The 55,619-nt window shown below is 65.1% G+C and carries 57 protein-coding genes (1 of these 57 running past the window's edge); 33 read left to right on the forward strand and 24 right to left on the reverse strand.

What is annotated here, in order from left to right:
* From AC5RWD_RS18505 to AC5RWD_RS18520, 4 genes are all read right to left on the reverse strand, one after another.
* The coding region (locus AC5RWD_RS18505; protein WP_494021405.1) for an ABC transporter ATP-binding protein at positions 1-1,124 on the reverse strand (1,124 nt) is incomplete at its 3' end.
* A gap of 1 nt (position 1,125) precedes the next feature.
* Positions 1,126-2,286 carry a glycosyltransferase family 4 protein gene (locus AC5RWD_RS18510; RefSeq protein ID WP_494021406.1) on the reverse strand — a complete coding sequence of 387 codons (1,161 nt, stop codon included), beginning with the start codon at positions 2,284-2,286 and terminating at the stop codon, positions 1,126-1,128.
* Positions 2,286-3,542 (reverse strand): glycosyltransferase family 4 protein, encoded by a 1,257-nt coding sequence (locus AC5RWD_RS18515; protein WP_494021407.1) that lies wholly within the window; start codon positions 3,540-3,542, stop codon positions 2,286-2,288. Before AC5RWD_RS18515 ends, AC5RWD_RS18510 begins: the two co-directional genes overlap by 1 nt.
* Positions 3,529-4,515, reverse strand: a complete 987-nt coding sequence (locus AC5RWD_RS18520; RefSeq protein WP_494021408.1) for a glycosyltransferase family protein — start codon at positions 4,513-4,515, stop codon at positions 3,529-3,531. Before AC5RWD_RS18520 ends, AC5RWD_RS18515 begins: the two co-directional genes overlap by 14 nt.
* A 1,128-nt stretch (positions 4,516-5,643) precedes the next feature.
* On the opposite strand from AC5RWD_RS18520, the gene AC5RWD_RS18525 reads away from it, so the two are divergent.
* Positions 5,644-6,294, forward strand: coding sequence for a hypothetical protein (locus AC5RWD_RS18525; RefSeq protein WP_494021409.1), 651 nt, complete (start codon positions 5,644-5,646; stop codon positions 6,292-6,294).
* Positions 6,295-7,384: 1,090 nt separating this feature from the next.
* Positions 7,385-8,197 carry an SGNH/GDSL hydrolase family protein gene (locus AC5RWD_RS18530; RefSeq protein WP_494021465.1) on the forward strand — a complete coding sequence of 271 codons (813 nt, stop codon included), beginning with the start codon at positions 7,385-7,387 and terminating at the stop codon, positions 8,195-8,197.
* A 107-nt stretch (positions 8,198-8,304) separates the two neighbouring features.
* On the opposite strand, the gene AC5RWD_RS18535 is transcribed toward AC5RWD_RS18530, so the two are convergent.
* Complete coding sequence (locus AC5RWD_RS18535; RefSeq protein ID WP_494021410.1) at positions 8,305-9,201, reverse strand: trypsin-like serine protease; 897 nt, start codon at positions 9,199-9,201, stop codon at positions 8,305-8,307.
* Positions 9,202-9,486: 285 nt separating this feature from the next.
* Here AC5RWD_RS18535 and AC5RWD_RS18540 point away from each other — a divergent pair, with 285 nt between their 5' ends.
* The 3 genes from AC5RWD_RS18540 to AC5RWD_RS18550 are packed head-to-tail and all read left to right on the forward strand — an operon-like array spanning position 9,487 to position 11,498.
* On the forward strand, positions 9,487-9,828 hold the full coding sequence (locus AC5RWD_RS18540; RefSeq protein WP_494021411.1) for an ArsR/SmtB family transcription factor: 342 nt from the start codon (positions 9,487-9,489) through the stop codon (positions 9,826-9,828).
* Positions 9,825-10,571: a cation efflux transmembrane domain-containing protein gene (locus AC5RWD_RS18545; protein WP_494021412.1), complete on the forward strand. Its 747-nt coding sequence runs from the start codon at positions 9,825-9,827 to the stop codon at positions 10,569-10,571. The genes AC5RWD_RS18540 and AC5RWD_RS18545 overlap by 4 nt, the downstream gene beginning before the upstream one ends.
* A gap of 3 nt (positions 10,572-10,574) precedes the next feature.
* A complete protein-coding gene (locus AC5RWD_RS18550; RefSeq protein WP_494021413.1) occupies positions 10,575-11,498 on the forward strand; it encodes a cation diffusion facilitator family transporter in 924 nt (307 codons plus the stop codon).
* Positions 11,499-11,541: 43 nt separating this feature from the next.
* Here the strand turns inward: AC5RWD_RS18550 and AC5RWD_RS18555 are convergent, their stop codons facing one another.
* From AC5RWD_RS18555 to AC5RWD_RS18570, 4 genes are all read right to left on the reverse strand, one after another.
* A complete protein-coding gene (locus AC5RWD_RS18555; protein WP_494021414.1) occupies positions 11,542-12,237 on the reverse strand; it encodes a CPBP family intramembrane glutamic endopeptidase in 696 nt (231 codons plus the stop codon).
* 189 nt (positions 12,238-12,426) lie between these two features.
* Complete coding sequence (locus AC5RWD_RS18560) at positions 12,427-13,071, reverse strand: DUF305 domain-containing protein (protein ID WP_494021415.1); 645 nt, start codon at positions 13,069-13,071, stop codon at positions 12,427-12,429.
* 139 nt (positions 13,072-13,210) lie between these two features.
* Positions 13,211-13,681 carry a hypothetical protein gene (locus tag AC5RWD_RS18565; protein WP_494021416.1) on the reverse strand — a complete coding sequence of 157 codons (471 nt, stop codon included), beginning with the start codon at positions 13,679-13,681 and terminating at the stop codon, positions 13,211-13,213.
* A gap of 90 nt (positions 13,682-13,771) precedes the next feature.
* Positions 13,772-15,925: a copper-translocating P-type ATPase gene (locus AC5RWD_RS18570; protein ID WP_494021417.1), complete on the reverse strand. Its 2,154-nt coding sequence runs from the start codon at positions 15,923-15,925 to the stop codon at positions 13,772-13,774.
* A gap of 197 nt (positions 15,926-16,122) precedes the next feature.
* Here AC5RWD_RS18570 and AC5RWD_RS18575 point away from each other — a divergent pair, with 197 nt between their 5' ends.
* From AC5RWD_RS18575 to AC5RWD_RS18605, 7 genes are all read left to right on the forward strand, one after another.
* Complete coding sequence (locus AC5RWD_RS18575) at positions 16,123-16,449, forward strand: ArsR/SmtB family transcription factor (RefSeq protein WP_494021466.1); 327 nt, start codon at positions 16,123-16,125, stop codon at positions 16,447-16,449.
* Positions 16,446-17,159, forward strand: a complete 714-nt coding sequence (locus AC5RWD_RS18580) for an aquaporin (RefSeq protein ID WP_494021418.1) — start codon at positions 16,446-16,448, stop codon at positions 17,157-17,159. The genes AC5RWD_RS18575 and AC5RWD_RS18580 overlap by 4 nt, the downstream gene beginning before the upstream one ends.
* Entirely contained in the window at positions 17,156-17,566 is a 411-nt protein-coding gene (locus AC5RWD_RS18585) for an arsenate reductase ArsC (RefSeq protein WP_494021419.1), read from the forward strand. The genes AC5RWD_RS18580 and AC5RWD_RS18585 overlap by 4 nt, the downstream gene beginning before the upstream one ends.
* Positions 17,567-17,740: 174 nt before the next feature.
* Entirely contained in the window at positions 17,741-19,126 is a 1,386-nt protein-coding gene (locus tag AC5RWD_RS18590) for an FAD-dependent oxidoreductase (protein ID WP_494021420.1), read from the forward strand.
* A gap of 63 nt (positions 19,127-19,189) precedes the next feature.
* On the forward strand, positions 19,190-20,464 hold the full coding sequence (locus AC5RWD_RS18595) for a glycosyltransferase (RefSeq protein ID WP_494021421.1): 1,275 nt from the start codon (positions 19,190-19,192) through the stop codon (positions 20,462-20,464).
* Positions 20,465-20,469: 5 nt separating this feature from the next.
* Positions 20,470-21,150, forward strand: a complete 681-nt coding sequence (locus AC5RWD_RS18600) for a class I SAM-dependent methyltransferase (RefSeq protein ID WP_494021422.1) — start codon at positions 20,470-20,472, stop codon at positions 21,148-21,150.
* A 178-nt stretch (positions 21,151-21,328) separates the two neighbouring features.
* The gene (locus tag AC5RWD_RS18605; RefSeq protein ID WP_494021423.1) at positions 21,329-22,000 is read left to right on the forward strand and encodes a response regulator transcription factor; all 672 of its coding nucleotides are present in this window, start codon (positions 21,329-21,331) and stop codon (positions 21,998-22,000) included.
* Here AC5RWD_RS18605 and AC5RWD_RS18610 read toward each other — a convergent pair.
* Positions 21,987-23,474 (reverse strand): sensor histidine kinase, encoded by a 1,488-nt coding sequence (locus tag AC5RWD_RS18610; protein WP_494021424.1) that lies wholly within the window; start codon positions 23,472-23,474, stop codon positions 21,987-21,989. The genes AC5RWD_RS18605 and AC5RWD_RS18610 overlap by 14 nt on opposite strands.
* Before the next feature lie 499 nt (positions 23,475-23,973).
* Between AC5RWD_RS18610 and AC5RWD_RS18615 the strand changes: the two genes are divergently transcribed.
* Positions 23,974-24,246: a hypothetical protein gene (locus tag AC5RWD_RS18615; RefSeq protein WP_494021425.1), complete on the forward strand. Its 273-nt coding sequence runs from the start codon at positions 23,974-23,976 to the stop codon at positions 24,244-24,246.
* Between the two features lie 64 nt (positions 24,247-24,310).
* Here AC5RWD_RS18615 and AC5RWD_RS18620 read toward each other — a convergent pair whose 3' ends face one another.
* Positions 24,311-24,688 (reverse strand): MarR family winged helix-turn-helix transcriptional regulator, encoded by a 378-nt coding sequence (locus AC5RWD_RS18620; RefSeq protein WP_494021426.1) that lies wholly within the window; start codon positions 24,686-24,688, stop codon positions 24,311-24,313.
* A gap of 97 nt (positions 24,689-24,785) precedes the next feature.
* Between AC5RWD_RS18620 and AC5RWD_RS18625 the strand changes: the two genes are divergently transcribed.
* A complete protein-coding gene (locus AC5RWD_RS18625; protein WP_494021427.1) occupies positions 24,786-26,237 on the forward strand; it encodes an MFS transporter in 1,452 nt (483 codons plus the stop codon).
* A gap of 8 nt (positions 26,238-26,245) precedes the next feature.
* On the opposite strand, the gene AC5RWD_RS18630 is transcribed toward AC5RWD_RS18625, so the two are convergent.
* Both AC5RWD_RS18630 and AC5RWD_RS18635 read right to left on the reverse strand, forming a co-directional pair.
* A complete protein-coding gene (locus AC5RWD_RS18630) occupies positions 26,246-26,599 on the reverse strand; it encodes a DUF202 domain-containing protein (RefSeq protein WP_494021428.1) in 354 nt (117 codons plus the stop codon).
* Positions 26,600-26,601: 2 nt separating this feature from the next.
* Positions 26,602-27,003, reverse strand: coding sequence for a YidH family protein (locus tag AC5RWD_RS18635; RefSeq protein WP_494021429.1), 402 nt, complete (start codon positions 27,001-27,003; stop codon positions 26,602-26,604).
* Positions 27,004-27,148: 145 nt separating this feature from the next.
* On the opposite strand from AC5RWD_RS18635, the gene AC5RWD_RS18640 reads away from it, so the two are divergent.
* From AC5RWD_RS18640 to ykgO, 3 genes are all read left to right on the forward strand, one after another.
* A complete protein-coding gene (locus tag AC5RWD_RS18640; protein WP_494021430.1) occupies positions 27,149-28,267 on the forward strand; it encodes an EAL domain-containing protein in 1,119 nt (372 codons plus the stop codon).
* Positions 28,268-28,331: 64 nt separating this feature from the next.
* On the forward strand, positions 28,332-29,462 hold the full coding sequence (locus tag AC5RWD_RS18645; protein ID WP_494021431.1) for a GTP-binding protein: 1,131 nt from the start codon (positions 28,332-28,334) through the stop codon (positions 29,460-29,462).
* Positions 29,459-29,581 carry a type B 50S ribosomal protein L36 gene (gene ykgO, locus AC5RWD_RS18650; protein WP_011693081.1) on the forward strand — a complete coding sequence of 41 codons (123 nt, stop codon included), beginning with the start codon at positions 29,459-29,461 and terminating at the stop codon, positions 29,579-29,581. Before AC5RWD_RS18645 ends, ykgO begins: the two co-directional genes overlap by 4 nt.
* A gap of 112 nt (positions 29,582-29,693) precedes the next feature.
* On the opposite strand, the gene AC5RWD_RS18655 is transcribed toward ykgO, so the two are convergent.
* Positions 29,694-30,206, reverse strand: coding sequence for a VOC family protein (locus AC5RWD_RS18655; RefSeq protein ID WP_494021432.1), 513 nt, complete (start codon positions 30,204-30,206; stop codon positions 29,694-29,696).
* 65 nt (positions 30,207-30,271) lie between these two features.
* Here AC5RWD_RS18655 and AC5RWD_RS18660 point away from each other — a divergent pair, with 65 nt between their 5' ends.
* A complete protein-coding gene (locus AC5RWD_RS18660; protein WP_494021433.1) occupies positions 30,272-31,066 on the forward strand; it encodes a helix-turn-helix domain-containing protein in 795 nt (264 codons plus the stop codon).
* 20 nt (positions 31,067-31,086) lie between these two features.
* On the opposite strand, the gene AC5RWD_RS18665 is transcribed toward AC5RWD_RS18660, so the two are convergent.
* The gene (locus tag AC5RWD_RS18665; RefSeq protein WP_494021434.1) at positions 31,087-32,508 is read right to left on the reverse strand and encodes an FAD-binding oxidoreductase; all 1,422 of its coding nucleotides are present in this window, start codon (positions 32,506-32,508) and stop codon (positions 31,087-31,089) included.
* Positions 32,509-32,608: 100 nt separating this feature from the next.
* The gene (locus AC5RWD_RS18670; protein WP_494021435.1) at positions 32,609-33,628 is read right to left on the reverse strand and encodes an NAD(P)-dependent alcohol dehydrogenase; all 1,020 of its coding nucleotides are present in this window, start codon (positions 33,626-33,628) and stop codon (positions 32,609-32,611) included.
* 107 nt (positions 33,629-33,735) lie between these two features.
* Here AC5RWD_RS18670 and AC5RWD_RS18675 point away from each other — a divergent pair, with 107 nt between their 5' ends.
* Genes AC5RWD_RS18675 through AC5RWD_RS18685 form a run of 3 tightly spaced genes read left to right on the forward strand, consistent with a single transcriptional unit; the run spans position 33,736 to position 35,159 of the window.
* Positions 33,736-34,413 carry a TetR/AcrR family transcriptional regulator C-terminal domain-containing protein gene (locus AC5RWD_RS18675; protein ID WP_494021436.1) on the forward strand — a complete coding sequence of 226 codons (678 nt, stop codon included), beginning with the start codon at positions 33,736-33,738 and terminating at the stop codon, positions 34,411-34,413.
* A gap of 51 nt (positions 34,414-34,464) precedes the next feature.
* The gene (locus AC5RWD_RS18680) at positions 34,465-34,752 is read left to right on the forward strand and encodes an ArsR/SmtB family transcription factor (RefSeq protein ID WP_494021437.1); all 288 of its coding nucleotides are present in this window, start codon (positions 34,465-34,467) and stop codon (positions 34,750-34,752) included.
* Positions 34,749-35,159, forward strand: coding sequence for a VOC family protein (locus AC5RWD_RS18685; RefSeq protein ID WP_494021438.1), 411 nt, complete (start codon positions 34,749-34,751; stop codon positions 35,157-35,159). The genes AC5RWD_RS18680 and AC5RWD_RS18685 overlap by 4 nt, the downstream gene beginning before the upstream one ends.
* 118 nt (positions 35,160-35,277) lie before the next feature.
* Here the strand turns inward: AC5RWD_RS18685 and AC5RWD_RS18690 are convergent, their stop codons facing one another.
* From AC5RWD_RS18690 to AC5RWD_RS18705, 4 genes are all read right to left on the reverse strand, one after another.
* Complete coding sequence (locus tag AC5RWD_RS18690) at positions 35,278-36,156, reverse strand: universal stress protein (protein WP_494021439.1); 879 nt, start codon at positions 36,154-36,156, stop codon at positions 35,278-35,280.
* 1 nt (position 36,157) lies between these two features.
* Positions 36,158-36,775, reverse strand: coding sequence for a dihydrofolate reductase family protein (locus AC5RWD_RS18695; protein ID WP_494021440.1), 618 nt, complete (start codon positions 36,773-36,775; stop codon positions 36,158-36,160).
* 121 nt (positions 36,776-36,896) lie between these two features.
* On the reverse strand, positions 36,897-37,187 hold the full coding sequence (locus AC5RWD_RS18700) for an antibiotic biosynthesis monooxygenase family protein (RefSeq protein WP_494021441.1): 291 nt from the start codon (positions 37,185-37,187) through the stop codon (positions 36,897-36,899).
* Between the two features lie 153 nt (positions 37,188-37,340).
* Entirely contained in the window at positions 37,341-37,997 is a 657-nt protein-coding gene (locus AC5RWD_RS18705; RefSeq protein ID WP_494021442.1) for a dienelactone hydrolase family protein, read from the reverse strand.
* 236 nt (positions 37,998-38,233) lie between these two features.
* On the opposite strand from AC5RWD_RS18705, the gene paaA reads away from it, so the two are divergent.
* The 6 genes from paaA to AC5RWD_RS18735 are packed head-to-tail and all read left to right on the forward strand — an operon-like array spanning position 38,234 to position 43,203.
* Positions 38,234-39,244 (forward strand): 1,2-phenylacetyl-CoA epoxidase subunit PaaA, encoded by a 1,011-nt coding sequence (gene paaA, locus AC5RWD_RS18710; RefSeq protein WP_494021443.1) that lies wholly within the window; start codon positions 38,234-38,236, stop codon positions 39,242-39,244.
* Positions 39,241-39,675, forward strand: a complete 435-nt coding sequence (gene paaB / locus AC5RWD_RS18715; protein WP_494021444.1) for a 1,2-phenylacetyl-CoA epoxidase subunit PaaB — start codon at positions 39,241-39,243, stop codon at positions 39,673-39,675. The genes paaA and paaB overlap by 4 nt, the downstream gene beginning before the upstream one ends.
* Positions 39,672-40,586, forward strand: a complete 915-nt coding sequence (gene paaC / locus AC5RWD_RS18720; RefSeq protein WP_494021445.1) for a 1,2-phenylacetyl-CoA epoxidase subunit PaaC — start codon at positions 39,672-39,674, stop codon at positions 40,584-40,586. The genes paaB and paaC overlap by 4 nt, the downstream gene beginning before the upstream one ends.
* Before the next feature lie 5 nt (positions 40,587-40,591).
* Positions 40,592-41,128 carry a 1,2-phenylacetyl-CoA epoxidase subunit PaaD gene (paaD, locus tag AC5RWD_RS18725; RefSeq protein WP_494021467.1) on the forward strand — a complete coding sequence of 179 codons (537 nt, stop codon included), beginning with the start codon at positions 40,592-40,594 and terminating at the stop codon, positions 41,126-41,128.
* 10 nt (positions 41,129-41,138) lie between these two features.
* Positions 41,139-42,365 carry a 1,2-phenylacetyl-CoA epoxidase subunit PaaE gene (gene paaE / locus AC5RWD_RS18730; protein WP_494021446.1) on the forward strand — a complete coding sequence of 409 codons (1,227 nt, stop codon included), beginning with the start codon at positions 41,139-41,141 and terminating at the stop codon, positions 42,363-42,365.
* Between the two features lie 55 nt (positions 42,366-42,420).
* Positions 42,421-43,203 (forward strand): enoyl-CoA hydratase/isomerase family protein, encoded by a 783-nt coding sequence (locus AC5RWD_RS18735; RefSeq protein WP_494021447.1) that lies wholly within the window; start codon positions 42,421-42,423, stop codon positions 43,201-43,203.
* 79 nt (positions 43,204-43,282) lie between these two features.
* Here the strand turns inward: AC5RWD_RS18735 and AC5RWD_RS18740 are convergent, their stop codons facing one another.
* Positions 43,283-43,741: a VanZ family protein gene (locus AC5RWD_RS18740; protein ID WP_494021448.1), complete on the reverse strand. Its 459-nt coding sequence runs from the start codon at positions 43,739-43,741 to the stop codon at positions 43,283-43,285.
* An 85-nt stretch (positions 43,742-43,826) separates the two neighbouring features.
* Here AC5RWD_RS18740 and galU point away from each other — a divergent pair, with 85 nt between their 5' ends.
* Positions 43,827-44,717: a UTP--glucose-1-phosphate uridylyltransferase GalU gene (gene galU, locus AC5RWD_RS18745; RefSeq protein WP_494021449.1), complete on the forward strand. Its 891-nt coding sequence runs from the start codon at positions 43,827-43,829 to the stop codon at positions 44,715-44,717.
* A 145-nt stretch (positions 44,718-44,862) separates the two neighbouring features.
* On the opposite strand, the gene AC5RWD_RS18750 is transcribed toward galU, so the two are convergent.
* The 3 genes from AC5RWD_RS18750 to AC5RWD_RS18760 form a co-directional block, all read right to left on the reverse strand.
* Positions 44,863-45,483, reverse strand: a complete 621-nt coding sequence (locus AC5RWD_RS18750; RefSeq protein WP_494021450.1) for an LPXTG cell wall anchor domain-containing protein — start codon at positions 45,481-45,483, stop codon at positions 44,863-44,865.
* A 168-nt stretch (positions 45,484-45,651) separates the two neighbouring features.
* A complete protein-coding gene (locus tag AC5RWD_RS18755; protein WP_494021451.1) occupies positions 45,652-47,532 on the reverse strand; it encodes a DUF4012 domain-containing protein in 1,881 nt (626 codons plus the stop codon).
* Between the two features lie 37 nt (positions 47,533-47,569).
* Positions 47,570-49,150, reverse strand: coding sequence for a sugar transferase (locus AC5RWD_RS18760; protein ID WP_494021452.1), 1,581 nt, complete (start codon positions 49,148-49,150; stop codon positions 47,570-47,572).
* Between the two features lie 454 nt (positions 49,151-49,604).
* Here AC5RWD_RS18760 and galE point away from each other — a divergent pair, with 454 nt between their 5' ends.
* The 5 genes from galE to AC5RWD_RS18785 form a co-directional block, all read left to right on the forward strand.
* Complete coding sequence (gene galE, locus AC5RWD_RS18765; RefSeq protein ID WP_494021453.1) at positions 49,605-50,618, forward strand: UDP-glucose 4-epimerase GalE; 1,014 nt, start codon at positions 49,605-49,607, stop codon at positions 50,616-50,618.
* Positions 50,619-50,837: 219 nt separating this feature from the next.
* Positions 50,838-52,385, forward strand: a complete 1,548-nt coding sequence (locus AC5RWD_RS18770) for a tyrosine-protein kinase domain-containing protein (protein WP_494021454.1) — start codon at positions 50,838-50,840, stop codon at positions 52,383-52,385.
* A 448-nt stretch (positions 52,386-52,833) separates the two neighbouring features.
* Positions 52,834-53,520, forward strand: coding sequence for a glycosyltransferase (locus tag AC5RWD_RS18775; protein WP_494021468.1), 687 nt, complete (start codon positions 52,834-52,836; stop codon positions 53,518-53,520).
* Between the two features lie 485 nt (positions 53,521-54,005).
* Positions 54,006-54,572, forward strand: a complete 567-nt coding sequence (locus AC5RWD_RS18780) for a glycosyltransferase (RefSeq protein ID WP_494021455.1) — start codon at positions 54,006-54,008, stop codon at positions 54,570-54,572.
* Positions 54,573-55,054: 482 nt separating this feature from the next.
* Positions 55,055-55,619: the 5' portion of a glycosyltransferase gene (locus AC5RWD_RS18785; RefSeq protein WP_494021456.1), read on the forward strand. 164 nt of this gene lie beyond the right edge of the window; the window shows 565 of its 729 coding nt (coding positions 1-565); the start codon lies at positions 55,055-55,057; its stop codon lies beyond the right edge, outside the window.

Here is a 55,619-nt window from a genome sequence, read left to right on the forward strand (position 1 = left end):
CCGGCGGAGACGTTGTCCAGGGCAATGTCCGGGCGGGCGCTGTCCAGGGTCCGGGCATGAGGGTTTTCGGGGAGGTCGGTCTGGGCTTCGAGGAGGTCGGCGACGCGTTCGCCGGAGGCGGTGGCGCGGGCGATCCTGCCGGTCTGTTTGGCGAGGTCCTTCAGGGGTTTCATCCCGGTCTTGAGGTACATCAGGAACACCACGAGGTCGCCGGGGGTGATGGCGTGTTCCAGGACGCGCCAGCCGCCGCCGGCCAGGACCACGGCCGTGGCGACGCCGATGAGGACGTCGGTGCGGCGTTCGAGTCCGGCTGCCAGCCGCAGTGCCACCACGCCGGTGCCGAGGGTGGCCTGGTTGCTTTTGCGGAAGCCGGTGCTGATGGTGTCCTCGAGCCCGTAGGCCTGGACTTCGCGGATGGCGCCGAGCGTCTGGGCCGCGGTGGTGGCCAGGCTTCCTTCACCCTTCCGGGAGTTTCCCGCGGCGGCGGTGATCCGGCCTGTGCTCGAGCGCGAGAGGAGCACGAACACCCCGCCGGCCAGGAACACCACCAGGGCCAGCAGCGGGTCGAGCCAGAGGAGGATGCCGGTCATCAGGACCAGCGTGATCATGTTGCCCAGCAGCGGCAGGCCCGCCGTCACCGCGACTTCCTGCAGCCGGGACACGTCGCCCACCAAGCGCTGGACGGTGTCCCCGGTGGAGGCGCGGGTGTGGTGGCGCATGGACAGGCTTTGGACGTGGCGGAAGGCGCGGGCGCGCAGGTCTGTTGCCACCCGGGATCCGATGAGCGCGAAGCAGATCGCGGACCAGTAGTTGGCTACCGCCCGGCCCAGCGCGATCGCCACCACGGCGGCCCCGCACAACAGCAGTGTCTGCAGACCGGCGTCCATGGAGGGCCCGGGTTTGTGCAGGGTCGCGCCCAGGGCGCGGGAGACGGCGTCGACCACCAGTTTCACGGGCCATGGCTCGATGAGGCGGAACACGACGTCGAACGCCAGGGCGGAGAATCCGCCTGCCATCAGCCACCGGTGGCCCTGCAGGTGGGGGCGAACGCACCGCAGCGTGCGGCGCAGCCCGGACTCCGGCCTGGCCTGCGGGGCGCTTTTGGGTACGGCTCTTATGCCCATGTCAGGCCACGCTCCTTTCAAACGTCAGTGCTTGGCGGATAGTGGCCAGGACGCCGTCCCAGCTGTAAAGCCCGACGGCGGCCGCCCGCGCCTGGGTGCCCAGGCGGTCCCGCAGCGCGCGGTCCGCGCCGAGGCGCCCCAGGGCGGCGGCAATCGCACGGGGGTCGGCCGGCTCCACCAGCAAACCGGTGCGTCCGTGCTGCAGAATGGACGGAATCTGCCCGACGCCGGACGCGACCACCGGCAGTCCTGCGGCCAGATATTCGTAGACCTTCAGCGGGGAGAAGTAGTCGTCCCGGCCCGGTTCCGCTGCCGGGTAGGGTGCTGCCGCGGCGTCGCATTCGTGCAGCAGCCCGGGCACGGAATCCGGGGCCACGGCGCCGGTGAAGGCCGCGTCCACGCCCAGCTGCGCGGCGGTGCGCTCGAGCTCCTGCCGGCACGGCCCGTCGCCAATGATCTTCGCCTGCCATGCAGGCCCGGCGCTGCGGATGTTGGCCTGGGCCACGGCTTCGAGCAGGTAGCCCACGCCGTGCCAGGGCTTGAGCGTGCCCACAAAAGCCACGGTCAGGCGGCCTGAATGATCCCGCCCGTTGGGGCGCGGCGTGATGCGTCCGGTGTTGACGCCGTTGGGGGCCAGCAGGGTGCTGGCTCCGGGAACGCGGCTCTCCACCCACCGCACCACGGGTTCGGAGACGCAGGCCACCGCGCTGGCCGCGGCGGCGTTGATGCGCAGCATCCGTTCCGCCAGGCCGGCGTCGTGGAGTTCGCGGTACTGCTGCTGTTCCTCGATCAGCGGTGCGTTGACCTCCAGCACGGCCGGGACGCGCAGGGCTTCGGCGGCCATGGCCAGGGCCGGGCTGAACAGCGAATAGCGCTCATAGACCACGTCGCAGCCGTCCCGGATGACGGCCTGGGCCAAGGCAACCGCAGCTACCCTGACAGCGAGCTCCCGGCCCGCCCCGGAGGCGGAGCGGGGCCGGATTTCGACGACGGGCAGCCCGGCCAAGTCGGCCGGCCGGTCGCTCCCGGCCCGGGTGCAGTAGACCGTGACGTCGGCACCGGCCCGGCGCCAGGCCCGGACGATCTCCTGCACATGGACCGAGGAACCCTTGGTGCCGAAGACGGGGACGCCGGGGTCCGCACAGATGTAGGCGACGCGCATCAGGCCACCGCCTCGGCGAGGGAACTCTGCTCAGCAGGCTGTTGCACAACTGCCTGGAGCGAGAGGCGACGCAGGGCAGCGGCCTGCCGCCCGGCGTCGTACTCCTGTTCGATGAGGGCCCGGGCGTTGCGGGCCAGCAGCGTCCTGTCCGTCGCGGGCGAGGTGATCCGCAGGATCGCCTGGGCCAGCAGCGCGGGGTTGCCGGGTTCGATGAGGACGCCGGTGCTGCCGTCGCGGACCACTTCGGGAATGCCGGTGACAGCGGTGGAAATGCACGGCGTGCCGGTGGCCATGGCCTCCAGCAGGACGGTGGGGATGCCGTCGGCGTTGCCGTCCGAACCCACCACGCACGGTGCGACGAAGACGTCGGCCCAGTCCAGCAGTTCATGGATCTGGTCCTGGGTCTGCGGGCCGAGCATCCGGACATGGCGGCTGAGGCCGAGCCCGTCGAGGGTGGACTGCAGTTCCCCGGCCATCATGCCGGTCCCGGCGATGCGGACGTCCGCCCGGACACCCGAGCCGATGAAGGACGCCAGCGCCGGGAGCAGGTGCTGGAACCCCTTCTTTTCCACGAGCCGTCCGACGGCGGCCACCCGCACCGTGGTGCCGACCGGCCGGGGATCGCGGTAGGGGAAGCGGGCGAGTTCCAGGCCGTTCCGGACCAGGCGGAGCCGCTCGGCCTGCTGCGGAAAGTGGCGGCGCAGGTAATGCAGGTTGTAGTCGCTGATGGTGACCACATGGTGGGCGTCGGCCAGCTTGGCCCGCAGGCCGTCCCGGCTGACGGTGTCGCGGAAGATGTCCGCTGCGTGCGCCGTGAACGAATACGGGATCCCGGTGATCAGGGAGGCGAGCCGGGTGACGGCGGTTGCCGCGGAGGCAAAGTGTGCATGGAGGTGGCGGACGTCGCGGCGCTGCAATTCGGCGGCCAGGTTGATGGCCTGGATGGCATCGTCCGGGTCGGCCGCGGCGAGTTCCCCGAAGGCCCGGGCCACGTCGTCGATGAGGCCGGCCGATGCCGCTGCCCGGAAGGTTTCCCAAACGCCGCCGGTGGACTGCGGCCGGCCAACATAGGTGACGGGGGCTTTGACGCGCGCCAGTTCGGGGTGGAACCTGGCGTCGGTGGTGGGGCGGAGCGCGAAGATTTCGATCCGTTCGCCGGCGGCCTCCCGGGCGAGGATTTCCGAGACAATGAACGTTTCGGAGAAGCGGGGATACATCTTCAGGACGTAGGCGGTCACCTGCTCAGACGGCTGCATGCGCCGCACCTCCCCGCAGACTCTGCGCCAGGGTGTTGAGCTGGGCGCTGATGACCGGCTCGGGGTGGGGCCGGAGTAGATCCGTCTCACGCGCCTTCAGCAGCTTTGCGGCCAGCACCGGAACCCGGGTCAGCCCATCGAGTTGTGCTCCCCGGCGGTCCACACGGGTGCCTGCCCGGTCTGCGATCCAGCCGGCCAGAACGTCGGGGGTCAGGGTGGCCAGTTCCTGCTGTTCGAGGTACCCGGCGGCGGCGAGGGATGCGGCCCGGATTCGCTGCTCGCAGCGGGAATGGTCCCGCGGAACAATCAGCGCCGGAACCGCCGTGCTGAGAATTTCGCAGACGGAGTTGTAGCCGCCCATGGAAACCAGCGCATCAGCGCCGCTGATGTGCGCCAGCATGTCCTCCAGCGCCTTCACAATGACGACGCCGGGACCCGCCTGCCGCCGCAGGCCGCGCCTTTGCGCTTTGGGCATCTGGGGTCCGGCCACAATGAGGTGCCCGAGGCCGGCGGGGAGCGGGGTGGCAGCGGCCAGTTTGGCCAACGCGTAGCCGTCGGCCCCGCCGCCAACCGTAGTCATGACGTACCTGCCGGGCATCTTCAGCTTTCCGGAACCTGTCGGCCGGCCGGCTGCCAGATACCCCGTGTAGCTGACCATCCGCCGCAGAGAGAAGGGGATTTCGCCGGTGGCCACGGGATCGTGAACCGAGCGGTCGCCGTAAACCCAGACTGCGTCAAAGAGTTCCTGGACCCGGCGGGGACCGCCGTTGCCGTCCCATTCGGCGCTGGCTGCCGCGGGGGAGTCAAGCACTTCACGAAGCCCCAACACCACCCGGGCGTTCCCTCGTGCACGGAGCCGGCGCAGGGCTCCCTCGAGTTCCAGTTGGATGCCGGTTGCGTGCCGGTCCACGATCACCAGATCGGGGTTGAAGCCCTGCAACAGCGAGTCCAGCAGTTTTCCCCGGAGGGACACGAGGTCCTGCAGGGGAACGGAGAGGTCCCCGGGGCTCGTAGCCCGCCGCGCCTTTCATGACGCCGGGCAGTATCACCCAGTCCCACCCTTTAGGGATCCGGAACCCTGGCGCGAGCGAAGTGCCTGCCACGAGGACGCCGGTGACTTGCCTGCCGGTCAGGCCGGGCAGTTGGTCGCTCAGCGCGCTGGCCAGTGCGAGGTTTCGCCGCACGTGCCCCAAGCCGAGTGAGTCATGCGAATACAGGATTATTCTCAAGTGCTTCATTTATGGGCCCCACAGCCTGCCGAAAGATTCTGATGGAAGATTGACTAACCGGGCGGCCAGAGAAATACCCTCACGCCGTGAAACATGTGCCGCGTGCAACAGGGGCCTTCCGCCTGGGGGCGCCCGGTCTGACGCTTCGAATGAAGTATTGAGGCGCGCCATTTGGAAAAACCTGTGCCCTGGTTGACCCTGAAGGGTGGGACCGCGGCCCCCAATACCGCTCACTGGTCCCCCAGCAAAACACGAGGTCAGCGCAGGGTTTAGGGATCCGGGTGCGTCGGTTAGGGCGGCGCCTCCGTAGAGAAGATGCCCCTGATGGATACTGCGGGGATTGCTCGTGGCTGCATGGCTCAACGCTAGGGAAGTCCCGTCGAGGATAGGTGCAGGGGCAATCCAAGAATTGTCAAAGATTTGGGCGGATCCCCGGAAGTGACTTCTTCCGGGGACCGTGAGGGCGGCTGCTGCTGTTCATTCCCGTGCTCGCCCTGGCCGTGGCCAGGTCTGGAACGAAGCCTGTGCCAAACCCCCGGCAACTGTCCTGCCCGGCATCGTCGTCGATCTGGAGCCGGGCACAGGTACGACGACGGTCGCCCGGCGCCCGCTCCCGCCGTCGGGGTACATGGCCGTCAACCGTAGGAACCCGCTCCGTCGCGGAGGCAGGCGCCAGGGGACACGGCACCACTTAGAACAAGCGGTGGAGAAATTAGCGAACATTTTGTTTGCCTAATTCCGATGCGGGGCTGTAATCTCCCGATTTAGGTTGACCTAACTAAGCACCATCACTCTCCCCTCGCATGGCGGCCGTACATCGCAGCACGGTCGCACCCGCCGGCACTATGCCGGCATCCCCGAAAGGCAGCAGCATGTCCCCAGCAGCACCTGCCCCGGCCCCGCCCGGCGCACCTCAGACCAGTCACGGATCGCAGACCATTCACGAACCGCAGACCGGCCGTGCCCCGGCCGGCCGGAAAAACCAGCGGAACCGGCTGGTTCTGCTCGGAGCCTTGTGCACGGCAGGGTGGACCGCTTCGCTGCTCGTGGGCCACTTCGTGGATTGCGGTCCGGAACTGCACAGGATCGGGCTTGCCGTGCACATCCTTGCTCTGGTGCTTTCCTTCGGCACCATCCTGGTTGTCGACTGGCTGGGCCTGCTGTGGCTGCTGGGCAAGGTGCAGATGCATGAGTCCGGGAAGCTGGAGGCCGCCGCGAAACCGCTGATCTGGGGCGGACTGGCCCTGCTGCTGGTTTCGGGCGCTCTGATTGACCCTGACCTGAGCAACCCGGTCACCGTCATCAAGCTCGCCTGCGTCCTGGTGCTCATGCTCAACGGGCTGAGCATCGCGCCGGCCATGCACCAGCTGCTCGCCCTGCCCGCACACACCCGCTTCGGCGAACTCGGCCGCCGGCTGCGGCTCAGGCTGATGGTGGCGCTCAGCATTTCCCAGGCCTGCTGGTGGACGGCCGTTCTCATCGGCCTGATCAACAGCACGCTCCGCCGCTGGGCCGGGGTCTGACACCCTGGTCCGCCGAGGCAGTAACGCGGCAGCTTTTAAGGCACCGGGCCCGGGGAGGGCTCCGTCGGTCCCGGTACCATGCCGGTTATCGCGCGGCAGACGAGTGTCCGGCAAGCAAGATTCTCCCGGGCCGACCTTGGAAAAACCTTTAGCATGCCAAATTCCCGGAGGCACCGTCGCGTACGTTGCGCTCCCTTTCCGCCGGACCCGGAAAGCATGGGGTACATCCCGGGTCCGGCGATCGGACCAGCCGTCTTGCCCTGACGGCTGACCTGTTCTCAGTAAGACAAGTCTGTCTTTGAGGCCTTGGGGAAAGCTGGGAGCGCCTTGGGGCCTCAACGGTCCGTTCGCCTTCGTGTCGGCGCGGAACCGTCAACGAAAAAAGCAATCATGGGTCCGGCGCCTCATGCTTCCTTGATCTGCCTCCAACCAGTGGGCGTAGTCTGAAGGAGGCCGGCGGCGGACGAGCCCGATGGTCCCCATGACTCAAGGCTCACCCAGCCCGCCGTCGGTCCCGACCCATGGCAATGACCAGGCCCCGAACGCCACCGGGCCACCGTGGTTGTGCCGATACGTGCGGGACGGAATCGTTGTGGCCAGCGCTGGAATGCGGTCGGCCAACAGTTGACGCCACTCGACGTACCGCCAGGAGCAGGAATGCCGCAGCGGATGCATGCGATGACGCCGACCAGTGGGCGGGCTAAGTAGATCCTCGCCAGCGCCCTGTCCGTCAGGCCTGGTGCGGCCTCCCGGGCGGTATCCGCTTTTGCTAGCGGAAGGGGGCATTTGTTCCAGAAGGCTCAAGGTGGCGCCTTTTGTGGATTCGGGGGTTGCCGGCCGCGCAAAACAGCGGACGCCACGAAATGATGCACTGAATGGATTAATCCCTCCGTGGCGGAAAATTTTCACAAAAGCAGGGATTTTTTAGGAATTTCCGGGAGGGTTCGGACGTTCCTTGGATAACGCCGCAGGCGTACCGCGCCAGGGGCGTAAGGGAGAGGACGAGGCGATGAAACACATCGGCCGATTTGGACCCCGGAACTCCGCTGCGGACGCAACGGCCCCACACCCCTGGAGCCGGTATGTGGCAATGGGGGACTCGTTTACCGAGGGTGTTGGTGACCCGGAAGAACGCTGCGCCGGAGGGCTGCGGGGCTGGGCCGACCGGGTGGCCGAGGAGCTCAGCCCGGGGCGGACAGACTTTGCGTACGCCAATCTGGCTATCCGTGGCCTGCTCTTGGGCCAGATTCTTGAACAGCAGACGGAACCGGCATTGGAGCTGAAGCCGGACCTGATCACGCTGTCGGCCGGTGGGAATGACATGGTGTTCCACCGGACCGACCCGGACAAGCTGGCTGCCAAGCTGGAGGCCGGCGTCGAAAGGCTGAGTGCCACTGGTGCCACCATCATGCTGTTCGCCGGACCGGACTGGCGGCGTACGCCGATCCTGGGGCGGAGCCGCTCCCGGATAGCAATCTTCAACGAGAACATTCGGATTGTCGCGGCCGCGCACGACTGCTTGCTCGTGGACCTGTGGACTCTGCCGGGGCTCCGGGAGCCTCGGATGTGGGACCCGGACCGGCTGCACTTCTCGCCGCTGGGCCACCACACCATCGCCATGAAGGTGCTGGATACCCTGCAGGTGCCGCATTCGCTGCAGCCCTTGGAGCCGAAGGCGCTGCCGCAGAGTAGCTGGCGCGACGCCAGGGCCGGGGACCTCGCCTGGGCGCGGAATTACTTCCTGCCCTGGGCCTGGCAGCGCATTGCCATGCAGCGCGCCGCCCTGCCGCTCGTGCACGACCGTCCGGCGCCTGAGCCGCCGCTGCCTAAGCGGCCGGTGTTCGCCCCGGTGTATGCCGTGCGGACCGTGGCGGTGAAGGCAGCGGCTGAGTTCCTGGCATAGCCTGCGTAACTTGAGCAGGGCCCTGCCGTTCGACGGCGGGTGGCCACCCGCCGTCGGAATAATGACCGACGCCGGGTGGCTGGCGCAGTGCCCCGGGTGCCGGAAGGTCAGCCGACGGCGGGCGCGAAGGCGATGTTTGAGAACTCGTCTCCGGTGGTGGCTCTGATCCAGTCGACCACGTCCTGCCTGTCCGTGCGGTACGAGAAGTTCGTTCCCTTGCAGTAGCGGTTGTGGTTGAACGACGTGATGCCGGCGACGATGTTGGATTCGGCCCTGCCGTAGAACAGCGGCCCGCCGGAGTCGGCGGTGCAGGTCCCGCCTAGGCCGTTGCCGTTGCCGTTGGTCTGGACGTTGTAGCCGTCCGCGCTTGCGCTGGTGAGGTTGGTCAGCTTGGACTGGGCCATGAGCCGTTCCCGGAATGAGGTCTCGCCTGCTGCCGGGTTGGCCGCGGAGATGCCGTAACCGCTGGAGGTGAATGTGGTTTCCTGCTGCCCGCGCCTGGTGGCCAGTGCGTCTAGGGTCCCCGGCGCGGCAAGCTGCGCGTACTCATCAAGCGCGATCGGCTGGTCCAGGATCACTAGGCCGGCGTCTTTGGTTTCGGGCACGGCGTCCATACTGGTGTAGCCGTAGTTGTACATCTTGCTTGAGGTGGCGCACTGGGTGCCCAGCGTCCCGTCCGCGCAGGCGCCCGGGTAGCCCGTGTCCGGATCGGTGCCGGTAGAGGGGCTCCAGTCCACCCCGGCGTCCTGCTGGAAATACACGCGGGCGGAGGAACCAGTGGCCGTGCAGTGTCCGGCGGTGAGGAACACCGTCGGCGTCAGCAGGGCACCTGAGCACCTGTGGTGGAAACCGCCGTCGGGACCGTAGAAAACGATGAGCCCAACGAACGGGTGCTCGTTGTCCTTGATGTAGTCACCGGTGATCGCACCGGCGGGAACGGCCGTCGTTACGGCCAGCATTGCAGCAACGGCCAGCGCACCGCTTCCGGCGCGCAATTTCTTCAAAAAGCGCATACAAGCCCCAGCTTCCAGTTGCACGGGCGGCCGACAACGCACGTCGGAGTACGCGGCAGGCGCCAGAAATAAAGTCACCGCCCGAATGGGACGGTGACTCAAGATACCACCCGAAAGTCAAGCTTTTTTCTTGAGGCATTCTTGACCGTTTGTCGCATGGAGTCCTGAGATTGCCCGTGCATTGTTCCTTTCAGCGGGAAAAGGACCGTGACCGGTCAGCGGCGGCCGGCCGATCGTACCCAACGAAACTACAGCATTGCCTGAATACATCTACGCATGTACTTTGATGGCGTGGAGACGATCACCCAGGCGCCGGTGTTGGCCAGGTTCGGCTACGCCGTCTCGGACCCTACCCGGGCCCGGATCCTTCTCGCCCTTTCGGACGCGCCGTCCTATCCCTCCGATCTGGCTGACTCCATCGGGGTGTCCCGGCAAAGCATGTCCAACCACCTGACCTGCCTGCGCGGCTGCGGCCTGGTCGTCGCCGTCCCCGACGGGCGGCGGACCCGGTATGAACTCGCCGACGCCCGGCTGGGCCACGCGATCAAGGACCTGATCGGCGTCGTCCTTGCGGTGGACCCCGCCTGCTGTGCACCCGACGGGGAGTGCTTCGCATGACCGCACTGCTCCACGCCCAAAGCCCGGAACGCCGCGCGGTACTGAGCCTTAGGATCCGGCTGTTCGCGGCCGCGACCATCACCTACAACCTCATCGAGGCAGGGGTGGCTCTCTGGGCAGGGGGCGTCGCGGACTCCTCGGCGCTGATCGGCTTCGGCCTGGACTCGGTGATCGAAGTCGCCTGCGCGCTGGCGCTGTCCTGGCAGTTTTCCGCCAGGGACCCGGAACGGCGCGAGCACCTGACACTGCGTCTCATCGGCATTTCCTTCTTCGCCCTCGCCGCCTTTGTCAGCGTAGACGCCCTCCGGTCCCTTACCGGAGGGGGAGAAGCCCGGCACTCCACCCCCGGGATCGTGATCGCAGCCCTGAGCCTGGCGGTCATGCCGGTCCTGTCCTGGGCCCAGCGCCGAGCCGGCAGGGAGCTCGGCTCCAAGACGGCTGTGGCGGATTCCAGGCAGACCCTGCTGTGCACCTACCTCTCCGCGGTACTGCTGGCCGGGCTGGTCCTGAACAGCACGCTGGGCTGGTGGTGGGCGGACGCCGGCGCCGCCCTGGTGATCGCGGCCATCGCCGTCCGGGAAGGCATCAACGCCTGGCAGGGAGACGTCTGCTGCACTGTGCCGAACACTGAGGCGTCCCCCGGCACCGCCAGCCATGGAAGCATGGCGGATGACTGCTGCGCCGGGTGCGAGTCCGAGGCCCGGCAACAGCCCCTGACGCTGAATCTCCGCCCGAAGGACTGACCCATGGGCAGCGGACACAACCATTCCCCCGGCGCCGACGATGCAGCCGGCAACCGCGGCAAACTCGTCATCGTTTTCGCCGTCACGTTTACGGTGATGGTCGCCGAAATCATCGGCTCCGTACTCACGGGCAGCCTTGCGCTGCTGGCAGATGCCGGGCACATGTTCACCGACTCGGCCGGCCTGCTGATCGCGCTGATCGCCGCGTCGCTGGCGCTGAAACCGGCCACACTGAAGCGCACCTGGGGATACAAGCGCGCCGAAATCGTTGCCGCGGCGGGCCAGGCTGCCCTGCTGCTGGGTGTGGGCGGGTTCGTCATCGTCGAAGGCATCCGCCGGCTCTTCGAACCCCCGGAGGTCGTAGGATCCACCATGCTGTGGTTCGGCATCATCGGCCTGGCCGGCAACGCCATCGGCTTGCTCGTGCTCGCCTCGGGCCGGCATCACAACTTCAACATGAAGGCCGCGTTCCTCGAGGTCCTCAACGACGCCCTCGGATCCGTGGCGGTTATCGCGGCCGCCGTCATCATCGCCGTCACCGGCTGGACGCGGGCTGACGCCGTCGTATCCCTGCTGATCGGCGCGCTGATCATTCCCCGCACCCTGAAACTCCTGCGGGACACCACCGACGTGCTCATGGAAAACGTGCCCCGCGGCCTGGACCTGGCCAAGGTCCGCGAGCACATCCTGGCCCTGCCGCACGTCATCGACGTCCACGACCTGCACGCCTCACTCGTCGCCTCCGGCACCCCGATCCTCTCCGCCCACGTCACCGTCAAGGACAAGTGCATGCGCGACGGCCACTCCGCCACCATCCTGGCGGACCTGCAACGCTGCGTCGCCGAACACTTCGACGTCAGCATCGAGCACTCCACCTTCCAGATCGAACCCGCCGCCCACCGCGACCAGGAAAGCCTGCCCCACTGACAGCACTGGCAGTCGGCTGGCGCCCGTCACGGGCCGCGCTACCTCATGCCGCTGCCAGCACGATGAGCAGCACCAGCGCATTGTTAACGGAGTGGAGTAGCACCGGAGCCCATAGGTTCTGATGGAATCGTCGGACGAGTGCCAAGGCGATGCCCAGGGCAAAGAGGTATGCAAAGGTGGGCAAAACCAGGTGGCAGGCAGCAAACAGAGCTGCCGACAGCGCCACCGCCACGAAGGGCCTGAAGCGCCGGGAAAGTCCACTGAGTAAGGCACCCCTGAACAGCACCTCTTCCCACAGCGGTGTAAGCACAGCGACGATAAGGAAGCCCAATACGACGAACGGTGTCGGCAGATCGGCAAGTTTAGCCAAAGTGTCACTCGAGGAGCCGGCGGACGTGTTGTCCATCCCCAGATGGGTGAGGGCGGCGAGAAAGAGGCCTTGCGCCCAGGCGGAAATGACAATGGCAGTCGGGATTTGCCAAAACAAATGAAGCATCCTGGGCCTGAATCGCAGGAACCCGAGACCGCCTAAACTGAGGTCGTTTCTTCGGATCAGGTGGATGTGCACGGCCAGCATAGCCGCTGCAGTTGCACCGCAGAGGATGAGGAGAATGACGGATTCGGGAGTGAAATCAACGAGGCCCGAAAGCCCCGCAGCCAGAATTCCCACTGCCAGAACTGCAATATATAGGGCTACAAACATAAGCGCCCACGCGGCTTGCTTGAATGTCACGCCCACTGGGGGCCCGGACTCCTCCACAGGTTGGTTAAGTGAACCGGCTGGCAAGAGTGTCCCCCGAGACTTCATATTGTGAGCCTAACTCAGCCTCGTCGGCCCTCAGTCGCGTGTCCTTTTGCGACTGCTCAGTGACCGCGGACGGTACCGGCCCCGCCACACGGGCGGGTCCGGTACCGTCAAAGGATCTGGCTAGAGCGCTGCCAGCAGGTCCTTCATCTCCTGGATTTCCTCCTGCTGTGTCGTGACGATGGTCTTGGCCAGGGCAACGGCGTCGGGATTCTGTCCGCCGTTTTCCTCGGTCTTGGCCATCATGATCGCACCCTGGTGGTGGGCCGTCATCTGGGTCAGGAACAGCTTTGCGGCTTCGGTGCCCTGGGCGGCGTCGAGTTTCTTCATGTCGTCGTCGCTCATCATGCCCCCCATGCCGCCCATCCCGGCCCCGTGAGAGGACATGTCGTGGCCGCGGGCCGCTTCAGTGGGTTCGTTCCAGCTCCTGAGCCAGCCGGTCATCATCTCGATTTCCGGCGCCTGGGCGGCCTTGATCTTCCGGGCCAGCGCCGTGACGTCCGCCGGGATGTCCTTCTTGGCGAGCATCAGATCGCTCATCTCCACAGCCTGGGCGTGGTGCGGGATCATCATCTGCGCGAACATCGTGTCCGCCGCGTTGTGTTCCCCGGTGACCGCCGTTGCACTCCCGGAGGCCGCAGAAGCGGATGCGGTGGCCGACGCGGAGCCCTGGTCGGCGCCAGATGCGGGGGTGCCGCTGCCGCAGCCGGCCAGGGTGATTGCCGCGGCGACGGCGGCCGCGGAAAGGGTCAGAAACGTCTTGCTCATGGAAAATCAGGTCCTTCAAACATCAGCTGGCGCCGGGGGCGCCACGGGGATTATTTGCATCGGTGTGTCTGGCAGCCATCTGGGAGAGGGCGCGCCCAGAGTGACGGAATAACGCCGGAGAAGATGGCGGGGCCCTTTTTTACGTCCTGCTGATGGAAAGCTCACCGGGTGACGGGCTGCCGGGAAGGAAGGTCCATCGGACGGCATCGCGTGCGGTGACGGTGCTGTTGCTGATGCCCCGCACGAAGGTTCCCGGCGGCGGTGCGGCCAGGGATGCCGTTTTCGCTAGGGGAATGCAGGACCCGGTCATGGCCTGCATGCCACTGCACGCCCCCGAATCTGGGCAATGCCCGGCCATGGCCTGGAGCCCGTCATGCTCGGCGGCAGCGGCGTCCGACACCTCAAGGGAATCCGCGTGATGCATTGCATGCTCGCCGAACACCTCGGAGTGGTGGCTGCTGGCGGCTCCGGTGGCCGAGGAGGGGGAGTGCATGGCGTGGTTGCCGGTGAGGACGTGCATGCCGAAGATTCCGGCGATGATGGCCAACACGGCGGCAAACAGGCCCGAACGGCGAAGGAACGCGGCCGCGGCGCGCGGGCCTGCAGTCATGGCATTTCCTCCTTCGTTGCGGGTTGGGTGTTGGTTCTAGGCTAGCGGCCGCTGGACTGGGTCATACAGTGGCCGGCGGTGCCTTTGAGGTCAGCGGACTTCGGACGGGTTGAGTTTCACCCGCCGCAGCAGCTGGGTGTTCAGGGCGACGACGATCGTGGACACCGACATCAGTACAGCGCCGGCAGCGGGGGAGAGCACGACGCCGGCGAAGGCGAGCACGCCGGCGGCAAGCGGGACGGAAATGATGTTGTAGCCGGTGGCCCACACCAGGTTCTGCCACATCTTCCGGTAGCTGGCCCGGGACAGGTCCACCATGGACAGGACGGCCCGGGGATCGTTGCCGGCCAGGACCACGCCGGCTGATTCCATGGCGACGTCGGTGCCGGCGCCGATGGCGATGCCCACCTCGGCCCGGGCCAGTGCCGGGGAGTCGTTGACCCCGTCTCCGACCATGGCCACCTTCAATCCGCGTCCCTGGAGTTCGGCGACTTTCTTGTCCTTGTCGGCGGGCAGGACTTCCGCGAAGACCTCGTCGATGTTCAGTTCAGCCGCGACGGCGGCGGCGACCTGGCGGGCGTCGCCGGTGATCATGGCGACCTTGACGCCCCGATTCTGCAGGGCCGTCACAGCCTGGCGGGACTCCTCGCGGATTGCGTCCTCGAGACTGACCGCACCGAGGACCCGCCGGCCGTCCACCAGGTGGAGCACGGCCGCCCCGCGGTCCATCCACTCCCGAGTGGAAGCAGACAGGGTTTCGGGCTCGGTGATGCCGAGTTCCTTCAGGAGGGCCGGGCCGCCGACCTGCAGGGTGCGGCCATCCACTGTGGCCCGGACACCGCGGCCGGTCATGGACGTGAAGCCCGTGGCCCTCGGGACCGTTACGCCCTGATCCTTGGCGGCCCGGACGATGGCACGGGCCACGGGGTGTTCGCTGTCCGCTTCTACCGCAGCGGCCAGGGCCAGCAGTTCCTCCCGGCCGATGCCGTCAGCCGTGGCGACGTCTTTGAGCTCGGGCTCGCCCTTGGTGAGGGTACCGGTCTTGTCGAACAGGACAACGTCGATGGTGCGCATGCGCTCGAGTGCCATCCGGTTCTTGATCAGCACACCGGCGCGGGCTGCCTGCTCCGTGGAAATGGCGATCACCAGCGGGATGGCCAGGCCCAGGGCGTGCGGGCAGGCGATGACCAGGACGGTAACGGTGCGGGTGACGGCGTCGGGGACGCTGCCCAACAGGGTCCAGGTGATAAAGGTGATGACCCCGGCCGCGGTGGCGAAGTAGAACAGGAACGCCGCAGCCCGGTCAGCCAAGGCCTGGGCCCGTGACGAGGACGCCTGCGCCTCGGCGACCAGGCGCTGGATCCCGGCCAGAGCCGTGTCGTCCCCGACCGCGGTGAGCCGGACCCGGACCGTGTTGTCCGTGGCGACGGTGCCGGCCACCACGGTGTCGCCCGGGGAGCGGAGCACGGTCTTGGATTCACCGGTGATCATTGATTCGTCGAACTCGGCCTGCCCGTCGATGACAGTGCCGTCCGCGGGCATCCGCGCTCCGGACCGGACCAGGACGGTGTCCCCGGCGCGCAACTCCGCCACGCTGACGGTTTCGGTTCCGGCATCGGTGATGCGTTCGGCCTCATCCGGCAGCAGCGCGGCCAGCGCGTCGAGGGCACCTTGGGCGGAGCCGAGGGCGCGCATTTCAATCCAGTGGCCCAGCAGCATGATCGCCACCAGCAGGGCCAGCTCCCACCAGAAGTCCAGATCGAAGCCGCCGATGCCCAGGGTGGTGATCCAGGAGGCGGTGAAGGCGACGCTGATGGCCATGCCGATCAGCAGCATCATGCCCGGCTGCCGGGACGTAAGTTCCTTCAGGCCGCCCTTGAGGAACGGCATGCCCCCATAGAGGAAGATCACCGTTCCTAGGACCGGCGGTATCCAGACGGACCCGGGGAAGTCAGGCGGCATGTAGCCAAGCAAATGGGCGAACATCGGGCTGAAGTACACCACTGGCACCGACAGGGCCAGGGTCAGCCAGAACCTGTCCTTGAACATGGCCGTGCTGTGCCCGGCGTGCTGGCCGTGGCTGTGCACCACATGGTCATCGTCCTTAACGGCGTGGGGTTGGTGGCCGTGGTGTCCGGTTGCGGTGGCCAAGGCCCCGTCCGGCGTGGAGGCCCGGCCGCGGGAAGTCCCTTCCGCCGGCTTGGCATGGTGGCCGTGATTGCGGTGCTGAGTATGGTCTTCCATGGTTTCTCCGCACATGTCAGTTCCATTTCTGGAAAGAAGATATGGGTGCTGGGGTTGAACGGCTGTGACGGCGATGCGGGGCACCTGCCTGGACATACCACTTCACTGACAACACCATCAATATACCCCCGGGGGGTATATCGGGCAAGAGGGTTCTTGACTCAGATATAGATGAGTGTAAATATTCATATGTGTCTATGTCTCTGGAGCTGACCCCCGTTCAAACAGTGGCCTGCTGCTCGCCGCTGACCCGCGAACCTCTCTCCGCCACCGAAGCGGACGGCATCGCCCCGCTCCTGAAGGCCCTGGCTGATCCGGTGCGGCTGCGGCTGATGTCCCTGGTCGCCTCCCATGAGGGGGGCGAGGCCTGCGTCTGCGATCTCAACGACATCAGCCACCACCTGAAACTGCTGCACGACGTGGGGCTGCTGGACCGCGAGAAGCGGGGTGTGTGGGTGTACTACCGCGCGCGAACCGAGGCGCTGGAGAACCTGGCTGCCCTGATCGGGGGACAGGCGAAGTGAGCGTGCTGATGAGACGGGCCGGCGCGGAGTTCGCCGGAACGGCGTTCCTGGTCATTGCCGTCGTCGGCTCCGGCATCATGGCGTCCCGGCTTTCCCCGAACGACGTCGGGCTGCAGCTGCTGCAGAACAGCCTCGCCACGGGTGCCGCCCTGGTGGCGCTGATCGTGGCACTGCAGCCGGTCTCGGCATCATTCAATCCGGTGGTGACCCTGGTGGAGCGTGCCCTGGGCATGATCGAGACGAAGGCTGCCCTTGCCCTCGTTGCCGCGCAGTTCCTCGGCGGCCTGGCCGGGACGGTCCTGGCGAACCTGATGTTCGACGTCGGCCCTGTCACGTTCTCGAGCCACGAGCGTTCCGGCGCCGGTCTCTGGCTGGGCGAGGTCATCGCCACCGTCGGGCTGCTGCTTGTAGTGTTCGGCACTGTCCGTTCCGGCAGGGCGGACCGGGTGGCGTTCGCCGTCGGCGGCTACATCGCCGCGGCGTACTGGTTCACCAGTTCCACCAGCTTCGCCAACCCCGCCGTGACCGTCGCCCGGACCATCACCGATACGTTCGCCGGGATCGCGCCGGCCTCCGCTCCCGGCTTCATCCTGGCCCAGCTCCTCGGCGGAGCCGCAGGCTTCGTCCTGGTCCGCTTCCTCTACCCGACGCTTGTCCCAGCCACTGCCATCTCGGCCGCCGAAGCGGCCAACCGAAAGGTGCTCTCATGACCAACAAGCCCTCCGTCCTGTTCGTCTGCGTCCACAACGCCGGCCGCTCCCAGATGGCCGCCGCGTTCCTCACCACACTGTCCAAGGGGGAGATCGAGGTCCGCTCCGCAGGGTCCCAGCCCGCGGACAAGGTCAACCCGTCCGCCGTAGAAGCCATGGCCGAGGTGGGCATCGACATGTCCGCCGAGATCCCGAAGGTCCTCACCACCGAGGCAGTGAAGGATTCCGACGTCGTGATCACCATGGGCTGCGGCGATGAATGCCCATACTTCCCCGGCAAGCGCTACGAGGACTGGGTTCTCGAGGACCCCGCAGGAAAGGGCGTGGACTCCGTCCGCCCCATCTGCGACGAGATCAGGACACGGGTGGAGGCCCTGATCGCCTCCCTGACCCCGGCCTCTGCATAAACATACCTGCAAGGGGAGGGGGTGAGCTGAATGAAGAACGGATGCTGCGGCGACAATGGCTGCTGCGACGACGATCAGGACTGCTGCTAACTAGCCCGAGGCGCCTGCCGGCCCCACACCGGCCGGCAGGGCCCGCCGCACCACAACTGCAAACAACGGAGTAAAGAGGACGCCATGGATTCAGCGAAGGACCTTCCCGTCGCCGTGATCGGCGCCGGCCCCGTGGGCCTGGCCGCAGCAGCCCACCTGCTCGAGCGCGGCCTGGAGCCGCTGATCCTCGAAGCCGGTATCTCGGCGGGTGCCGCCATTGAGCAGTGGCGCCACATCCGGCTGTTCTCACCCTGGCGGTTCAACATCGACGCCGCCGCCGTCCGCCTCCTCGAAACCTCGGGCTGGGAATCACCCCGCCCCACCGCGCTGCCGTACGGCGGCGAACTCATCGACAACTACCTCGCACCCTTGGCCGCGCTGCCGGCCATCAGTTGGCGGCTGCAGACCGGTGCCCGCGTCACCGCCGTCACCCGGGCAGGCCTGGACAAGACCCATGTCCGGAATCGCGACTCCACTGCCTTCGTGGTCCGCGTCGAACACGCGGACGGCGAAACCCGCGACCACACCGTCGCCGCAGTCATCGACGCCTCCGGCACCTGGCCCACCCGCAACCCGCTGGGCACCTCCGGCCTGCCCGCGATCGGTGAGGATGCAGCGCACGCCCGGATCTCGGCTCCGCTGCCTGACGTCACCGGCCGGGACCGCGCCACCTTCGCCGGACGCCGGGTCCTGGTGGTCGGGGCCGGGCACTCCGCGGCCAACACTCTCATCAACCTCGCAGGCCTCGCCAAGGAAGAACCGGAGACGAGGATCCTGTGGGCTGTCCGCGGCGCTTCCGCAGCAAAGGTTTACGGCGGCGGGGACGCGGACGGGTTGCCTGCCCGCGGCCAGCTGGGCGCCCGCCTGCGCCGGCTCGTCGAGGCCGGCACCATCGAACTGCACACCGGCTTCGGCATAGCATCCCTCAAAGACCTGGACTCCGGCGTAACGGTCGAAGCCGTTGACGGCCGAACACTCGACGCCGACGTCATCGTGCCCTGCACCGGCTTCCGCCCGGACCTGGACATCCTGCGCGAACTCCGGCTCAACCTTGACCCCGCCGTCGAGGCGCCGGTGGAACTCGGACCGCTGATCGACCCGGAATTCCACTCCTGCGGCACCGTCGCCCCGCACGGCGCAAAACTCCTGGCGCACCCGGAGAAGGACTTCTACATCGTGGGCATGAAATCTTACGGCCGGGCACCCACCTTCCTGCTGGCCACCGGTTACGAGCAGGTCCGGTCCGTCGCCGCCGCCCTCGCCGGCGACCGGGAAGCCGCCGACACCGTTCACCTGGAACTCCCCGAAACGGGCGTCTGCTCCACCGACGCCGGCACCAGCTGCGACGTCCCCGCCGCCGAGACAGCTGCAGCCCAGGCCTCCGCGGAAAACGGCTGCTGCGCTGCACCTGAGCCGGTACTGGTCGGATTCCCCACCGGCCTGGCCCATGGCCGGTCCGCCACCAACTGACCCGGGTCTGCCAATAAAGCCCCCGCTCTATCCCCGGACCGCCGCAGGCCATAAGCTCCGAGCATGTCATCAGTCATCGTTTGCAGCGGCCCCCACGACGGCCACGTTTCGCCCATGCTCGGAGTCGCTCGCCACCTGATTGACCGCGGACACCGGGTGCGGTTTCTGACCGGCCCCAAGTATGAGGAGGCGGTCAATGCCATCGGGGCCGAGTTCCTGCCGCTGGGGCCGGGTGCGGAGGCGCCGCCGCCAGAGAACAGTGACGCCTCCGGGCTCCAGGCGATCCGCGACGGCGTGAAGGCACTGGTCATTGACCCCGCCCGGGGGCAATACCTGCCGTTGACCGCGGCCATTGCCGCCGAACCGACGGACGCCGTCCTGGCGGAGATCAGCTTCATGGCAGCGTCCATCCTCACCCGGCAACCCCGGGCAAGCCGCCCGCCGGTCATCGCGTGCGGCATCCTGCCCCTGACCCTGTCCAGCCGGGACTGCGCCCCGTTCGGGCTCGGGCTGCCGCCGGGCAAGGGAAAGGCAGCCCGCCTGCGGAACCGGGCGCTGAACTGGGCCGTGGCCAATGTGGCGCTGAAGGACACGCAGCGGCAGGTGGAGCAGCGGATGCGCGAGTTGGGCGGAGTGAGCCTGAACGGTGAATTCTTCCTCGACTGGGCCCGCAACGCCGACTTCTATGCCCAGTTCACCGTGGAGGAGTTCGAGTACCCGCGCTCGGACGCGCCGGACAACCTGTGCTTCTTCGGGCCCATGTCCCGGCACGCCGCCTCCGCCTCCGTGACCCCCAAGCCGGAGTGGTGGGGCGAGCTGGACGGCCGCCGCCCGGTGGTCTACGTGACGCAGGGGACCGTCTCCAACGAGGACTTCACCGCGCTGGTGGGCCCCACGCTCGAGGGCCTTGCGGAGGAGGACGTCACGGTTGTGGTCAGCACCGGCCGCCGCCCGCTGTCGGCGCTGCCGCCGCTCCCGGCCAATGCCCGGGCCGCCGAATTCCTGCCGGACGCCGAGCTCCTGCCCAAGGTCTCCGTCTACATCACCAACGGCGGCTACGGCGGCCTTCACTACGCGATGGAGAACGGCGTGCCCATCGTGGTGGCGGGGGACACCGAGGACAAACCGGAGGGTGCCGCCCGGGTGGCCTGGGCCGGCGTCGGGATCAACCTCAAAACGGGACGGCCCAAGCCGGAGGCCATCCGCAGCGCAGTGCGGAAGGTGCTGGGCGACGGCCGGTACCGGGCCGGGAGCCAGCGGATCGGGGCGGCGATCGCCGCTTCCCCGGGTGTGGACGGGCTTGTCGACGAGATGGAAGCGATGCTGCGGAAGGTGTGAACGGCATGGACAGTACAGGCGATCCGGCCGGCAGCCACGGACCGGAGAACCTCCAGCATCCGCGCTTCGCCCGCGCCTACGCGCGCGCGGTCGGGCTGATGAACCGCCGCGGCGCCACCGAATACCGCCGCCGGGCGCTGGCCAGCCTGCACGGGACGGTCATCGAGGTCGGCGCAGGGGACGGATCAGCCTTTGCGCTCTACCCGCCGGCAGTCACCCACGTTCTGGCCCTGGAGCCCGACGACTACCTCAGAAGCCTCGCCCTGGACCGGGCCGCCACCGCCGCCGTACCGGTGACGGTGAGGCCCGGCGTGGCCGAGCGCATCCCGGCCGAAGACGGCAGTGTGGATGCCGTCGTCACCAGCCTCGTGCTGTGCAGCGTCGCCGACCAGGCCGCCGCGCTCGCGGAAATCCGGCGCGTCCTGCGCCCGGGCGGGACCCTGGCCTATTACGAGCACGTCCGCTCTGAGCGCCCTGTCCTGGCCGCCGTCGAGGACCTGCTCACGCCGGCCTGGCGGCGCCTGGCCGGCGGATGCCATCCCAACCGGGATACGCTCGGAGCTATCACCGCGGCCGGATTCACCATTCAAGACAACCAGCGGTTCGGCTTCGCGGTCCAGCCGTTCATCCCGCCGGTGGCCCACATCCTGGGCCATGCCGCCAGCCCGGGGTCGCCCGCTCACTGAGCACCACGCCCAATTACGTCCTCGCTCATCCTGCGGGGCACCAGGGCTCTCCGACGGCGGACGGTCCCCTTCCGCCGTCCAGGTGTAAGTCAGGAGTCAGTCACCACGGCGTCTGGACTCTTCGTCCAGTCAGCCGCACACTGATGCTTGTCGCAGTACACGTGAGAGGATGCCAACCGTGCGGGTCCTGCTTGTGGAAGACGAAGTCCTGCTGGCTGAGACGATACGGCAGGGGCTGACGGCCGCGGGCTTCGTCGTGGATGTTGCCCACAACGGTGTCGACGGGTTATGGGCCGCCACGGAGAACCTGTATGACGTGGTTGTACTGGATCTGATGCTTCCGGGCATGCATGGGTACGCGGTTCTCCAGCAGATGCGGGATCGGCAGAACTGGGTGCCGGTCATCATGTTAACGGCCAAGGACGGTGAGTATGACCAAACGGACGCGTTCGATCTGGGGGCGGACGACTACCTGACCAAACCGTTCAGCTTCCCGGTGCTGGTCGCACGGCTGCGGGCACTCATCCGCAGGGGAGCCCCGGAACGGCCCGTTACCTTGGTGGTTGGTTCACTGAGGCTTGATCCGGCAACGCGGAAGGTGACGCGGGACGGGCAGAACATCTCCCTGACTGCCCGAGAATTCGGTCTGCTGGACTACCTCATGCGTCGGCCGGACGAGGTTTTGTCGAAGGCCCAGATCCTCGACAACGTTTGGGACTCTGAATTCCGGGGCGGGGACAACGTCGTTGAGGTGTATGTCGGCTATCTGCGCAGGAAAATCGATGAGCCTTTCGGGCTCGACACGCTCAGGACGATACGGGGCATGGGGTACAGGCTCAGCGCGGATTAGTTCCGACAGGCACATGCGCGAGAGATGCCGGGGCCGGCCGCGCCATCGGCGGGAAATTGACCTCGAAGCGGCACCAGCCCTGCGGCGTCTCGGTTGCGATGACGTAGCCATCGTGGGCCTCAACTATGCCGCGTGTAATCGCCAAGCCCAGGCCACTTCCGCCCTGATGGCGGGACCGGCTTTCATCCAGGCGGACGAAGCGGCCGAATATCCTTTCCCTGTCGGCCACCGGCACGGGCGGGCCGTCGTCGTCGATGGTCACAACGACCGTCTCAATGGTGACGGATAGCTTCACGGCGACGCACGCTGCGGCATGCCGGTCGGCGTTGTCCAACATGTTCCGAAAGGCCTGGCTCAACCGCACCGGATCTCCCGCAATCTTTGCCGGAACGAGGTCAGCGACAATCCGGTGTCTGCTCGTGGCGTTCACCCGGCGCAGTTCGGCGGCCAGCACATCGTCAAGGTCCACATCCTCGTGGTTGATGGCAACTCCCTGGTCGTCGGCCTTGGCCAAGGTCAGGAGGTCCTCCACGAGGCCCTGCAGCCGTCGCGTCTCTTCGGCAAGGATTGGCTGCATGCCCTGCCAGGTTGCGCCGGACGCATCGGCGGTAGAAATCTCAAGAGCTGTGCGGATGGTCGTGAGCGGACCCCGCAATTCATGGCTGGCATCGGAGACGAACTGCCGCTGCCTTTGATCGGCTGTTTCAATCCGGTCCAGCATCAAATTCATGGTGGATGCCAAGGCCTGTAACTCGTCGCGTGTCACCGGGACGTCGACGCGCTGGCTTAACTTGCCCGCGTCTATGCGGCTGACTTGTGAACGGATCGTGTCCACCTGCCTCAGGGAACGCCCCACGAGGAAATGCACCGACCATCCCACCAAACCCAGCAGCAACGGCATGGCAACCAGCAAGAACCACGTGACAATCCGGACCGTGTCTGACTGCGGCTGAATGGTCCGGCCAGCCAGAACCCAATACTTGGTGCCTTCATCATCGACGCCCAGCACCACAACGTAACGCTCATCCGTGTCCCCCAAAAGATCGGGCGCCGATACCTTGTCTGTTTCGCTATGGCCTGCAGCGGGTCGGAGAGAACTGAGCGGAGTCTTCAGAAGCCTCGGCTCGGACGCCCCGACAACCGTCCCCGTCTCGTCGATGATCTGTACCACTGGGTCTTTCTTCACGGTCTCGGCGAGCGCCAGAGAGGCTTCTTCGGCATCTTGGCTCTGGATCAGGGCAGCTACGTCGTGCACCTTGGTCCGGAGCAGGCTGTCAGTACTGGAAACGAGCGCCGACCCGAGCGTCACCAGCAGCAGCAGTCCGCCAGTCAGCAGGGCCACGGTGACGACGGCAACAGCCGCCACGGTGGACTGCCAGCGCAGTCCACGCGGCAAAAGCACCACGCGCCCTCGCCGTGTTTGCTCTGCTATGCGCCGCGGTAGGTCAGCGGACGACGGATCCGGTTGATCCATGCTCCTAGGATTCAGGCTGCAGGTTCCCTATGCAATGAGAATTTTTCCGATCTCAGTGTCCTCTCAGGAACTTCGCCTCATCATGGAGAGGAACTTGCAGGAATGACCGACACGAGACGAAAGCACCGTGCGATGAAAGGCATTGGCAACTGGCCAGACCCAATGTAGTCAATCCGGTGCGCTGGATGCTGCCCCCTGGCTGGCGTTCGAGAGTTCCCGCCAGCGCCGCTGCCCGGACTGAACGTGATTCAGCAGTCTTGCGTGCGACGTGAGCGCGCTCTAACTTGTAGGAATGTGGCAATGAACGCCGGCCGCCGCGGTAGCGCGGCGGCTTTCCGGGAATGGACCAGGCCCTCGTCCGTGGCCGGATTCAACGCCATGATATTCAGGTAAGGATGAATCGCCGGCAGCAGCCGGGCTCCTCCGTATGCCACGGGGCCGGGAGAGGGGTGGACATGCTGGGGGCCGCATCGGGTGAGCCAGGAAGAGCGGCCAGAAGGTGAAGTCCCTGCCAAAAGTCATACGAAGTCCGTACTTCCCGGCGGCGGCAACGCTGACGCTGGTAATTCTCTTCTGGTCCGCCGGGATGTTAGGCGGTCTCGCACTGCTCAGCAGAAGCAGACCGCCGCTGGACACGCTGACCTGGCTGCTGTTTGTCTACGCGGCGGTGGTCCTGTCTGCCGTGGTCGGCCTGTGGGCGGCCATCGACCTGATCCGTCGCCTGTCCCGGCGCCGAAAGGGGAGGCACCGTCACGAGAGGGACGGAGAATAGAAGTTATCTGCTCGGCAAATCGCGGCCCGTACCGGCTTCGGTGCAGCGAGTAGAACGCCGCAGCTCAGGCCAGGTTTTCCTTGAGCAGCGCGCGGTGCTCGACGGCGGCAGCCTGGTGGAGCTTCCGGCCCGCCGCCGTGAGTTCCAGGTACAACGACCGGCGGTCGTCCGCGCAGGACTGGCGGGTCAGCAGGCCGGCCTTCTCCAGCCGATCCACCACCTTGGAGACGGCGCTCTGGCTCATGGGGGTCCGCTCGCCGAGTTCCTTCATCCGGCACGAGGCCTTGCTGTTCTCGGCCACGAGGTCCAGGATCTCGAACTCGTTCAGGCCAATGTCGAACTTGGCCTCCAAGGCCCGGTCGAGGGCGCACGAAGTGCGGAAGTACGCGTCCTGGATGCTGCGCCATTGCTCAACCAGCAGGCGGTCCGTCGTCGAAGCCATGCCCCGATTTTAGCCGAAGGACGAACTCAAGTCCACGTCATAATATTCCGTGTCATATTCCTTGTCATTGGATGACGCGTCATATAGATTTCTGGACATGACATCACCTACCGCCCTCGAACGATCTGCCGGGCCCGTCGTCACGGCCGTCCGCTGGACCCGGGCCAAGTGGCTCCTGCTGATGGTTGTCTGCACCGTCCTGGCTTTGGACGGGCTGGACGTGTCCATGGTGGGCGTCGCCCTGCCGTCCATCGGCCAGGAACTGAACCTCGGCACGGACTCCCTGCAGTGGATAGTCTCCGCGTACGTGCTTGGCTACGGCAGCCTGCTGCTCCTGGGCGGCCGGCTCGCCGACCTCCTGGGCCGCCGCCGCATCTTCCTCATCGCCCTCTCCGTCTTCGCGGCCGCCTCCCTGCTGGGCGGACTCGTGGATGACCCTGCCATCCTCATCGCCACGCGGTTCGTGAAGGGTCTGGCGGCCGCGTTCACCGCGCCCACGGGCTTCTCCATCATCACCACCAACTTCGCCGAGGGCCGCGAGCGGAACAAGGCCCTCTCCATCTTCACCACGTTCGGTGCCAGCGGCTTCTCTCTGGGTCTCGTCGTCGGCGGCCTCATGACCAGCCTGAGCTGGCGCTGGACGTTCCTGGTCTCCGTGCCGATCGCCGTCCTGGTGGTCATCCTGGGCAACCGCTTCATCCCGCGGGACACGCCCGATGCCACGGACAGCGGCCACGACATCTGGGGTGCCGTCACCCTGGCGCTGGGCATGCTGGGACTCGTCTACACGCTGGTGTCCGCACCGGAACAGGGCTGGGGATCTGTGGCAACAATCGCCGGGTTCATCATCTCTGCCGCGGTGCTGGCCGCCTTCGCTGTCATCGAGAACAGGGTCAGGCACCCGCTCATCCGCTTTGGCATCCTGCGCGAGGGCTGGGTGGCGCGGGCCAACCTCAGTGCGGTGGGGCTGTTCGGCTCCTACCTCAGCTTCCAGTTCATCGTGACGCTTTTCCTGCAGTCCGCCCTGGGCTGGAGCCCGCTGGCGATGGCCCTCGCGCTGCTGCCTACCGGACTGATCGTCGCCACCAGCGCGCCGTTCGCCGACCGCCTGATCAACGTGTTCGGCGCCACCCGGCTGATCCTGGCCGGGCTGGCCGCCATGGGGCTCGGCTACGTCCTCTTCCTGCGGGTGGGCACCACGCCCTACTACGCCCTGGACATCCTGCCGTCGATCATCCTGCTGGGCATCGGCTTTGCCCTGGCCTTCCCGTCCATCAACGTCCAGGCCACCGCGGGCATCCGGGACTCCGAGCAGGGCCTGGCGGCCGGGCTCATCCAGACCAGCACCCAGGTGGGCGCCGCCCTGGTCCTGGCGGTCACCACCGCCATGGTCAGCGGAGGGCATTCCGAGGGCGGCGCCGCACCGAGTGCCGCCGCCATGCTGGAGCAGTACCGGCCGGGACTGGTGCTGAGTGCCGCCGTCGCCATCGCCGCGCTGCTGGTTGCGGCTGTGCCCGCCCGACGGCGGACGGTCGCCCTGGCTGCCTAGGCTCGCAGCTAGGACAGCACGAGCCAGACACCCAGTGCCCCGAGGGCAACGCAGGCTCCGGCGGTCCAGAAGACGGCGGACACGTCGGGTGCCAGGTGCCCGGACCTGATTCCTTCCACGCTGCGCCGGTAGCGCCGCCGCTGCGTGGCGTAGATGACGGTCCCGGCGGCAACGGTGAGGCCGAACATCGCCAGGACGAACGGCCCCTGGTCCGGAATCCAGCGGAGGCACACCGCGCTCGCGGCAATCAGGGTCAGGACTGTCCGGCCCCACGCGAGGGCGGTGCGCTCGGGCTGGAGCCCGGGGTCGCCGTCGAGCGGGCCGTTGCCGGGCAGGGGAGCGGTGGCCGGGTTGTTGTCCACGGTCAGGCCAGGACGATGACAACGATGACCACCGCGGCCGCGACGGCGCAGCCGGCGGCGAGCAGCGGGCCGATCAACGGCAGGGGCAGCGGCCGGTTGGAGCGCAGGCTGGCCTCAACCCGCAGCCAGCGGACGGCGGAGCCCGCACTCAGCAGCATGCCCAGCAGGAGCAGCAGGACCGACAGCCCGCGGCGGACGGGCTCCGGGAAGACGTCCGTGGTGAAAGCCTCCACCGCAATGCCGCCGGCGAGGAGCGCCAGGGAGGTACGGATCCATGCCAGGAACGTGCGCTCGTTGGCCAGGGTGAACCGCGGATCGGGCTCGGTGCCACCGGGCAGGAGTCTTTCGGCGAACCGGCTGCGGCGGGGGCCGGGGCCGGGCGGGGGAGGAGGGGTGGACGGCACGGTCACAGTCTAGCCAGTGCCGTTATTTACAGGCCCGTGAAATTACTGTCACAGACCTGTCAAGGCGGCTCACCCGCGCTTATGATGCATCCAGAGGCAGGAAATCCAGCCAGCGGCCAGCAGCCCGGAACCAGAGGAGTGCCCATTGGACAGTACCCGGTTCCCCTACGACGACGGCCGGCCCGAGGACGACCGACCTGCCTCCGAGGCACTGGTGCGGGAACAGGCCTACGAGATCATCGAAGCGGTCCTGGCCGGCACTGATCCGGAAGGGGCCGAGGTCCGGGAGCGGCTGCGGGAACATGTGGCGGCGCATCCCGGAAATCCGGAAGCGGCACTCCATGAGCACCTGGTGTTCACGCGCTCGCTGGCCCGGCAAGCCAAGAACCGGAGCGCCAACAAGAAGCCAGGCCCCGACAAGCCGGATATGCACCGGCAGCCGGCCAAGGAACAGATCAGTGTTCCCGGGCGCGGCCAGGCTGCCATCGAGGCGATCCTGCACGGTGGCATGCTGGTCACGGCGTTCCAGCCCATCCACGATCTGGGGCGGGGCGGTGTCCTCGGCGCGGAGGCGCTGACGCGGTTTCTGTGGGAGGACGGGGACGGCGGAGGTTCCTGGTTCAAGAATGCGGCCGCCGTCGGGCTGGGTGCGGACCTGGAGTTCTCAGCGCTGCAAACGGCTGTGGCCGCGGCGCAGGATCTGCCGCAGCACCTCGTCGTGGCAGCGAACCTCTCACCGGCCGTATGCCTGGATCCCCGGCTGCCAGGATTCCTGGAACACGCTGCCCTGGGACCGTCACGCATCATGCTGGAACTCACCGACCCGCTGGAGTCAGGCCAACTGGGTCCCTTGCTGGACGTCCTGACGCCGCTGCGCCGTTCCGGCATGGGGCTGGCGGTGGATGAGGCCGGCACGGACGCTGCCTCCATGCGCCACATCCGTTCCCTACGGCCGGACGTCATCAAGATCGGCCGCGGCCTGGTTGCAGGGATCGACGCCGATCCAAGCCGCCAGTACCTGGTGGCCGACCTTGTCGAATTTGGTCGGCAGACCGGCGCGTCGCTGGCCGCCGTCGGAATCGAAACTGCAGCCGAACTTGCGGTCCTGACCCGGCTGTCAGTAGCCGCCGGCCAGGGCCACTTCCTGGGAAGGCCCACCATCGACGTCAAGGAATGGGCCACCTGGGCCGGTCCCGCCACGGCAGTCCAAAACCGCCATGGGCGGCGCATGGCAGAACGACCACCACAGCCGGACGGACACTGACCGTAGCCTCTGGCGGGCGACCCGCCGGTTGCAGTTGAGAATCATTCTCATATAGTCTGCTGGCATGCAAGTAACTGTTGTGAGCTCCCTGGATGTTTTCAGCCGCCAGAAGGCCTGTGCGGCCTTGGCTGCAGATTCCCCGGACGCTCTTGTCGTATTCCACGATCTTGTGGAGGACGGGCTCGTTATCCGCAGAATCTTCAAAGAGGGACGCCGCCTTGAGCGGGAAGAGTCGAGACTGGAACACGGATGCCTCAGCTGCACCGTGCGCCTGGACGCAGTGCCTACCGTGAAGAGGCTGCTCCAGGCGGGTTCCCGCCTCATTCTGGGGCTGCCTCCGGCCGTGGCCGGCTCAACGGCCGTGGAGGCTCTGGTGCGGGGCCTCGGGGGCGCCCTCACCATTGATTCCGTGGTGCTGGCCTGCGCCCCGGATGCAGTGGAGGACCAGATCTGGGACCATCACTCCCTGTTCGAGTCCGGGTTCACTCCCGTTCCGGAGGACGAGCGGACGCCGGGGGAATTCCTCATGGGGGAGCTGTCGTTCGGCGACACCGTCCTGCTGGCCGACCCGGCACTGGTGCCCGTTGATCCCGAAGCACGTGCCCGCGGAATCCAGCTGATCAGGGAGCTGGCACCGCACGCCGTGGTGGCGGAAGATGCTGGCGACGCCCGGCCGGGCCGGCACAACCTCGCGGAGGCAACGGCGCGGGCCGTCCCGGGTTCCGTGCGGATCCCGGCCGAGTCTTTCCCGCCCTTCACCACTGTCGTCCAGCGGATTGAGCGGCCCCTGCATCCGGGACGCTTCCGCCACGCGCTGGCATCCCTCGCTGAAGGGTCCTGCTGGCTCCGCGGCCGGCTATGGGTGGCATCAGCACCGGATTGCAGGATCGCCGTTCAAGGCATCGGGCCCCGGGTCTGGCTGGAGAACACGGGCCCCTGGCAGGCGCAACGCCATCCCCTCCAGACAGCTTTTCCCGCGGATTATCCGGAGGCCGTGTTCGATCTGCACCCCGAATTCGGCGACCGCGGAACCGTGCTGGCCGTCACCGGTGATGACGTGGACGCCGCCGAAATCGCCGCGCTGCTCACCGGCTGCGAACTGACCGAAGCGGAGATGGCCTCGAGTCCCGGCGCAATAAATGACCCGTTCGATCTGAACCGGACTACCGAAACAACACAAAGGAGCAACTCATGAAAGTACGGAACTCGCTGCGGGCGCTGAAAAAAATACCAGGTGCCCAGATAGTCCGCCGCCGTGGCCGCACCTTTGTCATCAACAAGAAAAACCCGCGGATGAAAGCCCGCCAAGGCTAACCCGGGGGCGTTTCCAAGATTTGTGACCGGCGGGCGCTGCCAGACCTCGGCTCTGAACCGGCTGGCAGTATCCGCCGGCCAGAGCCGCTTCCTGGGAACGCCGGCGCCAGCGTTAGCCCTGCTGCGCCGCCCATTCCTCGACCCGGCGGTTGCTTTCCTCCTCGGAGAGGTCCTCCACCCGGGTCATGATGGACCAGCGGACGCCGAAGGGGTCCCGGATGCTGGCGTAGCGGTCGCCTGAGACGAACGTGGCCAGCGGTTCGCGGATGGTGGCTCCGGCCTGCACGGCGCGCTGCACCAGGGTGTCGGCGTCCGGGCAGTAAAGGCCCAGGGAGTAGCAGTCATTTTCGCCCTCGGGCGCCGGAACCAGGTGGTATTCGGGGCTGGGTTCGCCGAGCTGGAGGTGGCCGTTGCCGAAGTCGAGTTCTGCGTGGACCACCACCCCTCCCATCTCCGTGGCGCCCACCACGCGGGCGCCGAACACGTCCTTGTAGAAGGCGATCGCTTCGCGGGCGCCGGTCACGGCGAGGAACGGCGTGAGGCTCGTGAGGCCGTTCGGAATTCCGTGCGTGGTGTGCTCCCCGTGGGCGGCCGTGGCTGATTCGGTGCTTGTAGTATCTGTCATGTCCATGACGCTACGTGCCCGCCCGGCGGCGGCGCTTGGAGATTCGCGACAGTCTGAGGGGACCTGTGGAGAGTTCGTTCAAGGGGATCCTGTACCCGGCCCGGCTTCCCGTCTTTCACCGGATTCCGGCGCCGGCCTCCGTGGCGGACTTGGTCCAGTGGTTCTGGATTCCCGAGTGGGACATCGAGCCCGGCCGCACCTCCCGCCAGCATCTGATCGCGTATCCCGGCTCCAACCTCGTGGTGCAGCCCGGTGGCGTGGTCTTCTCCGGCCCCACCACCCGGGCCGCCCACCGGGACCTGGCCGGGCGGGGCTGGGCGGTCGGTGCGCTGCTGCGGCCCGCGGCCGTGCCGCTGTTCACCGACGATCCCTCCGGCCTGCGGGACGCGGAGATGGCTGTGGCCGCGGAAGGCCTGCACCTTTCCGTTTCGGAGGCCATGAACACGCACGACGGCGGCATCCGCCGTGAGCGGGCAGTGGGTGCCTTTGCGGGGTGGCTGGGTTCCTTTGCAGGGCCTGCTGTGTCAGAGGAGGCGCTGCTGGCCAACCGGCTGATGGACATCACCGGTTCGGACGCCTCTGTGGTCCGGGTGGAGGACGCGGCGTCTGCGCTGGCGGTGTCGCAGCGGACCCTGCAGCGGGTGGCCAGGAAGTACATCGGCCTCAGCCCTGCCGCGCTGATCCGCCGCCGCAGGCTTCAGGATGCTGCCGAGCGGACGCGGCTGGATCCGTCAGCGGATCTGGCGGCGATCGCTGCCGAGCTCGGGTACGCCGACCACGCGCACCTGACGAACGACTTTCAGAAGTACCTGGGCTTCACCCCGAGCACGTACCGGCGGGCGGTTGCCGGCGAGGGATGACCGGCAGGATGTTGCCGGAATCAGACGGGCGTCGGCAGGATGTTGTGGTTGTAGCGGAACACATTCTGCGGGTCGTAGCGGTTCTTGATCGCCTCCAGGCGCTGGTATTTGTCCTGCCCGTAGGCCTGGCGCGCGGCGTCGGTGTTCTGCTGTCCGAGTTCGGCGCCCAGGAAGTTGACGTATTCGCCGTGCTCCGAGAAGGGCTGCATGAGGGCGTGCGCCCTGCGCGCGAAGGCCGTGAGCCGTTCGTCCTCGGAGGCGTCCTGCCAGAAGCCGTAAATGTTCAGCCAGTAGCGCGCGGAACGGTTCGGGAATGCTGTGGCGCCTTCCGGTATCCGCCCGAAGGCACCCTCCAGATGGTGGATGTCGATCCCTGTCCCTTGCCACGTCACCTCGGAGGCGAAGCCAAGCAGAACGCCCACCACCTCCTCGTCCAGGCGGGAGAACGAAACGTTCTTCCAGTAGCCGCGTGAGCCCTTGGGGAACACGGCATCCATGGCACTTTGCCAGTCCAGCCACGACGTCGGCCCTATTTCCTGCTCGTCCGGCCGGGCTTGGGCACGCAGCTGTTCAACAAGACTCAGGCCGGTCTGCTGGTCCCCGGATGCCCAGGCGAATCCGATCGCCATCCACGGGTCGCTGCCCATGCCGAACTCGGGCGGTAGCACCAGGAGGGAGATGATCGGGTTCATCTGCTCGGGCAGATTGCGGGTCCAGGCAGCGAACGCCGTCAGGGCGTTCCGCCAGTGCTGTGGCCGGTAGAAGAGGTTTCCACCCAGGGGTTTTGCCGGCAGCGGATGGGCGCGGAAGGTGAAGGAGGAGACCACGCCGAAGTTCCCGCCGCCGCCGCGCAGTCCCCAAAACAGCTCGGTGTTTTCCCGTCCGCTGGCGTGCAGGTGGTCTCCGGCGGCAGTCACCACGTCCACGGAGTCCAGGTTGTCCAGGGTGAGGCCGTAGGTCCGCGTCAGCCAGCCGACGCCGCCGCCCAGGGTGAGTCCGGCCACCCCCGTTCCGCTGATCACCCCGAGGGGAATGGCCAGGCCGTGTGCCGCCGTCGCCCGGTCCACGTCAGCCAGCGTGGCCCCCGGCCCCACCGTGACGAGCCCCTTGCGGGCGTCCACCTTCACATCCCTCAGCGGTCCCAGATCCAGGACGAGGCCGCCCTCAACGGTGCCGTGCCCGGCGATGTTGTGGCCGCCGCCGCGGACGGCCAGGGCCAGGCCGCTGCGCCGCACCGCATCGAGCGCCACGTCGATGTCCGAGACTGTACCCGCCCGGGCGACCGCGAGCGGACGGACGTCCACCATGCCGTTCCATACCGCGCGGGCCTCCTCGTAGAGGGGATCCTGCGCCTCGATCAGCTGCCCCGACAGCCGCCCGCGCAACTCCTGCAGCGCCTGCTGGATCTCAAGTTTGGGGCCTTTGTGCTGGACTGTAGCCATGGGAGGTGCTTCCGGTCAGAGGGCGAAATCGTCCGGGATCGCTTGGTGATGTCCAGAGTTTAGGTTCACGGCCACTGCCGGGCAACAGTGAATTTGTTGGTCAGCGCGGAAGGACCGTGATGGCAATTTTGCCGCGCGCGTCTCCGGCCTCGAGACGGCGCATGGCCTCCGGAACCTCATCGAGCGGGTACGTCCTGTCGACGCTTGGCGTCACCTGGCCGCTCTCGATGAGGGGGGTCAGCCGTTCGAGGTCGCTGGCGCGTTCCTTCGAAGCGAGCATGGTCAGGCGCTGGCGCACGAACAGGGACACCAAGGGTGCCCGCAGGCTCCGGCCCAAACCTCCGGTCCACCTGCCGCCTTCCTCGCCGCCGACGATGACGGCCGTTCCCGTGGGGGTGAGGGCGCGCCGCAGCCGTGACAGCGGAGGGTTCCCGCCAATGTCGAGTATCAGGTCGTAACGGCGCGTTCCGTCGGCGAAGTCATCCTGCGTGTAGTCCAGCACGTGGTCGGCCCCGAGGGAGCGCACCAGATCGGTCTTCGCGGTGCTGCTGACGCCGGTGACCTCCGCCCCGAGCGCCTTGGCAAGCTGAACGGCGTAGCTGCCGACGCCGCCCGAGGCGCCCAGGATGAGCACCTTCTGCCCGCTCTGCGCCCTCCCGGCGTCCAGCGCCTGGAGGGCGGTGCCGGCCGAGATCGGGACCGCCGCTGCCTGCTCGAACGACAAGTTCGCCGGCTTGCGGGCGAGCTTGTCCTCCAGCGCCGCGGCGTACTCGGCGAACGAGCCCCGGGACATTCCGTATACCTCGTCGCCGACGGCGAACCGGGTCACTGAGGAGCCGACGGCGGCGACGGTGCCGGCGACGTCGATCCCGGGCACCCGGTTCTTCGGCCCGCGGAACCCGAACCCCATGACGCGCAGGAGGTACGGGCGGCCGGTCATCATGTGCCACGTCCCGCGGTCCATGCCTGCCGCGTGGACGCGGACCAGCACCTCATTCTCAGCGATATCCGGCCGCGCTGTCTGGCCGCGGCGAAGGACGTCAACCGAGCCGTATTCGTCCTGCACGATGGCCTGCATGGTCTGGGCGGTCGCTGCGTTGTCCGCGGACTTCGTCCTCATCCGGTTTGTCATCTCGGTCCCTCCAATCGGTTTGCCTTACTAAGTACGGCAAATGTATCGTACAAAGTACGAACCGTCTATGCCCCGAATCAGAGTCTGGAGTCCGGATGCCTGCACCAACGAACAACAGCCGCCCGCGCCTCAGCCGGGAGCAGGTGCTGCGGGCCGCCGTCGCCGTCGCGGATGCCGGCGGCATTGCCTCCCTGACCATGCGGTCACTGGCCGACGCGCTCAAGGTCAAGCCCATGTCCATCTATCACTACGTCGCCAACAAGGACGAGGTCCTCGACGGCATCGTGGATATGGTCTTCGGTGAGATCGAGCTGCCCGCGGCCGGCGGCGATTGGCAGGCGGAGATGCGGCGGCGGGCCGCCTCTGCGCGTGAAGCGATGCGGCGTCATCCCTGGGCGATCGGTCTCGTGCAGACGCGGACAAGCCCCGGCCCGGCCACGCTGAAGCACCACGATTCCGTCATTGGCGCCCTGCGTGAGGCGGGCTTCTCGGTGGAGATGACCGCCCACGCCTTTGCCCTGATCGACGCGTACGTGTACGGCTTCGCCCTCTCCGAGACCACGCTCCCCATCAACGGCCCCGAAACCGTTACCGAAGTGGCCGAGCAGATGATGGGCCAGTACTCCGCCGAGGACTATCCCCACCTCGTCGAATTCTCCACCGAGCACGTCATGAAGCCCGGCTATGACTACGGTGCGGAGTTCGAGTTCGGGCTGGACGTGGTCCTCGAAGGCCTCGCGAGGGCGAGAAATTCTTCGGTGACCCCGGGTTGAAGACCTTTGCGGGTCTTGATATGCAAGTAATCACTTGCCTATTATGGAGTCATGGCCGATGTTTTCCGAGCTCTCGACGATGAGACGCGGCGCCTCATCCTGGACGAACTCTCGGCGCGCGACGGCCAGACACTGTTCGAGATCTGTTCCATGCTCACGATGCGGCACGGGCTCAGCCTCACGCGGCAGGCAGTCTCGCAACACCTTGGCGTGCTCGAATCGGCGGCCCTCGTCACAACGGAGCGGCACGGACGTTCCAAGTTCCACTACTTCAACCCAGAGCCACTCGCCGAGATCACCGGGCGGTGGCCAACAACCAAAACGAGGACAGCACAATGAAAATTGCCCTGGCGAGCCTGTACGTCGACGACCAGCGGGCGGCCCTCGCCTTTTACACCGAGGTGCTCGGCTTCACGGTGCGCCACGACATTTCCCTCGGTGAATACTCCTGGCTCACAGTCGTGTCGCCCGAATCAACTGATGGTCCCGAGCTCCTGCTGGAGCCGTCGGTCCACCCCGCGGTCAAGCCTTACCGTGACGCCCTTGCCGAAGACGGCATCCCGCTTGCCCAGTTCGCCGTCGGCGACATCGAGGCCGAGCACGCCAGGCTGACCGGCCAGGGCGTGGTGTTCACGCAGCCGCCCACCGACATCGGCACCGCCGTCGTCGCCGTCTTTGATGACACGTGCGGTAACCTCATCCAGCTCATCGAGCCGAAGGCGGACGGGGCAAACCTCGGCCGGTGACCCTAGCCGGCCGGTGCTGCGGGCGAACCCGTTCGCCGCCGGGCGGCGAGGCGCTGGACGCCCACGCAAGCGTTCCTGCCGTCAGGCCTGGCGCACCGCGAACAGTGCACCGAATGGACTAACCGGCGGATCCTCCGTGATGCCCCGCACTGTTGCGCCGGGAGACGAGCAGCGGACCTGTGGCATGGTGAAGGACTGCGTGGGCGGTGGACCCGATGGTGCCTTTGATGAGTCCGTGGCCTTTGGTCCCCACGATGGTGACGCGGGCGCCCTGGGACGCATTCAGGATCGCCCGGGGGACGGAGGAGTCGGTGAGCAGCCTTGTTTCCACGGTGGTGCCGGGCGCCAGGCCGCGGGCGGTACGGGCGGCTGATTCAAGAACTGACTCTGCTGCAGGGTAGGTGTCCACGGGATCCCTGAGCAACCGGTATCCGGCCGGGGCATGCTCCACGTGAACAATGATGAGGCCGGCCCCCGTCACGCGGGCCATGGTGCAGGCATCTTCGAGAGCGGCGGGGGATCCCGAGCTGTCAATGGCGACGACGATGGGCCCCTCGGGGTGCTCGTCGTGCCGGATGACTGCAACGGGACATGCTGCGGTGGCTGCCATTTCCAGGCTAACGGACCCGACGAGCAGCCCGAGGAAGCCGCCGATGCCGCGGCTTCCGACGACGAGCATTTCCTCCCCGGCGGACACCTGGGGCAGATGGACAATGGGCCACCCGTACAGAAGGCTGGCGCGGACCTCCACCCCGGGTGCGGCATGCTTTGCATGCGCGACGCCCTCTTCCAGGGTGACTTCTGCCGACCGCTGCAGTCCGCTGTCCGCTACGCCGGGGACCGGGCCGAGGTCGTGGGTCAGCAGGGGCCACAGCGAGCAATGCACCAGGTGCAGGGGGCAGCCCCTCAGCACCGCCTGCCCGGCCGCCCACCGGACCGCCAGTGCCGCTTGGGCCGAGCCGTCGTATCCGGCCACGATCGCCTTGGAGTCCTGCATGTTAGGCCCGGTCACCGTCAGTGGCAGCGCTCGGTTGATACCTCAGGAGGACGTTGGACGATGAGTCGAATGGCACGGAATCCAGAAGGGTGAAGTCGGCGGGCCGGGTGAACATCGGTGTGCCTTCAGCCAGTGCGTTCGGGCTGACCATCAGGTGGAGTTCATCGACCAGCCGCAGATCAAGGAGGCTGTTCCACAGGACCCTGCTCGCGAAAATCAGGATGTCCCCGTCGCCTTCCTGCCGGCGGGCGCGTATCCAGCCGGGCAGCTCGTGGCCGGGAATGACGGTGGTGGTGTCCCGCCAGGCGTTGTCCGCGGGAACCGCGAAGGTGTCCGAGACTACCGTTTTGGGCAGGGCGTTGAAGGCCCGACTGATCCGGCGGTTGTCCTCGCTGACCGCGCGGCTCCCGGGATCGTCAGGGGCGGCCGCTACTCCTGGCCAGTACGAGCTGAAGCCTTCGAAGGACTTCCGGCCCAGGAGCAGCATGTCCGCGGCCTCGATCCGCGTGCGGTTGTATTCATCGAACGCTGCGTCCATGTTCAGCACGAGGGGATTGCCGTCGGCCGCAGCGTAGAAGCCGTCCATGGACGCGATATTGGAGGCGACGACCCTTCGCATGGTGCGATCCTCCCAGATCGGTCGCCTGCAGGCCAGAGAAGCTGAAGACGACTTCGGGACCGGCCGCCCGCCGTGGCCCCGAGCATGTACCGGCGGGCGGTTGCCGGCGACGGGTCCTACGTCAGAGTTCGACGACTTCGAATTCGAGGAGGTCCGCGCCGGTCGCGACCGGCTGGCGGTCGCCGCCGTGGGCTTCACGGGCCTGGCCGCTCCGCCAGTTCTGGAAGTCCTCTTCGGTGGCCCAGGTGGTGACGACGAAGTAGCGGTCGTCGCCCTTGACCGGGCGGAGCAGCTGGAAGCCTTCGAATCCCGGCTGCCCGTCGACGGCGTGTGCCCGGGCGGCGAAGCGCTGCTCGAGCTCGGGGCCCTTGCCTTCGGGGACGTGGATGGCGTTGATCTTCACAACAGACATGGTGTTCCTTTCATGGGGGACGGTTGCAGCTGGGGCGCTGGTCTGCAGAAGGAGCAGGCGGTTACGAGTCTGTCAGCCCTCTTCCCCTGCCGTCGAGGCAAGAGGGCGGCTGGCAGAGTAATCACCCGGCTCGGGGTCTGAATCCTGCGTCGATTAGCGCAGCCCCTCCGGAGCATCGCGGCCTCGCAGCAGATGATGGGTGAACCAGTCGGCGGCGAGGGTGGCCGCCTGGGCCAGTGTCCCGGGTTCCTCGAAGAGGTGGGTGGCCCCGGGGATGATCTCAAGCCGCGTCGGCGAACGCATCAAGGCCATGGCCTGGCGGTTGAGGGCGAGGACCTGGGGGTCGGCGCCGCCGACAATCAGCAGGGTCGGGGCGCGTACGGCAGCTAACCGTGGCCCGGCGAGATCGGGGCGGCCTCCTCTCGAAACAACGGCCTCGGTGCGCGCGTCCGGTTCGGCGGAGGCCCAGAGTGCGGCGCCGGCGCCGGTACTGGCTCCGAAATATCCGATGCGGCTCGACGCGGTGTCATTCCTGGTGCCAAGCCAGCGAGTGGCCGCTGTGAGCCGGCGTGCCAGCAGGGCGACGTCGAATACGTTCTCCCGGTTGGCCTCCTCATCGGGGGTCAGCAGATCCAGGAGTAGGGTACCCAGCCCCGCGTCTTGCAGTACCGAGGCGGCGAACCGGTTGCGGGGGCTGTGCCTGCTGCTGCCGCTGCCATGGGCGAACAGCACCACACCCTCGCACGGTGCGGGCAGGTGCAGGCTCCCGTGAAGGCTGACGTTGCCGGAGGTTATTTCCACGTCAGACATGGCAAGGTGCTCCAAGCTGAAGGCCGGTAAGGGCCGGCTGCGGGCCCATTCCAGTAGATACCCGGGCGGCACGTTGGGCAACAGGGCGAAGGCCCGTCTACTGGCTCCAGATCCACCCCTGACATGTGCCGCGTTGCTTGACGCCCTTCGCCGCTTCCGCATATCCTGAACGAACGGTCGGTAAATAATCCCGGTACGGAAAGTTCCAGTACGGACGTGAATGCATAGGAGCAACCATGGCAGCGCAGAATCTGCAGTCAGTGCCTGACCAGCCGGCAGCCCCCGCCGCTGATGCGGCCCAGCTGGAGGCCGAGGGCCAGGCGTATTTTGACCGCGTGATCTCCGAGGACTCCCGAATCGAGCCGCGCGACTGGATGCCCGCCGCCTACCGCAAGACCCTCCTGCGCCAGATCTCGCAGCACGCGCACTCGGAGATCATCGGCATGCAGCCGGAGGCCAACTGGATCTCCCGCGCCCCCAGCCTGAAGCGCAAGGCCATCCTCATGGCCAAGGTCCAGGACGAGGCCGGCCACGGGCTCTACCTCTACTCCGCCGCCGAGACGCTGGGCCAGTCCCGCGACCAGATGATGGACGACCTCATCGCCGGCAAGGCCCGCTACTCCTCGATCTTCAACTACCCAGCCCTCACCTGGGCGGACATGGGGGCCATCGGCTGGCTGGTGGACGGCGCCGCCATCTGCAACCAGGTGCCGCTGTGCCGCGCGTCGTACGGCCCGTACGGCCGGGCCATGGTGCGCATCTGCAAGGAAGAATCCTTCCACCAGCGCCAGGGCTTCGAGATCCTGCTGGAACTCTCCAACGGGACGCCCGCGCAGAAGCAGATGGCCCAGGACGCCGTGAACCGCTGGTACGCCCCGGCCCTGATGATGTTCGGCCCGCCGGACGACGATTCCCCCAACTCCAAGCAGTCCATGGCCTGGAACATCAAGCGCTTCAGCAACGATGAGCTGCGCTCGCGGTTCGTCGGCATGATGGTGGAGCAGGTCAGGGTCCTGGGCCTGACCCTCCCGGACAGCGAGGTCCGCTTCAACGAGGACACCAACAAGTGGGAACACGGCCCGCTGGACTGGAACGAATTCAAGGAAGTCCTGGCCGGCCGCGGCCCCTGCAACTCGCAGCGGCTGGAGCGCCGCCGGGAAGCGCACGACGACGGCGCCTGGGTCCGTGAAGCAGCCGCTGCCTATGCGGCCAAGCAGGTTAACAAGCAGAAGGAATACGCAGCATGAGCCCCCACGGCAACCCGGAAATGCCCGCCAGCTCCGGTGGAGAAAATGAGAACCCGGTGATTGAGCCTGTCGAAATCCCGGAGGCGAACCCGGTTTCGACAAGCTCAACCAGCGGTCGCCCGGTGGTTGAGCCTGTCGAAACCCCGCACCGCAGCGTCTGGCCCCTGTGGGAGGTCTTCGTCCGGTCCAGCCGCGGGCTGTCCCACGTGCACGCCGGCAGCCTGCATGCGCCGGACGCCGCCATGGCCCTGCGCAACGCCCGTGACCTCTACACCCGCCGCAACGAGGGCGTCTCCATCTGGGTGGTCCCGGCGGACGCCATCGCCTCGAGCGACCCGGACGCCAAGGGCTCGTTTTTCGAGTCGCCGCAGGGCAAGGACTATCGGCACGCCACTTACTACACCAAGAGCGAAGGGGTGAAGCACCTGTGACGGCTCCGGAACAGACAGAGACCGCAGGCCACGGCGACATCTCCGTCGGCGTCGCGGGCGCAGGCGCCAGCGGCGACGGCTCGGCCAGCGCCACCCGCATCACGCCCGGCAACGCGCTCCGCCCGGAGGACATCGCGCTCGAGGTCCGCACCGGCCTGGCCAAGCCCACTGAGGACGTGGCCGAGTACGCGCTGCGCCTCGGCGATGACGCCCTCGTCCTGGCCCAGCGCCTGGGCCACTGGATCTCCCGCGCCCCCGAGCTGGAGGAGGATGTGGCCCTGGGCAACATCGCCCTGGACCAGCTGGGCCACGCCCGGTCCTTCCTCAGCTACGCCGGGGGAGCGTGGGGGAAGTCCGAGGATGACCTCGCCTACTTCCGCCGCGAGCACGAGTTCCGCTCCGCGCACCTGTTCGAGCAGCCCAACGGGGACTTCGCCGTCACCATCGCCCGGCAGTTCGTGGTGAGCTACTACCAGTTTGAGCTGTACCGCCGGCTCACCGAGTCCACGGACGCCACGCTCGCCGCCATCGCCGCGAAGGCCGTCAAGGAAGTGGACTACCACTGCGACCACAGCACCCAGTGGATCCTCCGCCTGGCCGGTGGCACGGACGAGTCCCGCCGCCGCATGATCCACGGCCTGAAGCTCATCTGGCCCTACGTCGGCGAGCTCTTCGAGGAGGATGAGCTGGTAACCCGGCTCGCGGAGGCGGGCGCCGCCGTCGAGCCTTCCAGCCTGAGGGCGGACTTTGACCGCCTCACCGGCGAGGTCCTCAGGGAGGCGGAGCTGGAGGTGCCGGAGGTGCCGTTCGCGCCGGGCGGCGGCCGCCGCGGCCGGCACTCGGAACACCTGGGCTACGTCCTGGCCGAGATGCAGGTGCTGGCCCGGGAGCATCCCGGAGCAAGCTGGTGACTGCCGTGTACGAATCGGACTTCGAGACCAGGGCCGGGGTCACCGCCGAACAGAAGGCGTGGGACATCGCCGCCACGGTGTGCGATCCCGAGATCCCGGTGCTCACCATCGAGGACCTCGGCATCCTCCGCAGCGTGCACCTGTTCGACGACGGCGGGCCGGTTCCCGCTGTGCAGGTCACCATCACGCCGACCTACTCGGGCTGCCCGGCGATGGACGCCATCCGCGACGACCTCAAGGCCGCCTTCCACAAGGAGGGCTACCCCAGCGTGCACGTGGAACTGGTGCTCGCGCCCGCATGGACCACGGACTGGATGACCGAGGCGGGCAAGGCCAAGCTGCGGGAGTACGGCATTGCCCCGCCGTCCGGCCGCGCAGCCCTGGGCCACAACGGGCCGGTCCGGCTGAGCCTGGCCGTGAAGTGCCCGCAGTGCTCGTCGCTGAACACCAAGGAACTCACCCGCTTCGGTTCCACCTCCTGCAAGGCGCTGTACGTGTGCCAGGACTGCAGGGAACCGTTCGACTACTTCAAAGTCCTGTAAGGAATTTCCCATGCCTGTTGTCCGCCAGACCGCCGCCGAATCGGCGCAGGCCACCGGCCGCCGTCGTCCGTCCTTCCACACCCTCACCGTCGCGGAGGTGCGCCGGCTCACCGAGGACGCCATCGAGGTGACCTTCGCGGTGCCGGCCGAGCTCGCCGGGCACTTCGACTACCTGCCGGGTCAGTACGTGGCCCTGCGCACCACGCTGCCGGACGAGAACGGCGAGCCGAAGGAAATCCGGCGCAGCTACTCCATCTGCGCCGAGCCGCGCAGCTTCGCGGACGGCAGCAGCGAGATCCGCGTGGCCATCAAGAAGGACCTCGGCGGGCTGTTCTCTACCTGGGCCAACGCCGAGCTGAAGGCCGGGGACACCCTGGAGGTCATGAGCCCCATGGGCGCGTTCGTCTCCAAGCACGGCCGGGACGGGCAGGCCGTGGACCAGAACGTCATGAACTCCATGAACCACCCGGAGGACCTGGCGGGGGAGCCGGGCAACTTCGTGGCCATCGCCGCCGGTTCGGGCATCACGCCGGTGATCGCGATCGCCCGGACGCTGCTGGCCGCCAGCCCGGACACCCGGTTCGACCTCATCTACGCCAACAAGGCCGCCATGGACGTGATGTTCCTGGAGGAGCTGGCGGACCTGAAGGACAAGTACCCGCAGCGCCTGGCCCTGCACCACGTGCTGTCCCGCGAGCAGCGGATCGCTCCGCTGCTCAGCGGCCGGATCGACGCGGAGAAGCTGCGGGCGCTGCTGGGCACCGCCATCCACGCGGACGACGTGGACGAGTGGTTCCTGTGCGGGCCGTTCGAGCTGGTGCAGCTGTGCCGGGACACCCTGGCCGAGCGCGGCGTGAAGCCCGAGCATGTCCGGTTCGAGCTGTTCACCTCCGGCAAGCCGGACCGGCCCGAGGGCAACGCCGGCCGGCCCGTCATCGAGGACGAGTCCAAGGAAACCTACAAGATCACCTTTAAGCTGGACGGCCTGCAGGGCGAGGTGGCCAGCCCTACGCACGCCCGCGAGTCCATCCTCAACGCCGCGCTGCGGGTCCGCCCGGACGTGCCGTTCGCGTGCGCCGGGGGAGTGTGCGGCACCTGCCGCGCCAAGGTGGTCACCGGCACCGTGACCATGGACGAAAACTACGCGCTGGAGCAGGATGAGCTGGACAAGGGCTACGTCCTGACCTGCCAGAGCCACCCCACTAGCAAGGAAGTCTCCGTCGACTTCGACGTGTAATGGACCCCCGGTCGAGCTTGTCGAGACCAAGACCGAGCAGAAGAATCGAGAACCAATGATTTCCCTTTCCATTGCCGACGGCGTCGCCGAAGTGGTCCTGAACGCCCCGCAGAAGCTGAACTCGCTGGACGAGCAGGCGCTGGCGGATCTGTCCCAGGCGTACGACGACGCCGCTGCCGCCGCCTCGCGCGGTGAGGTGCGGGCGCTGCTGCTCAGGGGAGAGGGACGCGCCTTCTGCGCGGGCCGGGACATCGCCGGCGTGACGCCGGAGAGCGACGACGCCGAGGCGTACCTGGGCGGGCTGGTGCAGCCGCTCCTGCAGAAAATGAGCGCCTTCCCGGCACCGACGTTCGCCGCGGCGCAGGGGGCGTGCCTGGGCGTCGGGCTGGGGCTGCTGCTGGCCACGGACGTGGTGTACGTGGCGGAGAACGCGAAGTTCGGCTCGCCGTTCGCCAAGCTGGGCGCCACGTTGGACTCCGGCGGGCATTGGTACTTCACCGAACGCCTCGGCATGCACCGGACGCTGGACCTGATCTACACGGCCGAGCTGATCTCGGGCGCTGAGGCCGTGGCCCAGGGGATGTTCAGCCGGGCCCTGCCCGCCGATGAGCTGCTGGATTCAACCCGGACGATCGTAGCGAAGGTGGCGACCGGCGCGACCGGCGCGTTCAAGGCCAGCAAGGAACTGGTGGCGCACATCCGCGACCAGCGTCTAGGCCTGTGGACATCGATGCAGGAGGAGAACGCCGAGCAGGCGCGCCTCTGCAAGAGCGATGACTACGCCGAGGGCTTCCGAGCGTTCCAGGAGAAGCGCGAGCCCAAATTCACCGGTGATTGAGCTTGTCGAAATCACCGCTGGTTGAGCCTGTCGAAACCAACCTCCGCTGATTGAGCCTGTCGAAATCAGCCTGTCGAAATCACCGCTGGTTGAGCCTGTCGAAACCACCGTCGCGAACCCACTGCTCCACAACGCCCAAAACCCAAACCCCCAGCAACGCCCCCGCAGTATTGGCCACGATGTCCATGGCGCTGGGAAACCGGTCGTGCAGGAACAGCTTCTGCCCGAGCTCCATGCAGCAGGACGCGAGGAATGCGCACAGCACGATCCGTCCTCGATGGAGTGCCGGGAAGGCCAGCGCTGCGAGGATGCCAATGGGTGTAAACAGCAGGATATTGGACGCGAATTCCACAAAGCTGTAGTCGATCAGCTCGGGAAGCCCTGAGTGGTGTAGGGCGAACAGCGCCATCTGCAGCCGTCCGGCAATAGGCCGGTCAACGGGAGTCGGCCAGAATGCCACGAACGCCAGAGCCGCGAGATACAGGGCAAGCAGCAGACGCGCCATCCCGGCAGCGTCCCCCCGGTTCCATTTCCCCATACGGAAACGCTACGGGAGTCTCTGGTTCAGCCGAAATCTGTGCTGGAAATTTCACTTTGCGCAAGTCAATTTGTAAAGTTCGATCATGACGTTGGGGAAATCTGTTCATAAAGCGGTTATTCCGGCCGCCGGTTTGGGCACGCGCTTCCTGCCCGCCACTAAGGCGATGCCGAAGGAGATGCTGCCCGTGGTGGATGCGCCGGCCATCCAGTATGTGGTTGAGGAGGCCGTCAGCGCGGGCTTGAATGACATACTGATGATCACCGGCCGCAGCAAGCGGGCGTTGGAGGACCATTTCGATAGTGCGCCTGCCTTGGAGCGCACCCTCGAAGCTAAAGGTGATCAGGCACGCCTGGATGCCGTCCAGCACGCCTCCGGTCTGGGGCCCATCCACTACGTCCGGCAGGGCGAGCCCAAGGGCTTAGGCCACGCGGTCCTGTGCGGCCGTCAGCATGTCGGTGAGGAGCCATTCGCCGTTCTGCTGGGGGATGACCTCATCGACGAGCGGGACGAGCTTCTGACCACCATGATCGAGGTCCAGGCGAAGACCGGCGGATCCGTTATTGCACTAATCGAGGTAGAACCGTCCCAGATCAGCGCCTACGGCTGCGCAGACGCCTCGGTTGTTGGTGGTGAGGACTACGTTCGGGTCAACAACTTGGTGGAGAAGCCGTCGGTTGACGAGGCACCGTCCAACCTCGCGGTCATTGGTCGGTATGTGCTTCACCCGGCAGTGTTCGATGTCCTTGAGAAGACTGAGCCGGGCCGTGGTGGGGAGATCCAGCTGACAGATGCCCTGCAGACCCTTGCGGCGGGCGAGGGTGAGGGGTCCGGTGTATACGGCGTGGTCTTTTCCGGCCGCCGCTACGACACGGGTGACAAGCTGAGCTATCTGAAGGCCGTCATCACGCTGGCTTCCGAGCGTGCCGAGTTTGGGGAAGACTTGAAGGCTTGGATGAAGAACTTCAACGGCTAGTCACGACAGCGACCATGAAGTGGAAAGCCCCGACAACGGTCGGGGCTTTCTTATATGCAGCCTACATCTGCTCAAAAATAAAGATGCGGGCCAGTTCCGGTTTTCCGGTACTGGCCCGCATCTCTTGAAGCGTGGAGCGTTGTGCCTAGGCAGATGCCTCAGCGTTTGCACGGCGGCGAACTACGACCACCGAAGCGGCGCCAGCGACGAGCGCACCGCCACCAACCAGCGACCACAGAACCAGGCTGGAGTCTGCACCAGTGTTTGCCAGGCCTGCACCGTTACCACCAGTGTTGGAAAGGCCGGTGCCCGTACCCGTGCCGCTGCCGAGGTCAGCCGCTGCATCTTCCACGGTGACGGTCTGGCTTGTCTCCTTGCCGGAAGTTACACCCGTTGCAGTCAGGGTGTAGACGCCAGGTTCGCTGATAGACAGCGGGAATGCGAAGGCGCCGTTGGCGTCAGCGGTGGTGCTGAATTCCTGGGCTGCCAGTACAACGCTGATCTTGCTGGGTACTGAACGACTGGCACCGCCAGCGATGCTTGCACCGGTGGATGCTGGACGGGCGCCAGGCGTTACACGGATGATGAGTCGTTCGCCAGCCAGGAAGCCCCGGCCGGAGAATGTGAAAGTTTCTCCGGGTCCTACCACGCCGTCTGAAACAGCGGATGTGGCGGGCGGTGCCGGGTAATTAGCCGCAAAAGCCGGCGCCGTGCCGGTCAGTGCGATGGTTCCTGCAAGCGCGAGCGCAGCAATAGACTTCTTCATTTGTCCCCCCTGAGACCTTTTAACACGTATGTCACATTATTGTGGAGATTCCCCATCCCCATGTGACCGTGGGGCGAATCTCGTGGTTTAACCCAAGGAGAGATTAGCACCCCGGAGGGGGTGTCTCCAAAGTGAATCCAGACACTTTACATACTGTTAATGACGTGGCTACCCGACTGAACTGCAAGTCGCAGTTTCTGTATCCAGGACGACGTCCTCTAACGGCTGCACTGTAGGGGTAACGGCCACTACTGGTTCTGTGTGTTGCACTATCTTCCCAAAGGTGAATTCAACGGTGCTGCTCTGACCCGGCCCAAGAAGGACCGTGACCGTTCCTACGGGCCGGCCCGCGTGGCGTTGAGACGAAAAGCCAGTCTTTTTGCCGGCCACTAGCGCTGTTTCTACGTTCGACTGCACAGGGCCATAGGCAACGACGTTTGTTTGGACGCTACCTGCCGGGACGCCGAACGCTCCCCCTCCGGTCACATAGTCTGGCAGAGACTCTCCCGCGTCGCTAGGTGCCGTATTCGTGCTCGTCACACGCACTTTGACCTCAGAATAACCATCAGCGGGACACTGCTGAAGAAGTTGCACGGTCCTCTTGACGTGATAATCCATTTTTGCACCGGTGCCATCGTTGAAGTACACCCCAAACTGCGCCGGGTCGATAGCCGAACCAGTGATGGAGCCCCCCAAGGCGTATTGAGAAATAATCGATTCTTCCTCAGGTCGGAAGGACCACAGGAGCACCCGACGTTCGGATGCTCCACGAGTCAGGCCGTCGATGAGCTTCTTTGTGTCGCTGCCTCCCGTGGAAAGCTTCTCGAACATTTCTTGAGCAACCCCGGCAAAGTAGACGTCCTGCATCTGGGGCTCGGCGATTTTCGAATAAACATCTGAGAGTAGTGTGGGAACCACATTTATCGATGTAAGTTCTGAGGGTAGACCGCCCCGGCCGATCTCTTGGAGATGCTGATCCTTGACTCGGATTGGGCCTGTGGCCTCAAGTATGTACCCCAATGCAACCGGGTCTATGGCCAGAACGCCATCTAGCTGCTTGCCGGTCTTTGTTTTCCACATGGCTTGTGCCGTTCGAGCTGCAGTCGGAAAATCAGGCGTCAGATTGACGTCCTGCATGAATTTGCCCAGACGCGCGGAATAGATAAGAGTCTGCTCCGGATCAACAGTGACCACTGGAGTGCTGGCCCCCATTGCGCTTGCGCTGGTCTGTGAATCGAGGGACAGCCTTCCCTTGTCGACGTTCAGCACAGCCAGTGCGCCTGGAATGCCCCCCGTAGCACGGGCCTCTGCATTGTTCTGAATCAGGAGGAGATATCGGCGAGGAGTATGGGTCCCCATCATGTCCGGCACGAGGCTGGCAATGTTCGCGGCGTTGTCAAGTTCAACGCTCGCCTTCCGCAATTGGTGGCGAGCGTTAAGGAGCGGTTCGGAGATGGGAGGTAGCAGCAAATTAGCGTCTATGCTATTGAGCCGCGCTGAGGATTGGCGAACGGCATAAGCGGCCGAAACTAGTTGTGCTTTGGCCGACGCTAGCGGCTGAACATTTATCCCGCGGTCCTTGGGAGCCAAAGCCTCCCAGTCCAGAGACTCTGCGGCGCTGACCAGAGGCGCGACGCCCAACTGTGCCACGTCCTCCGCCGATGTCGCAATTTCGGTGACGGCTTCAAAGTTTTGGCCGATCCAGGGGAGATCCCCAGCCGCCACCCACAGAGGATCTGTCGCCGCTACATGTGCTGCTTGGGTGTGAAGTTTTAGGCGAGCCACCGTGTTGCTGGCGGACACAGAGTCGCCACGAACAATTTCTTCTCGCAATTGCGGAACCGCTTTGACCGCGCCCTCCAGCTCAGATTGTATTTCTGAGGCCCTTGCCCCGAGCCATAGCAATGCCGCCAGGCCTACAGCGGAAACGGCGACGGACGCTGTGACGAGTAATAGAATGCGCTTTCTTGAGCGTAGGGCGACGCTTTTTCTCACAGCGTGGGTAACCTCTGTCTTGGGGCGTCTTGATTCGTCCATAATTTCTTTCACTGGTCTACGTGATGGGTCGATACAGACTTGGGACGATCTAGACCGCACCCCTGCCCGCTGTGACTGCCTTGAAGGTCTTGAGCAGGATTACTATGTCACCCATGAGCGACCAATTCTCGACGTAGTAGAGGTCGAGACGGATGCTCTCTTCCCAACTGAGGTTTGAACGCCCACTGACCTGCCACAATCCGCTCATGCCGGGGCTTACATACAGCCGTCTATGTGCGGCATCGTCGTAGAGGGCAACTTCGCCTTCCCGCTGAGGTCGGGGGCCGACGAGGCTCATACTGCCGCCCAGGACGTTAAACAACTGCGGCAGCTCGTCAAGCGAGTACTTACGCAGGAACCCACCCACAGGAGTGACCCGGGGATCATTAGCAACCTTGAAAAGTGGCTTGTCCGCGGATCCTTGTTTGGCAAGCAATGACACTAGTTCTGCATCAGCATTCACCTTCATCGAGCGGAACTTAAGCATCTTGAACGTCGTTCCGCGAAGTCCTACGCGTTCTTGCTGATAAAACACCGGCCCAGGGCTGGAGACTTTTACGACCGCTGCGAGGACTAAGAAGACGGGTGACAGAAATACGATCAATGCACCGGCGACCCCGATGTCGAAGGCCCTCTTGGCCACCTTCTTCCCGCCAGTCAGCTTCGGAGTGGAAACATGTATGAGCGGCAACCCGGCCACAGGCTGAGTATGGATGCGTGGCCCTGCGACGTCGGTCAAAGCTGGGGCCAGAATCATGCCAATTTCCCGTGCTGCCAGTTCCCAGCCCAACCACCGGAGTTCCTCCGGATGCAACTGCACACCCGCCGAAATAACGACAGCATCGACTTTTGTGGCAAGAATTACGTCCAAAATTGCAGGTGCATCTCTCTCCGAACCGGTAACAGGGACCCCCAGGGCAGTTACTGCTTCTAATCCTGCTGTTGCCCCAGGCAAGTGGGCCGCTGCGGGGGAGTAGCCGGCGGCGGGAACACTGCGTAGTGATCGAATTAAGTGGGCCGCGGAAGGGGGGCCTCCAATAATCAGTACCCGCGATGAGCTTCCGCCCCGCCGTCGATCCAAGGCTAGGTGCTGCCGAACTAGCCATCGAGCTACAACGAGCCCAACTGCTCCCGCCGGAAAGGCCAGTCCCACGAAGCCGCGCGCCGTATCTATACGGGTCGCATACGAGATAACGGCCACGCACCCGAATAGCCATGCCGAGGCGGCAAGAACCCGCTTATATTCTTCGGATCCTGAACCGAGAATCTTGTACTCTCGCGCGCCCCAGAGGCTGAGCATCACCCACCAGGCGACGGCAAGTCCCAGCGATAGCCAAAGATAGTCTGCATCTCGAGACTGCTTCTGCGATAGATCCGCGAAGCCGAAGCGGATAGAGAAGGCGCCAGTTACTGCCCACAAAACAACAAATGCGTCCACATATCTGAGGATGCTCTCGTATCGACTACGCCAATCAGTTTGCTGCCGCAATCCATTCCCCCATGCATTTTCGAAAAGTCTTCGCCTCTTGCCCCAGACGTGGCTCGCAGTCCCCACCGAGCCTGCTGCTTGGAAGCGGGCGGGATCCAGGCTGGCCCCTGCCTTTGCGGAAAGGTTCATCCCCCGGCCCATTCGTTCGAGCTAATCATAGCGATTCCTAGCAGTCCGCATGTCAACGCGAGTAACGCACGCAACACCTCGACTGCGGACTGACTAGATGTGCGTTGTGCCGTGACGGGATATGCAGTGCCTTGCCGTCCCTAGCCTGCTGCTGGTGCCCGATTCGGGAACAGTCGGAAGGCTCTCCGCTTGGCAGTGAACCCTGAGAGTTGCGTGAACGGAAGCCCTTCATTCGTACTTTGAACCGCTACGGGCCTTCTCATTTTTCTAAACAGAACAACCCAAGTGCACCTGGGGTGATTCGAGATGTCCGGTTCGAAAAAGGCAGTACGACCAAGAGTGTGACTCGCTCTTGTTATTTCTCAGGGTAGGTATTTATCGACGAGAACTTCAGGTGTCGTCAACCTCGACCATAGGTGAATACGCGATTTCGCCTAGCAACGAGCTAACTCTCTAAACTGGGGCCATGAAGGTTTTGGTTACCGGCGGCGCCGGGTACATCGGTTCACACACGGCTCTTTGCCTGCTCGAGGACGGGCACGACGTCGTCGTGCTGGACAACCTCATGAACTCAAACATCGAGGCAGTCCGCCGTGTTGAAGAGCTCACCGGCAAGAAGGTGGAGTTCCGCGAGGCCGACCTGCTCGACGCTGCTGCTGTCGACCGGGTCTTTGCGGAGGGCGGGTTCGACGCCGTCATCCATTTCGCTGGCCTGAAGGCCGTCGGCGAGTCCGTGGCGAAGCCGCTCTGGTACTACAAGAACAACGTGGTGGGCACGCTCAACCTGCTTGAGAGCATGGAGAAGGCCGGTGTCCGTCGGCTGGTCTTCAGCTCATCGGCCACTGTCTACGGCGCCTCCGAGCATGTTCCGCTGATCGAGAAGTCGCCGCTGGACGCAACGAACCCCTACGGCAGGACGAAAGAGCAGATCGAGGACATCCTGTCCGACCTGAGCGATGCCGACCCGCGGTGGAGCGTCGCGCTGCTGCGGTACTTCAATCCCGTCGGCGCACACGAATCAGGCCGCATCGGCGAGGACCCCCACGGCATCCCCAACAACCTCTTGCCCTTCGTGGCGCAGGTCGCGGTGGGACGGCGCGAAAAGGTCATGGTGTTCGGCAACGATTACCCCACGCCGGACGGGACCGGGGTGCGGGACTACATCCATGTCATGGACCTCGCAGCCGGCCACCTGGCGGCGCTGAACTACCTGCAGACAAAGACAGGCGCGTTCCGCTGGAACCTCGGGACCGGCCGCGGGTCATCCGTCCTGGAGGTCATCGATGCGTTCGGTGCGGCTGCAGGGCACCCGGTTCCCTTTGAGTTCGCACCCCGCCGGCCGGGGGATGCGGCAGTGAGCTACGCCGACGCCTCGGCGGCCCTGGCGGACCTGGGCTGGTCCGCGCACCGTGACCTGGCCCAGATGTGCGCTGACCACTGGCGCTGGCAGAGCGCAAACCCCTACGGCTACGCGGGGTAGAGGGCCAGCAGCATAACAACGCAAAAATCAAATGTGGCATGCCTCTTGAAGTGCCGGCACTCGAGCGCAAGTCAGCCTGCTAATGCCTTTGCTGGGTCTGGGCTGGCCAAGGCGAAACGAAGCGTTAAGACTGTGTGCGGCCGGGTACACTAGCAGCGAACAACAGACAATCCAGCGGTATGCCAAGTCGGCGCCAGATTAATACAGGGGGACCTTGGTTTGGATCTTCGCGATTATTTACGGATCTTAAGACGGAACTGGGTCCTTGTCATTGCAGCCGCGCTTGTCGGAATGCTCGTTGGCGCTGGCGCCTCTATGCTCGTGACTCCGACCTACACTGCCCACACTCAGTTATTCGTCGCCATTCAGAACTCAGGATCTGTGCAGGAGCTGCAGCAAGGTAATTCATTCAGCCAGGCACGCGTCCAGTCCTACGTTAAGACTGTTCAGTCTCCAGTGGTGCTGCAGCCTGCCATTGATGCGCTCGGACTTGCCACGACAGCCGAAGAGCTTGCTTCAAGGGTCAAGGCGTCGAACGACCTCAACACAGTCTTGATCGACATCTCGGTTGATGATCGCTCCCCGGTGCAGGCTACAGCGCTTGCACAAGCAATCGCGAAAAGTCTCGTTGACGCCGTAGATACGTTGGAGAAACCAAAAACCGGGGGAGCCTCCCCGGTCAGCCTTTCGATCATTACGCCCGCAAAAGCGTCGTCGGCTCCTACCGCCCCCAATGGTCGACTCAACATCGTGCTTGGGCTGGTTATCGGTCTCGCACTCGGCTTCGGAGCGGCCATTTTGCGATCCTCTATGGATAACCGAATCCGGGGCGAAGCCGACCTCAGACTCGTCACCCAGGCACCTCTGTTGGGTGGACTGACGCTCAACCAGGACGCCTCCAAAAGGCCGCTTCTTACGCAAGCCGTGCCACAAAGCCCAAGGGCTGAGTCGTTTCGCCAACTGCGCACGAACCTTCAGTTTGCAAATGTATCGGGTCACGCTCGCAGCGTGCTTGTTACGTCTTCCTTGCCGGGCGAAGGGAAAAGTACGACAGCTACCAACCTGGCAATTTCCTTGGCGCAAGCGGGCCAAAAGGTTTGTCTGGTCGATGCAGACTTGCGGCGTCCGATGATCAACGAATACTTAGGCCTTGACCGTAATGCTGGTCTGACGACAGCTCTTGTGGGCGATGCGGACGTGAACGACCTCTTGCAGCCCTGGGGCGATGATGATCTATATGTCCTCACTTCAGGGCGCATTCCGCCCAATCCGAGTGAGCTACTCGGCTCCAAGGACATGCACGAACTTATCTTGCGTTTGGAAAGCGTCTTCGATGTCGTGGTTGTGGACACTCCGCCTGTTCTTCCCGTCACCGATGCGGCAGTGTTGGCGCAACATGTCGGCGGCGTAATACTTGTCGTGGGCGCCCAATCCACACGACGACATGACGTCGAGCGTTCCCTATCGGCTCTCCAACTGGTCGAAGCGGACCTATTGGGGATAGTTCTGAATAGGCTGCCGTCCAAGGGCGCTGACGCGTATTCGTATTCCTACGTATCCTATGGAAGCAATGACGAATCGGGAAAAGCGACCCGTGGTCGATCTCCCGAGCGCACAAACAGCCGGATCAAAGCCGAGAAAAATCTATACTCGGCGTCCGCACCTGCTCATTATTCTGACGAGGCTGACCATGAACGCAATCAGAATGAGCGCAGTCTTGTTAGTCAGTTCCCCCGTGAGCGTCTTCGCCGTGGCTCCCGACCCTGACAGCTGAAAAAGGTGGTTGCATGTCATCGGTGCTCGGTCTGAATGGCTGGATGACTTCCGCTTTATCACTAAATGCCCAACTCATCGTCGAGACAAAAACTTCCCGAAAAAGTGCGTCTATTTCGGCGTGGACGATAATCTTTATAGTTTAGGGGGAATTTTGAGAGTCTGCTTGTCCTCGAGAGAGGTCATATGGGGCGGCGGCGAGGTCTTTTTGTATGATTTGGGTGTGGAGCTCCAGTCGCGAGGGCTGGACGTGGTTTGGCGAATTGAGCCTACGAGTAGAATCGCAGACCGAGTTCCCGCAGCGAACATAATTGAGCGTCGGCAGCGGGCATATTATGATTGCCTAATTGCTAACGATTTTCGGTCGCTGTGGCAGGCCAGTCTTCTTGATCGAGCGGGCCGGCGAATCTTCGTGGGCCACGGTCCTTGGCAGTTCAGCCCGATGCGGAGTGCATTCCTTAAAGCCACGCGTGCTCGGACCTTCGTCGTCAGCGAGTCTGTAGCTGTTCACGCAGTGAGCCAGGGACTTACACGAAAACCTGACGTGTTGCCACTCGGGCCTGGAGTTTGGACAACCCGTCCCGAGGATCGCTTCAAAGCTTTTGGTACTAAGCGCACGGAAGAAATGGTGTTCGGTAGCGTGGCGCGACTGGATCCTATCAAGCGGCTCCCTCTCTTCGCTCAGCTCATGAGTGAACTCGGAGCACGAGCGATAGTGGTAGTTCCAACGCCGACGTCCCGGGACGAAACCGAAATTCATGACTTTCTTTCTAGACATGAAAATATCGAGGTAAGAACCGAGGGAAGCGTCGCGAAGCTATGGGAAGACATTGATGTATTTCTTAGTACCTCGCAATCTGAGTCCTTGGGGCTTGCCCATCTGGAGGCTCTTCAGAGTGGAACAGCAGTAGTCTCTACTGCAGCAAATGGGCCAGGTGACTTTCTTTCGGGAGCGCTCAAGCTCGGTTGGATCCCGGATATCGAGGAAGATCGGCTAGCTACCGAGATTAAACGGTGCATTGTAGACATCCAAAAAGTCGAAGAGAGCTATTGGATAGAGGCTGAGAGTGTGCTGAATGCTAGGAGTACTTCGCGATGCGCCGACATGATCTTGGAGCATGCTCGTTGAACGTCTTCTTGGTCCAACAGGGATTTGCAGAAAACCACGCTTTGGGGGCTCTCGTCCGGCGTAGGGGCATTGAGTCAGCCTTGGAAAGTCACGGGCTCACATACTCGGCAGTAAAGCTGCGTCGCCGAGAGAAGCCCTTCGCGGAGGTCTTTAGCGTTAGAGACCGTGCTTCTCGTTCAATTCTCGCCCGACAAGACTCACCGCCTGATGCGATAGTTCTAGAGGGTCTTCCTGTGGCAGTGGCCTGCATTAGGCGGCTGCGGCGCGTTTTTCGGGGATTGATTCATGTTGACGTCTGCGACAGCTGGATACGGTTAGCTGGAGCAGGCGTTGGGTCCGGTGTCTCAAACGGGGCGAGGGCGAGACGCGGGCTCAAGCGTATGCTGGCACGTTTAGCTCTGGGGTACATTAGTCGGTTCGCGGATTCGGTTTCGTATATCTCGGAGGCCGACCTTGCAGCAGACAAACCGCACTTGAACAGACGAATGCAGATTTTCGTCATCCCGAACGGTAGTCCTATTGCGGATGGGGCGGCGCAGAAAGTCGCCTGGAACCGATCTGGTCCGATGGTTGTAGTCGGTGACTGGTCGTATCCTCCGAACCAGCAAATGCTGCGGGATGCTGTGAATTGGCTTCTGAAGGCTTTCCCAGGAACGTCGGGACGCGGGTTACACATAGTGGGTCCCAATCTTGCTCTGAGCGAGCCATGTCACGACTCGATAACCGCCATTGGGTGGGTTGACGATATTGCTTCTGCTTACGATCAGGTGAGTTGTGCTTTGGCCCTGACTTCGTCAGGAAGCGGGATAAAAAACAAGGTGCTTGAGCCGCTTTCATATGGAATACCTGTTATCGCCACGAAGGATGCGCTGAACGGCATTTCTTACGATCCGGAAATGGTGCTGACATTTCGGGATGGTCTGTCTGCGGCGGACGTAGAAAATTGGTTCGACGATCTGGATCGAAAGGGGACGCAGGTCCTGGTTGCTCCCTCATGGAGGCAAAACCTTGACGGGCTGATCGCTTTTATGCGGGAGGAAAAAGACTCTTGATTGTACTAACGGCCTTTGAGGCGATCCCCGGGGCGGGAACAGAAGCAGGTCTGGCATGGAACTGGGGCAGGGCTTACAAGGCGGCTGGCCACAGAGTCAAGGTGCTGACGAGCGCGGGAGACGCGGCCAAGCAGCACGCCGCACGCTGGACGGAAGAGGGGATAGACGTTGAGTTCCTGGGGGGAAACAGAGAGGCCCGGGCCCCGCAGTCGCCCCGAGACATGTTCGTCATCGCTCGAGAATTCAGCAAATGGACAGCGGATTGCAGTGCCTGGTTGGAGAGAAACGCGGGCGAGGTGTCTGCCGTTCACCATGTGAGTTGGGGATCCGTCCGCCTTAGAGCGCCTTTCACCACGGTCAAGGGGCCGCTTCCGAGTGTGTGGGGGCCGTTGGGAGGGGGACAGCTAGCCAAGTTTTCTGGGCTTTTGCCGCGGAACCGCGTTCACGAACTTATCCGGGCGGGTTCCTTTCCCCTGGCTTGGATGACACGAAAGCTGGATTTTCTAGTTCACGGTTCCCCCACGCTTACCCTAGCGACAAACGGGCCGACGCTTAAATTCGTCAAGTCGTTGGGCATTAGGCGTGCTTCGGTGATGCTGGCAGATGGGATAGAACCCGCTAGGATCAGCAGTCGCGGTCCGAAGACTCTGGATGAAACGATAAGACTTGTCTGGCTCGGCCGGATGGTCGGTTCCAAACGCGCGGACATTGCGATTGGGTTAGTGGCAAGGTTGAGTGAACGGGGTATCTCTGCGCATTTGACTATGATTGGCGATGGCCCTGAGCGCTCGAAGCTGGAGGAAAAGGCACGTAAGTTTGGCGTGTCGGAAGTGGTCAATTTCGTGGGTCGGATTCCATGGGAAGAGACTTTCGATCACTATGACCGAAGCCATTTCTTGGTCTTTACCAGCATGCGCGATTCCTCGTGCCCTGCTGTCCTAGAAGCCGCTGCTAGGGGCGTTCCTACTTTGTGCTTGCGCCACCAAGGCGTAGGCGCCCTGGTACCGCAAAGCGTTGCGTTGGGCCCGACGCAATTTGACTCGGTCC

The sequence above is a fragment of the Arthrobacter sp. CMU6 genome (assembly GCF_059090205.1).

Bases quoted from the DNA above. Each gene is read 5' to 3' on its own strand.
- AC5RWD_RS18510 (WP_494021406.1), bottom strand. From the start codon at position 2,286: ATGCGCGTCGCCTACATCTGTGCGGACCCCGGCGTCCCCGTCTTCGGC.
- AC5RWD_RS18515 (WP_494021407.1), bottom strand. From the start codon at position 3,542: ATGCAGCCGTCTGAGCAGGTGACCGCCTACGTCCTGAAGATGTATCCC.
- AC5RWD_RS18525 (WP_494021409.1), top strand. From the start codon at position 5,644: ATGTCCCCAGCAGCACCTGCCCCGGCCCCGCCCGGCGCACCTCAGACC.
- AC5RWD_RS18530 (WP_494021465.1), top strand. From the start codon at position 7,385: ATGGGGGACTCGTTTACCGAGGGTGTTGGTGACCCGGAAGAACGCTGC.
- AC5RWD_RS18540 (WP_494021411.1), top strand. From the start codon at position 9,487: ATGTACTTTGATGGCGTGGAGACGATCACCCAGGCGCCGGTGTTGGCC.
- AC5RWD_RS18545 (WP_494021412.1), top strand. From the start codon at position 9,825: ATGACCGCACTGCTCCACGCCCAAAGCCCGGAACGCCGCGCGGTACTG.
- AC5RWD_RS18550 (WP_494021413.1), top strand. From the start codon at position 10,575: ATGGGCAGCGGACACAACCATTCCCCCGGCGCCGACGATGCAGCCGGC.
- AC5RWD_RS18560 (WP_494021415.1), bottom strand. From the start codon at position 13,071: ATGAGCAAGACGTTTCTGACCCTTTCCGCGGCCGCCGTCGCCGCGGCA.
- AC5RWD_RS18565 (WP_494021416.1), bottom strand. From the start codon at position 13,681: ATGACTGCAGGCCCGCGCGCCGCGGCCGCGTTCCTTCGCCGTTCGGGC.
- AC5RWD_RS18570 (WP_494021417.1), bottom strand. From the start codon at position 15,925: ATGGAAGACCATACTCAGCACCGCAATCACGGCCACCATGCCAAGCCG.
- AC5RWD_RS18575 (WP_494021466.1), top strand. From the start codon at position 16,123: ATGTCTCTGGAGCTGACCCCCGTTCAAACAGTGGCCTGCTGCTCGCCG.
- AC5RWD_RS18585 (WP_494021419.1), top strand. From the start codon at position 17,156: ATGACCAACAAGCCCTCCGTCCTGTTCGTCTGCGTCCACAACGCCGGC.
- AC5RWD_RS18590 (WP_494021420.1), top strand. From the start codon at position 17,741: ATGGATTCAGCGAAGGACCTTCCCGTCGCCGTGATCGGCGCCGGCCCC.
- AC5RWD_RS18595 (WP_494021421.1), top strand. From the start codon at position 19,190: ATGTCATCAGTCATCGTTTGCAGCGGCCCCCACGACGGCCACGTTTCG.
- AC5RWD_RS18600 (WP_494021422.1), top strand. From the start codon at position 20,470: ATGGACAGTACAGGCGATCCGGCCGGCAGCCACGGACCGGAGAACCTC.
- AC5RWD_RS18610 (WP_494021424.1), bottom strand. From the start codon at position 23,474: ATGGATCAACCGGATCCGTCGTCCGCTGACCTACCGCGGCGCATAGCA.
- AC5RWD_RS18620 (WP_494021426.1), bottom strand. From the start codon at position 24,688: ATGGCTTCGACGACGGACCGCCTGCTGGTTGAGCAATGGCGCAGCATC.
- AC5RWD_RS18625 (WP_494021427.1), top strand. From the start codon at position 24,786: ATGACATCACCTACCGCCCTCGAACGATCTGCCGGGCCCGTCGTCACG.
- AC5RWD_RS18645 (WP_494021431.1), top strand. From the start codon at position 28,332: ATGCAAGTAACTGTTGTGAGCTCCCTGGATGTTTTCAGCCGCCAGAAG.
- ykgO (WP_011693081.1), top strand. From the start codon at position 29,459: ATGAAAGTACGGAACTCGCTGCGGGCGCTGAAAAAAATACCAGGTGCC.
- AC5RWD_RS18655 (WP_494021432.1), bottom strand. From the start codon at position 30,206: ATGACAGATACTACAAGCACCGAATCAGCCACGGCCGCCCACGGGGAG.
- AC5RWD_RS18665 (WP_494021434.1), bottom strand. From the start codon at position 32,508: ATGGCTACAGTCCAGCACAAAGGCCCCAAACTTGAGATCCAGCAGGCG.
- AC5RWD_RS18670 (WP_494021435.1), bottom strand. From the start codon at position 33,628: ATGAGGACGAAGTCCGCGGACAACGCAGCGACCGCCCAGACCATGCAG.
- AC5RWD_RS18675 (WP_494021436.1), top strand. From the start codon at position 33,736: ATGCCTGCACCAACGAACAACAGCCGCCCGCGCCTCAGCCGGGAGCAG.
- AC5RWD_RS18680 (WP_494021437.1), top strand. From the start codon at position 34,465: ATGGCCGATGTTTTCCGAGCTCTCGACGATGAGACGCGGCGCCTCATC.
- AC5RWD_RS18685 (WP_494021438.1), top strand. From the start codon at position 34,749: ATGAAAATTGCCCTGGCGAGCCTGTACGTCGACGACCAGCGGGCGGCC.
- AC5RWD_RS18690 (WP_494021439.1), bottom strand. From the start codon at position 36,156: ATGCAGGACTCCAAGGCGATCGTGGCCGGATACGACGGCTCGGCCCAA.
- AC5RWD_RS18695 (WP_494021440.1), bottom strand. From the start codon at position 36,775: ATGCGAAGGGTCGTCGCCTCCAATATCGCGTCCATGGACGGCTTCTAC.
- AC5RWD_RS18700 (WP_494021441.1), bottom strand. From the start codon at position 37,187: ATGTCTGTTGTGAAGATCAACGCCATCCACGTCCCCGAAGGCAAGGGC.
- AC5RWD_RS18705 (WP_494021442.1), bottom strand. From the start codon at position 37,997: ATGTCTGACGTGGAAATAACCTCCGGCAACGTCAGCCTTCACGGGAGC.
- paaA (WP_494021443.1), top strand. From the start codon at position 38,234: ATGGCAGCGCAGAATCTGCAGTCAGTGCCTGACCAGCCGGCAGCCCCC.
- paaB (WP_494021444.1), top strand. From the start codon at position 39,241: ATGAGCCCCCACGGCAACCCGGAAATGCCCGCCAGCTCCGGTGGAGAA.
- paaE (WP_494021446.1), top strand. From the start codon at position 41,139: ATGCCTGTTGTCCGCCAGACCGCCGCCGAATCGGCGCAGGCCACCGGC.
- AC5RWD_RS18735 (WP_494021447.1), top strand. From the start codon at position 42,421: ATGATTTCCCTTTCCATTGCCGACGGCGTCGCCGAAGTGGTCCTGAAC.
- AC5RWD_RS18740 (WP_494021448.1), bottom strand. From the start codon at position 43,741: ATGGGGAAATGGAACCGGGGGGACGCTGCCGGGATGGCGCGTCTGCTG.
- galU (WP_494021449.1), top strand. From the start codon at position 43,827: ATGACGTTGGGGAAATCTGTTCATAAAGCGGTTATTCCGGCCGCCGGT.
- AC5RWD_RS18750 (WP_494021450.1), bottom strand. From the start codon at position 45,483: ATGAAGAAGTCTATTGCTGCGCTCGCGCTTGCAGGAACCATCGCACTG.
- AC5RWD_RS18760 (WP_494021452.1), bottom strand. From the start codon at position 49,150: ATGGGCCGGGGGATGAACCTTTCCGCAAAGGCAGGGGCCAGCCTGGAT.
- galE (WP_494021453.1), top strand. From the start codon at position 49,605: ATGAAGGTTTTGGTTACCGGCGGCGCCGGGTACATCGGTTCACACACG.
- AC5RWD_RS18775 (WP_494021468.1), top strand. From the start codon at position 52,834: ATGCGGAGTGCATTCCTTAAAGCCACGCGTGCTCGGACCTTCGTCGTC.
- AC5RWD_RS18780 (WP_494021455.1), top strand. From the start codon at position 54,006: ATGCAGATTTTCGTCATCCCGAACGGTAGTCCTATTGCGGATGGGGCG.